A 53889-nucleotide genomic window follows, 5' to 3' on the forward strand; every position below is an offset into this window, starting at 1 on the left:
GCGCTGGACAGTTGATAAAGTTAAATTTTGTTAAACCATTAAATTTTTAATTCTATGTCAAAAGTAGGTAATAACCCAATTATGGCCACAGTAAATGGCAAACTAGGTGATATTGTAGTATACAGACGTGTACGCGGTAAACTAATCATGTGTAAACCACCTAAAAAGCGCGACGTTCTCACACCTTCTCAGGAAGAAAGAAAAGAACGCTTTTTAGAAGCTGTAGCTTATGCGAAAGCCCAGCTGGCCAATGAGACCAGTAAAGCAGAGTATACCTCCGGCATTACACCACGCCTCACCAGTGCGTATTTGGTAGCCTTAACCGATTACCTGAGAGCGCCGGAGATTAAGGACCTTGACGTCTCTCAATATAACGGAGCAATAGGCGATGTGCTGGAAATGAAGGTCAGCGACGACTTCAAGGTGGTATCTGTACAGGTAGAGATCAGAGATGCTGCAAAAGCACTCATTGAGCGAGGCGATGCCGTACTGCGTGAAGCATCCAACTCCAAATGGTCATATACAACAACAAAGCCTAACGTTGCCCTCGTCGGTACAACCATTACCATACGGGCTAAAGACAAAGCGGATAACACCACTGTACTGGAAAAAGTCCTCTAGTTGATGGTTAACGCTTAAAGCGTATAGTTAGTCATTCTTTGTTCAGGGCTTAAGGTGTTATGCTTTAAGCCCTGAACTTTTATTTTTACGCAAAAGTATCAGCATTCCGATCCAAGACGTAAACACATACGGTCGCACTGATAGAGTCTGCTCGCGTACGCCCGTTGTTGTACGTTTCTGAACAACCATCCACTCTCCTATCCTTTAAAATAGCGTAAAAACACCGATTATTCTTCTGGCATAATTATAAATACTACAATTAGGAAATTATTCTGTTGCAGCCGATGAAAAAGTATCAACTCGGAGAATTTGAGGAAGTAGTAATGCTTACGGTAGGCATTCTTTATAATGAAGCCTATGGTGTATCTATAAAAAAAGAAATAGAAGAAAGGCTATCGCGAAAAGTAAGTGTGGGTGCGCTTCAAACTGCACTGAAGAGACTTGAAGACAAAGGATATCTTAAATCGCATGAAGGTGAAGCCACACAGGAGAGAGCAGGCCGACCGAAGCGTTATTTCGTAATAACAGCACTCGGCAAACGGGCACTTGAACACATACGATCTACAAGAGAGAAGTTATGGGGTGCAATACCGAAAATAGCACTGAATCCAGGCAAATTCGATACAGCGTTCTAGATACTGACTGCGGTGCTAAATTCAGCGTCGCCATAATCTAGATCTATAACTAAAATTCGAGCGGCCTGCATTCAGTTTCGAGATCGAAAACAAACTAAGAATGAAAAAGACACATCCTCCCTCGCCCCCGAGGCTCTTTCTCCGGTTCTTCCGATGGTTCTGCCACCCGCAATTGAAGAGTTATATTGAAGGTGATCTGATAGAACTTTACGATGAACGACTCAAGAAATGTGGCAAAAGAAAAGCAGATATAAAATTTATTAAAGATGTTATCCTCCTTTTCCGACCCGGTATCATTAAACCTATTACTCCCTATCGCCCCTTAAACAATTACGCTATGTTCAAAAGTTATTTTAAAATCGGATGGAGAAATATCCTTAAAAATAAGGGTTACTCGGTTATCAATATTGGTGGTCTAGCTGCCGGAATGACTGTTGCTCTTCTCATCGCTTTGTGGGTAAATGATGAACTCTCTTATAACAAAAACTTTGAGAACTATGATCGTATTGCTCAAGTCATGCAGCACCAGACAGTGAATGGAGAAAAAGGCACGCAAAATTCTATTCCCTTACCCTTAGGTAATGAGTTGCAAAAATCTTACAGCAACGACTTTAGTTATGTCGTTTTGAGTTCATGGACTGGCGACCACGTACTATCCACTCCTGATATTTCAATTTCAAAGAGCGGGAACTTTATGGATATAGATGCACCAAAATTGTTTTCATTAAAAATGATAGACGGCACTTATAATTGCCTGAGTGATCCTAAATCTATCTTACTTTCACAGTCCGCCGCCTCTGCGCTTTTCGGAGAGAAAGATCCCATGGGGCAAATAGTAAAAATAGATAATTCAACTGAAGTAAAAGTAACAGGAATCTTTGAAGATTTTCCACGTAACAGCGACTTGCATGAGATAACATTTATAGCTCCGTGGCAACTCAATTTACTCATGAATCCATGGGTTGAAAGATCGAGGGAAGAATGGGATAATAACGCGTTTCAACTCTATGTTCAAATTGCTGAGCATGCAGACATGAATAGTTTGAGTGCTAAGATCAAAAACACAAAATATGATCATTTAAGTGAAGGAGAGAAAGTTTTTAAAGCAGAAATCTTCCTTCACCCCATGAAAGACTGGCACTTGAGGTCTAATTGGTATAATGGAAATCAAACTGGGGGGCTAATTGAATACGTTTGGCTATTTGGATTGGTAGCGTTTTTTGTACTACTCCTCGCGTGTATCAACTTTATGAATTTAAGTACGGCCCGGTCAGAGCAGCGGGCAAAGGAAGTTGGAATAAGAAAGTCAATAGGTTCTCTTAAAGCACAGCTCGTAAGTCAATTCCTCAGTGAATCGTTGCTCATTGTTACCATAAGTTTTATACTAACTATTTTTTTTGCATCAGTATTATTGCCATGGTTTAATGAACTTGCAGTTAAGAGGATTGTGTTACCTCTTAATAACGCGTCGTTCTGGATTGTTTGTCTTTCATTCATTGCTATCACAGGTATAGTTTCAGGAAGCTATCCGGCCTTTTATCTATCTTCTTTCCAACCAATAAAAGTTTTAAAAGGAGCTTTTAAGACTGGCCGATCAGCCTCCCTGCCGCGAAGAGTTTTGGTAGTTGTTCAATTCACAGTTTCAGTTACGCTAATTATTGGTACTGTAGTAGTGTATCGTCAAATTGAGCACACGAAAAACCGACCTCTGGGATTTGATACTCATAACGTAGTTATGATGGAAATCATTACTCCCGAATTCGTAGGTAAGTATAACGCGCTTAGAAACGAACTAAAAAAAATAGATGCTATTGAAGAAATGGCAGAATCGTCAAGTCCCCTTAACCAAATATACTCGAATAGCGACAGGTTTAACTGGGAAGGAAAAGACCCTGAACTTCAGGGTGAATTTGGAACCATCTTCATTTCCGACGATTATGGAAAAACTGTTAGTTGGAAAATTCGGGAAGGTCGAGATTTTTCACAACAGTTTGCTGACTCGTCTTCTGTTATCCTTAATCAGGCAGCACTCAAGTTTATGAATGTAGAAGATCCAATAGGCAAAACAATTCAATGGGGGATAAATAATCCAGAAAGCTACACCATAATAGGTGTAGTCGAAGATATGCTTTTAGAATCCCCTTATTATGCAACACGTCCTTCCTTGTATTTTCACAATACCGATCGTGAGAACTGGATACTATTCAAACTCAATCAAAATCAAAGTATCAGTAAGTCGCTTGAAGATCTGGAACACATTTTCAAAAAGCATTTCCCGGCAGTGCCATTTAATTATGAATTTGCTGATCAGCAACATGAACAAAAATTTGCTGCTGAGAAACGGATAGGAATCCTCTCAGGAATTTTTGCTGCCTTTGCCATTTTTATAAGCAGTATTGGCTTACTTGGGTTGACTTCTTTCGTGGCGGAGCAACGAACTAAAGAAATTGGTATTAGAAAAGTTATGGGAGCATCTGTAATTAGCATTTGGAAAATGCTTTCCAAAGACTTTATCATCCTTGTAACCGTTTCATGTTTAATAGCAATGCCCATTGCTAATTACCTTACAAGCAAGTGGCTTATTAACTATGGATATCGAACTGATATATCATGGTGGATCTTTGTAGCTTCAGGCGTCGGAGCTTTAGCCATCACAATAGCAACAGTAAGCATACAGGCAATCAAAGCTGCAATTGCCAATCCTATAAATAGTCTAAGGTCTGAATAAAAGATTGTTATGAAGACTGCATTTCCTCCGAAACTCTTCCTCCGCTTCTTCCGATGGTTCTGTCATCCTGAGCTGAGAGACTACATCGAAGGCGACTTGATGGAATTATACAATGAAAGGCACAACGACCTGGGCAAGCGAAAGGCAGATCTAAAATTCATCATCGATGTTCTCCTGCTTTTCAGGCCGGGGATTATTAAGCCATCAAAACAAAATCATTCACTTAATAACTACGCTATGTTTAAAAGCTATTTTAAAGTAGGATGGAGAAACCTCTTAAAGCAAAAAGGTTATTCTCTTATTAACGTTGGTGGTCTCGCTCTCGGAATGGCGGTTGCAATTCTTATCGGTTTGTGGATACACGATGAGTTTTCTTACAACAAGATTTTCAAGAATTATGATCGCATAGCACTGGTCATGCAGAACCAGGTCTTCAATGGCGAGATAGAAACATGGTCTTCGCAGGCTATGCAACTAGGGCCCGCCATACGCAACGATTACAGCAATCATTTCGAACATGTTGTAATGGTTCGCGGCACGTTCGATCATAAGCTTACCTTTAACAACAACTCCGTAAGAAAGATGGGCGCCTTTATGGATACTGAAGCACCTGAAATGTTATCGCTGCAGATGTTAAAGGGAACGCGGTCAGGATTAAAAGATCCTTATTCTATATTGCTATCTGAGTCGTCAGCAAAAGCAATATTTGGTGATGTCGACGCACTTGATAAAATAATTAAATACAACGACAAGACTGAGGTAAAGGTAACAGGTATTTATAAAGACATCCCCTACAACTGCGATTATGCAGACCTTGAAGTTATTCTTCCCTTTCAGCTCACCGTAATACTTGACAACCTTGAAAGCCGCGTAGGCTGGGGCAATAGTTGGTTCAGGTGCATGGTACAACTCAAAGAAGGTGCTGATATAAACACCGCCTCCAACGCCATTAAGGATGTAAAATACAAAGGAGTAATGGCGCATGGAAACGTCAACGATGATATACGTTTTAAACCCGAGCTCTTTCTACACCCCATGAGCAAATGGAGATTGTATTCTGATTTTAAAAATGGTGTATCTGTTGGCGGAGCTATAAAATACGTATGGATGTTTGGTGTAGTAGGCACCTTTGTGCTGATACTCGCTTGCATTAACTTTATGAATCTCAGCACAGCACGTTCAGAAAAAAGAGCCAAGGAAGTAGGTATACGAAAAACTGTCGGATCGATACGCTCACAATTGATCAGCCAGTTTTTCACCGAGTCTCTACTGATTGCATTTCTTGCTTTTGTATTTTCGCTCTTACTTGTTCAGCTTTCTTTGCCATGGTTCAACGAAGTTTCTAATAAGCACCTTACACTTCTTTTATCGTCACCCTTGTTTTGGATGGTCTGCATCAGCTTCACCATAACTACAGGTCTAATCGCGGGAAGTTATCCGGCACTCTACTTGTCTTCGTTTAAACCAATACGCGTTTTAAAAGGCGCACTTTACTCAGGGCGTTCTGCATCAATACCCCGAAAAGTATTGGTGGTTGTACAGTTTACAGTATCGGTTACACTCATTATCGGCACCATCATCGTATATAAGCAAATACAATTTGCACAAAACAGACCGATTGGGTACAATGTTAACGGCATCATCTCTGCACCCATCAGAACCGAAGAAATTAAAAAACATTTTACCGTATTCAGAGAAGAATTATTGAAGACAGGAGCAGTTAAAGAAGTTAATGCAACTGATTCATGGATTACAGAAACCTATGTTACCAATAGCGGATTTACCTGGGAAGGTAAAGACCCTAATATGTCGGAAGAATTCGTCACGCTACGTGTAACTCCTGAATTTGGCAAAACAGTAGATTGGCAGATCGTCGAAGGCAGAGACTTTTCCAGAGACATTGCCAGTGATACACTAGCATTTATTATTAACGAGAGTGCTGCCAGGTACATGGGTATTGAACATCCGGTAGGAGAAACAATGACATGGCTACCTGATAACGGAACCTATAAAATAGTTGGTGTAGTTAAAGACCTTGTGTCTCAAAACCCCTATGCGCCTGTTAAGCAGATGATCTATATCCTTAACTACAAGCGCATAAATTATATCAACATGAAACTCAACCCCAATTTTAGTGCACATGAGGCGATTGCAAAAGTAGAATCAGTTGTGAAAAAATATGATCCTTCCAATCCTTTTGAATATAAATTCATGGATGAGGAATTCGCGAACAAATTCAAGGGAGAGAAACGTATTGCTGCAATTGCATTTGTTGTGTCAACGCTGGCTATTATTATAAGTTGCCTGGGCTTATTAGGGCTTTCTTCTTTTGTTGCTGAACAACGAACCAAAGAGCTCGGTATTCGCAAAATACTTGGTGCCTCGGTTGCGCAGTTATGGCAATTACTCTCAAAAGACTTTATTGTTCTGGTCTTGACATCATGCATTATTGCCATTCCCCTATCGTTCTATTTTATGAACAACTGGCTGATGCAATATCAATACCGTATTACCATCTCCTGGAGTATTTACGCCCTATCTGGTATGATGGCGATACTTATTACACTCGCAACCGTAAGCTTCCAAACCATAAGAGCTGCCATTGCCAATCCTGTTAAGAGTCTACGTTCTGAATAGCCAGGAATAAAAATGTTACAGGTTTAAGGTTATTGATTATCGGCAAAACCTTAAACCTGTAACGTAAATATTTTGAACGATATGGACTTACTCAGCTCCGTCAGCTAAGGCATAACTTACCGTATAACCACCAATAACCTTTCCATGCTTCATACCCATTTCTATATCTGCGCGGAAGTGAATGCCTGCGTATAAGCGCGACACTGATGCTTCAGCTGCTTCTTTCTCGAAGTATTCGCTATGCTCGGGAAACAGGTGTGAAAGTACTGTTGCGGCGGAACCGGAAAAAGTGGAATGCCCCGAAGTGAAAGCAGGGAAGTTTGGAACACCTGTGCAAGTTTTAATTGATGGATCAACTTGTGAAGGACGCGGGTTAAAATAATAAAACTTAACTTCCCAACATCCTACTGCTGCATCATGCAAAGCCGTGTTTAACAGCGCAAAAGCACGTGCCGTACGCACCTCACTATAGTTAGCATCATGTATGTATTCCGCGGCAATATCATTCCAATGGCCGGGAGGTGTATAGGTTCCTACACCATCAGCCCATTTATGAACGATGGCTAGCCTGTCGCGTGTAACATTATCTGCATACCACTTAACTTCACTTACCTCTTTCTTCATTTCCTCAGAAGATGTTGATGGCGGAGGTGTAGGTCTTTCTTTTACAATATCCTGCTCTGTCATATTCCATGCTCTTACCTTTCCGAATAATGGTAACATTGGAGGACGAATAGGGAGGTCTCTGCTAATCCATGGCGTCTCACCTTTTGATATACAATCATCAGCAAATTTTTTCCAGTCAGCCTTTGTACCTACGGCATTTCTCATGCCATCAGCACCTGCGCGCAGCATTACCTGTGCTGCCACTGCCTTTCCTAAAGCAACGCCAGCACTAATATCACTTGCTGTAGCCTTACCTGACCACAACGCTGCGTTACGTTGTTCTGCTGCCTTAAGTGTTATCTCTTCGATTGCTGCAGGGAACAGTGCCTTTAACATTTCAACAGATACAGCAGAGAGCACTGCATCTTCTGAAGGGTATGCAGGAATATCTGTTTCGGGCATGAGGCTTTTTACAGAACCGCTTACTTTGTAAGGAGCAGGTCTGTTATATAAAAACTTATAATGCCACGCTGACTTTAAAGCTTCGTATTGTGCTACGCTTACATAACTATAAGCACGCGCTGCATAGGGCGGATTGGCAAACGGAAAATTCGGATCAGCAAATGGATTTTCAGCATCGGGAGCAGGATAGCTTCCATCAGCAAGTGGTGCAGGAGGAAGGTTGTAGCGTGCTACAAGTTCACGCAAAAACTGATTCCATCGCAATACGCCGCCACCACTCCAGTATTTAATTATATCACGCTTTTCTTTCGTTAGCTTCTTCTGCAAATCTTCAACAGCAGCCAGTTCTGCTTTATAGGCATCTGTCTGTGTATCCACAGGTGCAGGCACGACAATCTGGTCAGGAGACGTAAGAACGATCATGTCCCAGGTACCTGCATCAGCATCAATGTTTGAAGGCTTAATCGGTGTAAAATCTTCTCCGTTTGAAATATCTTTATCGCAGCTAACAATGAGCATTGCCGAAGAGAAAACGAATAAGAATATATACGATAAGTAATTTAATGTCTTCATGACAAAGGAAGGTTAAGGTTTTTTAGAAAAATGAATGGTGTAAAGAGCGCCGCCCATAAAGGTGTTTGACTGCCCTACATTTCTGCCTGCGACAGTAGTTGTATAACTTCCTCTCAAAGCAAGACCCTTCGGCTTCGGCAAATAATACATCACAAGGGCTCCTACCTTTGAGAAATTCATTCTGTTAGAAACGAATGGCATATCTTGCCTGCGTATGTCACTTCCGCCCAGTGTATTTTGCTGCATGTAATTAATTTCGGCCTGTAAACCATTTCTCAGGTATCCTATGCTGACAGCATAATCAAACACGTTTGGCATCTTTACCTCGTCAGTAAGGTAGAGATTATCATTTGTGTAGTACGCTGGCCTATCAAGTGTTGTATTGCTTCTCCATGTATAAGCACCGGTTGCGTTGGCAAAAAACATATTAGCGAACTTATAAAATGCAGTTGCCCTATAGGAGATATTAGTTGTTCCAGTTCCTACGGATAACGGAAAGTAGTCTGGGGTATAGTCACTGAGCGGAGTGCTCACCGCCAATGTTGCAAATGTTCTGAATGAACTCTTCTCCATGTTATGCCTGAAGAAATTGTATTTTACGGCAAGAGTAAGATCCTGTATCCCTTCCATGTGATGCAGGGTTCCCTGAGAAGCTTCTGTTTTTACATAAGGCAGCATGGCAATAAGATTTACTTTTGTACTTAAACCATAGGCACCTACCCACATGAGACTTTGAGTGGTGAGTTTGCCAATGTTATCATTTTTGCGCTTTAACTCGCCTTCCCAGTATTCGCTCCAATGGTCTCGTGTGTACATAACTCCGGTACACAAATCGTTTTTCGCCATCATGAGTCCGTCGGTAACCGTTTGCCCCATACTGGTAAGAGGCAACAATCCCATTAACAGATTACGTAAAAGTTTAATCATAAATTTAGTTGGGTTGGGTATAAATAGTGGAATAACTACAATTGAAAGTGTATAAGTATGAATACATAAGCCTTACTTACACATGCCTTGACATCAGTCTCACTGTTGATGCTACGAGAGATTTTTCTTAATAAAAAGAAGTAATTAACCCCGCTCGGGAGGATGGACAATAGAACAAAAGTAAGAAGGTATTAAAGAACCCGTTGTCAAAAAATTAGATACGGTTCTCATCCATGCATCGGCAGCTGGCCGAATGGTAAACGTAGTAGTACAATAATCCTTTAAGAAATTAATAGATAGCTTACCGCCGTGTTTATGTTGGGATGGATTATTATCAGTAAGTGTTTTAGCGTAATCTTTTAAAGCGTGATTAATACGCTTTGTATTCTTGTCTTTTATGCAGACAACATAAAGCGTATCGTGCGACAATTTTTGTTTTATCAGCTTGTAAAACTCCCCACGGTGCTCAAAACTACCATCCACCCGTTGATAGCTTTGTTGCTCGCCGGCATAAGGAATTGCAATCGGAATTTTTATTAGCGTAGTAAGGTGTTTGTCATAAGAACCATTGTCGAAAGACTGCAAAAGATTTTGCTGATGCCTGTATTGAAGACCGATTATCAATCCGTAAAACCCCAGCCCGTTAAAAAGCAGGAGTAGAATCAATAATATAGAGACGATCCGTTTCAAGGCTATTAGGTACACATAGATATAAAATTTATTTTAACAATCAAAGAGCGGTATCGTTTCCGACAAGGAGGAATGAAGCAGGTGCGGCAGAACCGTACGTTTCTAGCTAACGAATTCGAGATTAGTTGATCACAGGTCAAAGCCTGCAGCAACAGAAAGAGCAACCTGTTTTAGACTAATTCTTTTGGATAGAAGGAAAATACAAATGGAATGTTGCTCCGACGCCCTGCACGCCTTCAGCGGATACTATACCATTATGATTTTCCATTACTTTTTTAACAATGGCTAAACCTATACCAGTCCCAGCGAATACATGCTTTGGATGGAGTCTTTGAAAAGCTTCGAATATTTTACCGGTATCTTCCTGGTTAAAACCAATACCGTTATCGCTGATAGTTATATGGAAGTATTCATTATCTCCATTTAATACTTCGGGAAGATCAGGTCCTTTAATTATAGTAGCGTGAATTTGAATAAGGGGCGTACTGTCAGGCTTCGCGAACTTAATGGCATTAGAAATAAGGTTTAGAAATACCTGATGCAACTGATATCCCACACCTTGCACAACTGGCAGTTGGTTTGATTCAACAACCGCATGCTTTTCGCTTATAGGTATTTCAAGGTCTGTCTTAACCGCTTGTAGGGTATTGTTAAGATCTACTTTCTCAAATTTTGCGATATCATTGGAAACACGAGAGTATGAAAGCAAGTCATCAATGAGGTTCTGCATTCTGCTAACACTGTTCATGATTTTACCGATGTACTCCTTACTTTTTTCCGGAGCAAATCCTATCTCCTCTATCCTTCCTGCAAAAGTTTGAATCTTTCGCAAGGGCTCCTTCATATCATGACTGGCAACATGGGTGAATGAAGAAAGCTCCTCATTCAATCTTTCAAGCGTCTTATTTTTAAGATCAAGTTGAGCCGCGCGTGATTTAAGAGCATCCTCAACCTGTTTTCTTTCGGTGAGATCGCGCGTCACTTTCGAGAAGCCAATAAGATCTCCATTAGCCCCGTGCAGCGCCGTGATCACAACGCTTCCCCAGAAGAGGGTTCCGTCTTTTCTTACCCGCCAGCCTTCATGATTTACCTTCCCTTCTTCCCGTGCCCTGGCTAAAAGACTATCAGGTAATTTATTGTCGCGATCTTCTTTTGTGTAGAATAACTTAAAGCTCTTTCCGATAATCTCCTTTGCATTATAGCCTTTTATAAATTCGGCTCCCGTATTCCAGTTCTGAATTTCACCATTGAGGTTAAGAAGGATAATGGCGTAGTCCTGAACCTCCTCAATCATTTTATGATAACGCTCTTCACTTTGCTTAAGCTGTTCATTAGCCTGACGTAATTCTTCCATTACGTTGCTCACTTTATCTTCTGCGATCTTCTTATCTGTGAGATCACGTGTAACCTTGGAGAATCCAATGATATTGTTATTTTCATCATGCAATGCTGTTATTACAATATTACCCCAAAAACGCTTTCCATCTTTGCGTATACGCCAGCCTTCATGGACTACGCTACCATTTTTTACTGCTTCTTCCAACAACTGTTCCGGTAAGTTGGCATCCTTCTCTTCTTTGGGATAAAATAACCGAAAGCTTTTTCCAACAATTTCTTCAGCCGTATAACCTTTTAATTTCTCAGCTCCTTTATTCCAATCAAGAATCTTTCCATCTTTATCTAACAGGATGATAGCATAGTCAAGAACTTCAGCAATCATTTTATGGTAACGCTCCTCACTTTTTTTTAATTCCTCGTTTTTGAGTTTGAGCTCCTCCACGAAATTACTATAGTGATCTTCAGCGATCTTCTTCTCTGTTACATCGCGCGTCATTTTCAGAAAGGCAATAACATCTCCTTCCTGATTGTGAAATGCGGTAAGCGTCATATTACCCCAGAACCTGGTTCCGTCTTTTCTTACCCGCCAGCCTTCGTAACTAGTCCGTCCCTTTTGCCTGGCCTCATTTAAAAGTTTCGCTGAAAGATTCTGTTCCCTGTCTTCCTGAGAGTAGAAAATTCTGTAATTCTTTCCGATTATTTCTTTCGCAGAGTAGCCTTTTATTTTTTCCGCTCCTTTATTCCACGTAATTATTTTACCTTCTAAATCCAGCAAGATAATGGCATAGTCCTCAACCTCGTTTAATAACTCTTGATTCCCCCCAGGTGTATTGCTACTCTGGATGAGCGCATCCTCTCTCTCTTCTTTCTCCTTCACCACCGACTCTGGTAGCTTTTGGACTTCAGTACTTGCAACGGATTTCACCTTATTACCTGTCCTCTTTTTACGTTTCGGTCTAACCATTTATGCCTAAGAATCTTTAAAGATAACAGCACAATTGGTTATAAAAAATGTTTATTGTTTAATCGGAAAGCTTTTACAAAAAAAGTGACACTCGGCACTTGGAAAAAAATTGTGCCAGCCGCTTTTCAGTGGTTTGATAATCCAGATGAATTTGCCTGGCAATCCCACTTTGCTTTTAATAGACAATGACTTTAACAATGTAAATTAAATGTGATCTATGAATCAGACTTGAAGATAGGGCACTCTCTCAAATTACATTCTTTAACTAAAAAATCTACGCCCACCCTCTCAAGAGCTTGCTTTGGCATAAAGGGAACTTCCGCAGTTGCAGGGTCCTGTACAAGAATCAAAGCTCCTCTTTTGCGAGCACTAATCAACCCCTCAACGCCATCTGCATTAGCACCAGATAATAACATACAGGCAAGGGAAGAGTTGTAGACTTCCGCAGCACTTTCAAACGTGACGTCGATACTAGGCCTGCTATGGTTTATCTTTTCAGAATCATCGAGGGTAATACTTCTGTCTTTTTCAATCAATACATGATAGTCAGCAGGAGCAAGGTAGATTGTGCCTGGCTGCAATTCATCTTTATCTTCCGCTTCTTTAACGTAACAGTCTGTCCTTCTTGAAAGGACCTCTATGAGCGATGTATCCTCTGAATTCTTACGATGGAAAACAATAATTATGGCTAAACCCAGACTGCGGTTGATGTGGGGAAGTATTTTTAAAACTACCGATAGGCTTCCGGCTGAGCCTCCTATTACCAATAACTCGTACATGCTGTTTTTCCTCCAATAGTTTACTTAATCTTCCTCCAAATTTTTTCCTTGTTTTCAATTTGTTTGAAGTTCTTATGTATATCAGTAAACCTCAGTGTTTCTTTTGACCCTAGTGCCAGAAAACCAAGTTGTTCAAGACTATCGTAAAACAGATGAAGAACTTTATCCTGCAATTGTTTATCAAAATAGATCATTACGTTTCTACACATGATAAGCTGAAACTCATTAAAAGAACCATCAGAAACAAGGTTGTGAGTAGCCAGTACAATCCTTTTTCCAAACTGTTCATCAAACTTTGCCGCATTATACTGTGCAGTATAATAAGAAGAGAAATCACGATTTCCTCCGGATAAAATGTAGTTCTCTGAATACTGCCTCATTTGGCTTAAAGGAAAAACACCCTCCCTCACTTTTTGCAAAACAGCAGGGTTAATATCAGTGGCGTATAGGAGCGATTTATGAAGAAGATTGGCTTCATGAAGAAGAATGGCCATCGAATAAACTTCCTCTCCGGTTGAACATCCGGCATGCCATATTCTTATTAAAGGCCAAGTGGCAAGTACAGGAATTACCTGCTGTCGAAGTGTTTTGTAGAATGTAACGTCTCTAAACATCTCCGTTACATTAACCGTGATCTCTTCTACAAAACGACTGAAGTAATCTTTATCATTTATAATCCTATACCTGAACTCCGCAAAACTAGGAAAACGATCATTACTAATAAGTCTGTTTATTCTTCTTTTAAGAGAAGCCTTTGAATAATTAGTAAAATCATATCCATATAAATCCATCACATCATTCAGTACAAATTCAACTTCCTCATCCGACAACTGAATGTTCCTGGTCGCATCCATCTACTTTAAATATTGCTTCAGTAATATCAATAGTTCATCTACATTAATAGGTTTCGAAATATAAGCATCGGCCCCGGCCTCCAGGCATTTTTCTTTGTCGCCTACCATAGCCTGCGCAGTTACCGAAATAATTGGTACATACTTGTATCGACCTTGCCTTATTAAACCTATTGCTTCATAACCGTCCATCTCCGGCATCATCATATCAAGCAAAACAATGCCAACGTTATTCTGTTCTGTTAATTGATTAATTCCCTCCAGAGCGCCACTTGCAGTCAAAACCTCCATCCCTTTAGATTTCAGTACTGCCTTAAGCGCAAAAATATTCCGGCTATCGTCGTCAATTATCAATACCTTTTTTGAAAACCCATCCCCCATAGTGTATCGCTATATTTTTTCGTACAGCCATACCCGCAACAACGAGAAGAGCTGATCTATGTCAACCGGCTTAGTAATGTAATCAGAGGCTCCTGCATTTATGCACTTTGCGCGATCTCCCATCATTGCCTTTGCGGTTACGGCAATTACCGGCAGGTTACGATACCTTAAATCTTTTCTTATTGCTGCAGTTGTCTCGTATCCGTCCATTTCAGGCATCATCATATCCATTAAAACAATGTCAACCTGTGGATTCTCCTTTAGTTTCTGAAGTGCGTCTCTTCCATCTACAGCTGCTATAACATTCATCTGATATTTCTCAAGTGCCTTTGTTAAAGAGAAGACATTTCGCATATCGTCGTCCGCAACCAGTACAGTCTTATTCTTCAACACCTCATCCAAAGCCCCTAACTTATGGAATTTGGATCCCTTATTTTCTTCACCATCTTTTTCCATAAGATGAAGGAACAGGGATACTTCGTCCAGTATACGCTTATAAGAATGCGCAGTTTTTACCACGATAGAATCTGCATATTGCTTAATCTTCAATTCCTCTTTCTGCGACAAGCTCTTTCCAGTAAAAATAATGATAGGAAGATTCTCAAGACCTGATGTTTTCTTGATTTCTTCTAAGGTATCATACGACTTCTGATCCGGAATTCCCATGTCTAGAATAACACAATCTACGTTCCTATTCTTTAATGAATCAACAGCGCCATCAACAGCATTAGCGATGTCGAGGTTAACATCGAACGTCTCAAGAAAATATGCGAGTGCCTTTGCATGCTTCGCATTTTCCTCAACAATAAGCACCTTCTTTGGATGGTGGCTAAGCACGTATTCTATCTTCTTAAATACTTCATGCATCTGTTCAAATGCGACGGGCTTATTAATGAAGTTTACTGCGCCCTTCATCAAGCTCTCACTCTTGGCGTTAAGAGAAGACATGATATGAACAGGAATATGCCTTGTCTGCGCATTGCCTTTCAATTCCTCCATTACTTCCCATCCGCTCTTTACAGGCAATTGAATATCAAGAAGTATCCCTAATGGTTTTAATTGCTTCGCTAATTCAACGCCTTCATCTCCACGAACAGCAACAACCCCCTTGTATTCTCGTTTCCGGGTATAGTCAAGAAGAGCCTTTGCAAAGTTAACATCGTCTTCGATAATCAGAATAACCTTATCACCCCGCTTTATAATTTTACGATCATCAGGAACATTAGAAGGGATCTCTGTACTGATATAACGAGGATCAACCTTTTTTACAGGTTGAGGCTCAGGTATAACCTCTGCAATTACCTCTTTCTCCTGTTGATTAAGTTTTGATTTAACAACCGTTTTTTTAGAAATCGGAATTCGGACTGTAAATTCACTTCCCTGGCCTACTTCACTCACTAACGAAATATCGCCACCAAGCAACTTTGACAACTCGCGGCTGATAGAGAGGCCAAGTCCTGTTCCACCATATTTTCTCCTTGTTGAACCATCAGCTTGTTGGAAGGCTTCAAATATCTGTACATGCTTTTCCTTCGGTATGCCGATACCTGTATCTTTAACAACAAACTTTACTATCTCAGACTCGTCTTCCTCAAGTAAAACATCAAGACTCACATAACCATTGGAAGTAAACTTAATGGCATTAGAAAGCAGATTCCTGAGTATTTGTTCAAGTCTCAATTTATCTATCTCTATATGGGAAGGCACTTCCTGCTGAACCAACAATTTAAATTCTATCTTCTTTTCATTTGCAACGGGAGAGAACAACGCATTCATATCATTTGTGATTTCTCTTACAGAAACCATTTGATATTCCAACTGCATTTTTCCTGCCTCTATTTTTGATAAATCTAGTATCTCATCAATTAATGATAACAAGCCGTTGCCCGAATTTTGAATCACGTTTGCATACTCAACTTGTTCACTTGTCAGATTCTTCTCAGGGTTTTCAGACATTAACCGCGACAACAGCAGAATAGAATTTAGGGGTGTTCGTAGCTCGTGCGACATATTCGCCAGAAACTCTGACTTATACCGAGTGCTCTGTGCAAGTTGATCCGCCTTGTGTTGAATTTCAATATTACGCTCACTAATTAACTGATTGCGCTCTTCAAGCAAACGACTTCTCTCCTCTAGTTCCTGATTAGCCTGTTTCAATTCTTCCTGTTGCACTTTCAATTCTTCTTCGGATGCCTGTAATTTCTCTGCCTGCACTTCCAATTCGCTATTAAGATTTTCGAGTTCCGAGTGTTGCGTTTTAAGCTCTTCTGCCTGTGCTTGTGTTTCTTCTAGCAGCTCCTGCAGCCTTCTCCTATTTTGTGCTGTACTTATTGCAATTCCAATATTTGGTGTACTTGCTTTTAAAAATTCAATATCCCGTTCGGTAAAAGATTTAATTGATCCGAGTTCAATGGCTCCTTTAACTGTATATCCATCCAAAATAGGCAATGCTATTATGTCTTTTGGCCTTAGCTCTCCACTGGCAAAACTTATACTGATGTTTTCGGAAGGGATATCTTTTAGGTGAATTGGGGCCTTAGTAGAAATAGTCTGACCTGTAATCCCTTCATTTATCCTTAGTTTCTTTCTTGATTTATCTGGCACAAAAGCATAGCCACCTACGTGGTGCAATTCATTTTCCTGAAGTATGTAGAAGGCCCCGACATTGCTTTCCGTATACTGAGAAAGGAAGGCCGTTATTTCTGAAGACAATGCATCAACATCCTTCTCCCCTATCATCACATCATTCAGTTGTGTTAGTCCCGTTTGTAACCATTCTTTATCTGACAATAAGTTGAAAGAGTAGTTGAGGGATTCTGCCATTTTATTAAGAGCGCCAGCAACGCTTCCTAATGCATCACTTTCTTTATCATCAACTCTGGTTTCATAATTGCCCTGCGCTATTTTATCGGCTATGCCCCGTATAATTTCTATTCTCTTTGATATATCAGCATCCTTATCCAAAAGCTCCTGCTGAAGTTGCATCCGCTGTTCAAAATCACTTCGCACCCTTATGTAGAATAATACGGTTATAAGCAATGCTACCATTGCGGCAACAATAATAATAACCGGTGTAAAGGCTGCGAACTTATTCATGGTAGAGGTTCTTTCTGTTAAAAGAGCCCGCTCGCCTTCCTCCATTTCTGCAATCAATTTTCGTACTGCAAGCATAATTGCACGCCCCCGCTGCAACACTTCAACATCTACGTCTTTGCCCTTTTTCTTTTCTGCTATACCATGCTCGAGATAAGAGATCCTTTGTTCGAGCAGGTCTTCGAGTTGAGCAATCTTCGCCTGCTGTGCCTGATTATCAGCAGTAAGACTTCTGATATTTCGAAGCAGCAATTCGATATTGTTATTCGCCTCGTAGTAAGGATCTAGAAAACGTTCATCCGATGTCAGCAGAAAACCTCGTTGACTGGATTGTGCGTCAATAAGGGCGGCATTAACTGCATCCAAACCTATTATTACCTCGTGTGTATGGTTAACTAAACCAGAGCTGCGCAATAAATTATTAATACTGATAAAAGAAGCCGCAGAGGTTATTATGAGGATCAAAAGTGATGCTCCAAAACCAAACAGAAGATTTCTCTTGAAATTAGATTTCATGAACTTTTTATATTTTCTCAGAAGAATCAAATACCTTTTTAATCGGTAAAACTATTGTAAAGACAGTACCTTCATTTTCTTTGCTTGACACAGTAATTAACCCATCGTGTCTTTCAATAACTTTCTTTACTATTGCTAACCCTATACCTGTGCCTTCGTACACTGACTTTGGATTTAACCTTTGAAAAATTTCGAATATTCTTTCGCTAAACTCGCTGTTGAAGCCAATACCATTATCTTTCACCTTTATCCGGCAAAATTTTCCTTTTGTAGAAGGAGGTGAATCGAGTAATCTACTTTCAATAATTTCACCGGTGATACTTATCTCACAAGGCTCATCTATTTTTGAAAATTTTAAAGCATTGCTTAACAGGTTTTGAAAAACTTGTCTGATCTGTGAAGGTATTGCTTCAATAACAGGAAGCCTGGCAATTTCAATACTGCAGCTTTTATCTTTGATAGAGAGTTCGAGATCAGACAAAACGTCTTCAACAAGCTTCTCAAGGTCTGTTGGTTCAAATCTATCTTCTACATAAATTTTAGAATATTCAAGCAGATCTGTAATTAAACTACGCAGCCTCCCGGCAGAACCTGTTATTTTTTGAAGGTAGGATTTAACTTTATCCCTTTCATTGATATGCCTGTCTAAAGCGAGATTGCTAAAGGTTTGAATTTTTCTAAGGGGTTCTTGTAAATCGTGAGATGCTATAAATGCAAATTGCTGCAACTCCTTGTTACTTTCTTCTAGTCTCTGGTTCGATCTTTTCAACTCTTCCGTACGTTCTTCAACCTTTTGCTCCAACACCTCTTCCGCTTTCTTTCTCAATTCTATCTCCTGCCTCAGATTTTTCTCCATGGCCGTAAGCTCACGGCGCTGCTCTGAAAGGCGGTAGAAAGTTTTTACTTTCAAAAGAAGGATGTCAGGATCAAAAGGTTTTGTTACGTAATCAATACCACCAGATTCATAGCCTTTGGTAATAAACTTTTTATGTGTATTAACTGCCGATAAGAAAATGATGGGAATGTCTTTAGAACGACTGTAACCTGAAATTGCTTCCGCTACTTCAAAACCATCCATTTCAGGCATTTGAACGTCCAGGATTATCAGAGAATAAGAATTCTGAAGTATTTTCTTTAAAGCTTCTTCACCTGAGGAGGCCGTGTCAACTTCAAATTGGTGAAGCGTAAGCAGAGTTTTAAGCGAAAAAATGTTCTCCTGATTGTCGTCAACAATTAGTACCATTACTTGCTATCATCCTTTTTGTTATGCATCTGAGCTAAAGAAGGCCGTAAAATGTTAAAAAAAACTTATATTTTATTTTGGCATTATTTTTTACAAACAAAAAAAATTCAATTAATACATGAATGGTTGAAAAACTCTTTGCAAAAGGCGTGGTCCATTGCTATTTTCATCAACCTTGCTAAAGACATCCAAGCCAAATAATTATCCAAGGCATAAAAATATTTAATCTCCTTAAAACATTTATGGATTCTTTTCCTACCTGGACAGTGGCGGGCTTATGGGGACTGCTCTCAGGAACAGCATTGGTTATTGGCGCCTCGATAGGGTATTTCAGCAAAGTTCCTCAGCGAACTATTGCACTAATTATGGCCTTTGGTGCCGGCGTACTTATCTCCGCATTATCGTTCGAGTTAGTGAACGAGGCATATAAACAAGGAAGCTTTATTTCAACGGCTACAGGGTTTATCTCTGGCGGTATAATTTATACAATTGCTAACTTCATCTTATCAAGAAGCGGGGCAAAACATAGAAAGCGTTCACAAAACCAACAACCTTCAGAAAACGAAGATGAAGGTAGTGGATTAGCAATTGCTGTCGGGGCATTATTAGATGGCATTCCTGAGGCTATAGCCATTGGTTTAAGTATGATCGAGGGAGGCGCAGTAAGTTTTGCCACTGTTATTGCAATTTTTATTTCAAATCTTCCTGAAGGATTGTCAAGTGCATCAGGCATGAAAAAAGCGGGAAGGTCTAAAACTTTCGTTTTTGGAACCTGGGTTGCTATTGCTTTACTTACGGCTGCGTCTGCCATTTGCGGCTACACGATTTTTAGTCACTTCTCGCAAGAAGTAATTTCAGCTACCCTTGCTATTGCGGCAGGAGCAATCTTGTGTATGCTTGTCGATACAATGATTCCAGAAGCGTTTGAAAATGGACATGACTGGGTAGGTATTGTAACTGTCACCGGTTTTCTTATCGCATCTATGCTTTCAAAAATATCGTAACCATCCCACATTAACGCAAATTAATGTCTAGCGTATCTATAGCTAACTCGACCTAGGACGGAGGCAAACAATACCTAAAATGAGACCAGTAATGAAATTAAGTGAAGACAAAGCACATGAATTTTTTAAATCTTCACCGAAATTCATTAAATCTTATACAGACTCTCAGCCTTAAATTTACTTATAGAAGTACTGTGTTACTAAAGGTTCGACTCCTTCTGACGTTACTTTCTTTTCTTGCGGGTATTGGTTTGACTTTAATACATATTGCACCTTATACTCCGTAACACCAGAAGTTGTCGCAATCGTATAACCGGTCGGTAACGCATGCTGCAATTTAACATTAGGAAGAATTTCATAATCATCAACAGGATTTGAAGATCCAGAAATATATCCTAAATATGTTTTAACAGACACCAACTCTAACTCAAGTCTCTCTGCGTTAAAGTTGTATTCATAAACCTGGAAAAGATTGCCATCATTAGAGTAAGTATAGCTATTTTCTGTTTTCCTTAAATACCCTATACCGCCTTCATCTCTTATCATATACACACTTGCAATCAACTGCCCTTTTTCATTATAATCGTAAATAGAAAAGGCATATTGCTGACCATTGCTATAATTTTTCGAAGCTATGATCTTGTCATCCATCCAAACATAAGATATTGTTTCATCAACAAGACCTGTTACTGATCTGGAAAGTGATATCACTTTGTTGTTTTCGTTATAGCTAAATACATCCTTCCCTGCTGTAACCGCCCCTGTTTCTCTTTGCCATTCAATCCTGCTTTGGCGACCATCCTCTGTAAATTCATACTTTGTATTCAAACTCCAGTTTTGCCAATTGGTAAGTGTTGAAGATAGAATTGGCGCTTTCGTTGATGCCTCATCTTCGTCTTTACATGCTACTAATAAGAGGATTATTGATATAAAAGAAAATAGTCTTTCAGACTTCATGAGTAGTGCGGTGAATGAGAAAGGTTTTACGGAAAGCATTTAAAAAAGTTGTCTTTACGGTAATACCTCCTTAATTATACTCCCTTTTGATGCTTGTCTTGTTTTATTCGCTCGTTGTTTCTGTGTTAACCATAAACATTGCTGTGGGTACAAATCTTTTAAAAAGCTCATCTTTCAATGACTCCGAAATATTTAAACTGCTAATGGCGCTGGACATACAAGACAACCATGCTACAGCATCATCTTCAGTAATAGGATGTGGCATATGCCTTGCCCGCATTTGAGGATGCCCATAACGTTGGGAATATAGAGGTGGTCCACCTAGGAACTGCGTGAGGAATAAACGCTGCTTTTCTTTTATTAATTCTTTATCTGTCTTGAATAAATGTGATATTCTTTGGTCTGAGAAAACCAGATCATAGAAACGCTCAATAAGTAATTTCAGATTTTCTTCCCCCAGCTTCTCGTACGTTGTTACTTCTTCCATGTCGCAAATTTATAAATTATAACAACGCAATATCCCCCTCTTGTTCATGCTAACGGAGTTTTTTGTGAAAGCAGAGACCTTAATATATTTTCTGCAGATTGCACTTTGTTATAATTACTAAAGGCTTTCAATAATGCTACTCTTCCTTCTTCAATGATTTCGTTTGCTCTATAGAATTCAAAAATACCACATGCATCTCTGGAGATTTCAGCAACAATATCAGGTTTGTGGATGGATATCATTAATTCTGTAAGTCTATCTTGGGTCATGTCATATGACTTCGTGATTAAGTCAAAATAGCCAAACTTTTCAATCTGCTCTTCAGCACTTGTATCAATCTTCAATATTTGTGTACGAAATGCATCCAGCATTTTTTCATAAGCTGCCTTTTCTTTATTCACTACTTGGCTTGACTTAACCTCATATTGTCCTGAATTTACATTTACAGCTACTACAAGATCAATGTCGTTTATATGAACAAGATTAAGTGGCAAAGGATTAACTATTCCGCCATCAACAAGTTGAGCTTTGCCTTCTATTACAGGGGTAAAAATAGTAGGTATGGCAATTGAGGCACGCAGGGCTTTAAATAAACTTCCTGAGGAGTAGTGTATTTCTTTTCTGCTATTTAGATCTGCGGCTACTGCGGTAAATGGTATTTTGAAATTTTCTATTCGCTGATCGCCGATAAGTTGCTCAATGGCCTTAAAAACCTTTTCACCTTTTATAAAGCCCTGGGTTGAGAAAGTAAAATCGAGAAGTTTAAATACATCCAATTTAGTAAGCGAAATCAGCCAATGCTTGTATTCCTGTAAATACCCGGCACAATAGATTCCGCCAACCACTGCCCCCATCGAGCAACCAATAACTTCTTTTATCTTATAACCCTCTTTTTCAAGCTGTTCAATAACACCAATATGGGCCATGCCACGAGCCCCGCCACTTCCGAGCACTAAAGAAATATTTTTCATTCAGGTATAGGTTAATTACCAATATAGTGATTAACCTATAATAATTAAGAAGCGAACGTTTATTTTAAAGAAGCTTTTATTGAACTCTTATCATTTGTAGGGATATGATCAGGTACCGCAATCATTGTTTGCACCACCTCACCCGCTTGTTTTACTGGTTTATATCTTAATCCGATAAACGAAGCTATCGTACTGGCCAACTGTTTCTGATAATACTTAGATGCAAATTTCATCTCCCCAAAAGATGGTGTATCCGGACCAAGAGCTGCGAACCAAATATGTCGTGAACCTCTTGCTAATAAACGGTGGTTCTTCCATATATTTTTCCCTTTTCCTCTACCATGGTCTGTGGTTATTAATAAAGTAGTTTTATCCCTATAATACGGATCAGACTGAAGATAATCCCATAATGTTCTTATCATCTCATCTGCCCGATGCGCAGCTTTAAGATATTCATCATATCTGCCTTCATGCGCATATGCATCCGTTTCATCAAAACCAATAAATACTATTCTTGGTCTCTCTCGCTTTAAGTACTCAAGGGCATAGTAAAAAGTATGTTTGTCTTCGCGTTTCTTTCCTTTCTTCAATTCATTTATCTCCTTCTCAACAGTGCTGATACTTCCTTTCGCAATATCATCTCCTGCGTTAATATGAAATTGTGCCTGAGCCTCTCGGAGAATATAGGGGAATGTACCCCAGGTAGCAAAAGCCGCAATCCTCTTATTATACTCATCTTTGTGTTGACTAATAAACTCAAACACCGTGGGATTAGGATTTACTATTTCTTTATTGGATGAAACACGTTTGTCTGCAAAACCAACAAACATCTCACTGTAACCTGGGTAAGAAAGTAAATGATGATTCGAGCAATTAACTTTGTTCCCAAACTTTCTGTTTCCATACAACTGTCCTTGTTTGGCAATAACATTCCAAAAAAAGGGCATAAGATCTTCTCTGCGTTCTGCTTCTTCGCCTCTTCCAAAAGAAGATATAACGGAAGTATCAGAAACATACTTTTCGGCATATAATATTTTATCATCAGCACCATAAAACAACTCCTGCCAACGATATCCATCCAACGTTATGATAATAACGTTCCTGGTGTTTAATTCCTGAGCCAATGAGCTAATACATACAAGCAGTAAAAGAAATATGGTGCACCAAAGCTTCATGTTTAAAATGATTAAGTACGCTTACCCAGTCTATTGGTAAAAATTATTCCTTCATTTAGTGGGGTAGATTAAAATGAGATTAAGATCAACAGTAGCGTGAAGATCTCTTACCAATATTAACTCACTTTTATGCCGACGTTATCTTTGTTGCTATATGGTACAAGTAGTGCTGGCTTTAAGTTTTTCTTCTGACATCAATTAAAAAGATTATATTGAATACAAATCATACAAGCAAGGCAGCAGTATTCGTGAATTTAATTTTTTTGAATTACCTTTAAATCCGTAGAAGTTTAACAACCCACTGGCTTTAATCATGAGTAAGAACAGATTGATCTTTTATATAGTTTTCGGGATTTTTCACATCAGTGCTTTCATCTTTACTGTTGTTCTTGATAATAACACAGGTATCTTATTTCAGATGGTAAGCTGGATTCCGGCATTTAAATGGGTTACGCTGGCTGGGTTAGTTCTTCTCATTGTTGATATAATCTGGGTATATGCTTCCCAAAAAGAAACTACAAAAGAAAAAGCAATTCTAAATCACGAGCTTAATACGTTAAAAGCAAAGCTTTTCGACATGCAGGAAGCTACAAGGCAAAACACCGGAATTCAGCAACCTCCTCAATCCAAAACAAATATCTAATTATTTTCCTGTAATATGCTGGCAAAAACCTATGGCAGTGCCGTACACGGGGTTGACGCCAGAACCATCATGGTTGAAGTTAGCGTCGAGCAAGGCACTAAGTTCTTTATGAGTGGTCTGCCGGACAGCGCAATTAAAGAAAGTCAACACCGGGTAGAAGCTGCACTAAAAACTTGCGGATTCTTTATGCCACGCAATAAAACCGTGGTTAACCTGGCACCTGCTGATATAAGAAAAGAAGGTTCTGCTTATGACCTGCCCATTGCCCTATGCGTGCTGAAAGCTTCAGGGCAAATAGCTTCCGAAACGCTCGATCACTATTTAATTATGGGTGAGTTGTCTCTGGATGGCGCCCTTAGGCCCATCAAAGGTGTATTACCAATCGCCATTCAAGCTGCAAGTGAAGGTTTTAAAGGTTTCATACTTCCTGAAGACAATGCCCGTGAAGCTGCAGTTGTCGGAAACCTTGATGTATTCCCCGTGAAGTCTTTGAAGCATGCGGTTGACTTCCTTACTGGCAAAGTTGCTATAGAATCCTTACGTATTGATTCAAAAGAAGTTTTTGCAGCGCAACTCAATACCTACGATACAGACTTTAAAGATGTTCAGGGCCAGGAGAATATAAAAAGGGCGCTGGAGATTGCTGCCGCTGGAGGTCACAATGTGATTATGATTGGCCCGCCTGGAGCAGGTAAAACAATGCTTGCAAAAAGACTTCCTACTATTCTTCCTCCTCTAAGTCTACAAGAGGCGTTGGAAACAACAAAGATTCACTCTGTAGCAGGTAAATTATCTCGCGAAACAGGCTTGCTAACCATGCGTCCCTTCCGATCGCCACACCATACTGTTTCAGATGTTGCTTTAGTAGGCGGCGGTGGAAATCCGCAACCGGGGGAAATATCGCTCGCCCATAATGGCGTGTTGTTTCTAGATGAGCTGCCTGAATTTAAACGAACAGTTCTTGAAGTTATGCGCCAGCCTATGGAAGAACGGAAAGTAACGATATCAAGAGCAAAGGTTTCTATTGATTATCCAGCCAATTTTATGTTGGTGGCAAGCATGAATCCTTGCCCCTGTGGTTTTTACAATCATCCCGAAAAAGAATGTGTTTGTGCTCCTGGTATCGTACAACGCTATTTAAGCAAAGTAAGCGGTCCGTTGCTCGATCGTATTGATCTTCATGTTGAAGTGGTACCCGTTAGCTTTGATGAGATGACCGCCAACCGAAAGGTTGAAACAAGCGAAGTTATACGCGAACGGGTTGTACGTGCACGGGAAATACAGTCCTCACGGTTTAGCGGTCAAACCTACGTCTATTGCAATGCTATGATGCCTTCAAACATGGTTAAAAAGATCTGCAATATTAATGATGCAGGTAAAAGTTTGTTGAAAACTGCCATGGAACGTCTAGGGCTCTCAGCTAGGGCTTACGACAGGATCTTAAAGGTGTCCAGGACAATTGCTGACCTTACAGGGTCAGAGGAAATTAAAACGGAACACCTGGCAGAAGCGATTCAGTATCGGAGTTTGGACCGCGAAGGTTGGGCTGGCTAATCCTGGTTATGTGGCGTACCATCTTGCTCTACGGTGTCTCATTTGCAATACTTATTTTCCTGTTAAAACTTATTGAATACAGGTTCCTGGTACGCGACCTGTCCTTGGAGTTCTATTTGGGTCTGGTGGCTTTACTTTTTACTGCTGTTGGTGTTTGGACCGGAAAAAAAATTACAAGTAAGAAATTTGTTACTCCTCCTGCAACTACAGCGCCACGCAAACATAATGAAGGGCAAGTTGCAAAAATAGGTATTAGTAAGCGCGAATATGAAGTCCTTCTTCTTATGGCTAAAGGACTCTCTAACCAGGAAATAGCAGATCAGCTCCATGTGTCTTTAAATACAATTAAAACCCACACCTCCAATTTGTTTTTAAAGCTCGAAGTAAAAAGAAGAACCCAAGCCATCCAAAAAGCAAAAGATTTAGAATTATTTGGTTAAGTTGGTTCTTGGCCGCCCATACTTAAGGGTGATTTAATGGTTTTTGTATCAAAATCGTGCTTTCGGGTGAAGGTTTCCGGCTTCTCTTCGTATTGATTTGCTAAAAAAAAACAATATGAAAAAAGTAGTTCTTATCAACGGAGTTATCGCTGGAAGTATAGTATCAATCATGCTGCTGATTAGTACCCCACTCTTAAAAAATGGCGTAATCGATTTTGACAGCGGGATGCTGATTGGTTATGCATCCATGGTTTTGGCCATGTCCATGATATTTGTAGGAATCAAGACCTATCGCGATCACTACAAAAGCGGCGTAATCACATTTCTTCAGGGATTTAAAATTGGCATTCTTATCGCACTTGTTGCAGCTGTTATTTATGCCACCACTTGGGAATTCTATTATAATCTTGCAGCAAGTGATTTCACTGAGTTCTACACTCAACATTACCTGGACAAAATGAAGAGCGAAGGAGCAAGTGAAGCCGAGCTTTCCCAAGCCCTGAAGGAAATGGAGAACTTTAACGCGACGTACAAAAACCCGGTACTTCGTTTTGCAATAACACTTACAGAAATTCTACCTGTAGGTTTAATAATTACCCTTATATCAGCAGCAGTCTTACGAAAACGTCAAATATTACCAGCTTAACATCATGAAAAAAAGAGTAACAGGAATAGGCGGAATTTTCTTCAAGTCGGAAGATCCTAAAAAACTTACCGAGTGGTACAATACCCATCTTGGAATTGAGGGAGTTTTTAAATGGAAGGACATAGATAATACCGAGTCAGAACATCCGGCACAAACAATATGGAGCCCTTTTAAAAAAGATACCACGTACTTCACGCCGAGTGAAAAACCATTTATGTTCAACTACCGTGTCGAAAACTTAACCGAGTTGCTGGCAGTTTTAAAGGAAGAAGGTGTACAAGTAGTAGGTGAAATTGAAACTTATCCCTACGGGAAATTTGGATGGATTCTGGATCCCGAAGGGAACAAGATCGAGTTATGGGAGCCTATTGATGGGTAGTTAACAAGAAGCTTACAATAGACGTATAGTTATCCAACTTGTTCGGTTACGGTCATTAGGATTACAGTATTGAACAAGGCCGTTCGCTTAAGCACGAAAGAAACAATCAAATAAGCTGAAAAAGCGGGCTACTATGTAGGCATGTAAATTGTTAAATTGTTGTCGAGCATTAGATGCTCGTTTGGGTCCGGCCAATGACTAGAGTTTCTAGGTTTAGGTTAAAACTTGGCTGGGCCCATTTTTTAATGACTGATAATCATAAACAAAGTTGAAACTTAATGGTAAAAGTAGTGCCTTCGTTTACTTTACTCTCCGCCTTAATAAAGCCGCCCATTGCTTCAATCTGAGTTTTAATCAAAAACAGACCAACACCCCTTGCTTCTTTATGTTCATGAAATGTTTTATGCAGACCAAACAATTTGTCGCCAAAGCGCTCCATATCAATACCCTGCTCGTTGTCTGAAACTCTTAATGCAATGAAGTTTTCAATAGTCTTTGACTCGAAATGAATGCGTGTCTTTCTCTCTGCTGATCGGTACTTAAGCGCATTGCTCAGCAGGTTTTGAAAAATACTTTCCAAATATGTTTAGGGTATTTTACAAGGGCAGCACTATTAAAATCAAACGTTACTGAAGCTTCTGCCAGAATAAGTTCTCCTTCAAGGGTTTGAACTACCTTATCAAGTATATCTTTAAACCTGATTTCAACCTTCTCGATATTGGTATTTGTAGGAACCTTCATCGTATCCATCAGATCATTCATTGTCTCCCCTAGATTTTTCGAAACATTCTTCAGCTTTTCAAAAATAATCTTGTACTCAGAGAGGTCGCTATTCTCATCCAGTAACTTAATAACACCATAGTAGCTTACTAGATATTATAATTTTTTATTCTCGTATTATTTATTAAACCCCCTTTGCCTTCTAGCCTCAAAAATTACCACCGCCGCCGCAGTAGAGACATTCATGGAGTCAATTTTCCCTTGCATCGGAATGATAATGTTTGAAGATGCATTTTTAACCCATATATCAGATAATCCGGTTGATTCTGTCCCCATAATAATAGCACTAGGCGAACTATAGTCTACCAAATGGTAAGGTTTAGATGCCTTCAGGTATGTGCAATAGATCTGGATGTTATTTCTCTTTAACCATACTATTGTTTCTTCAGATGATGCAGAAGCTATCTGTGTACTGAAAACGCATCCAACGCTGGAACGAATAACATTAGGATTATAAAAGTCTGTCTGAGGGTCGCTGATAATTACTGCGTCTACTCCTGCTGCATCTGCCGTACGTAATACAGCACCAAGGTTACCTGGCTTTTCAACCGACTCAAGAACTAAAAGAAGCGGATTAGCCGTAAGCTTTACCTGATCAAGCGTATGCTTTTTTTGTTGTGCAATAGCTATAACTCCCCCTGTACCTTCGCGAATAGCAATTTTCTCAAATACTTCTTTAGAGACCGCGATAATTGCTTTGTTCGAAATGCCAAAAGCCTTGATCTCCTGTACTGAAATTATCTCCTCACAGAAAAATAAATTCTCAATCTGGTAGCCAGCATCCAGCGCCATCCCTACTTCTTTCTTTCCCTCTACTACAAATACTCCCTGCTTTCTTCTTTCGCGTGGCTTTTCAAGTCCGAGCAAACCTTTAATCTTAGGATTTTGGGTACTGGTAATAACTAATTGCATGGCCAATTTTAAACGATTAAGTACAAGCATCAAAGCATTATTATTAACAAAGCCAGATGTTGATTTATAGCAAAGTCTAAAGCCTGACAACAAATTGCCCTATACCCAAAAATCAGCCTGACTAAGCTACTGTTTTATGGCATTGATATACCGGACTTTGCCAAATAGTTCAACATGACGCACCTATTCCATTCGTTGACAGTAACCGCAAGGCTAGTTCGCGTTCCATCAATAAGAAAGCCCAGGCGTTTTCCACAAATACGCCTTTTCCGTTAGCTGTTTGATCATAAAATGGGCTACATCCGCACATGATATCTTCAAGGTGATTGATTTATCATCCGGCCCGAAGCCATGCTGGTAGACTCCCGTCAACGCGCCGTCTGTAAAGGCTGCCGGTCTAACAATTGTCCAATCCAACTGGCTTTCAAAAACATACTTTTCCTGTAGTTCATGGTCAAGAAAAGCCTCTTTTAATAGTAAGCCGAACATGATGTACTTCCAAAAGAAATTAAGGTTTCCGTTGCTGTCTCCGGCTCCCAACGTTGTTTGGCAAATAAGTCGTCTTACTCTCGTTCTTTGCATTGCTATAATAATGTTACGGGTACCTTCTGATCGCACTCTTCCCTTCCGGCCCGCGCCTAAAGAACATAGTACTGCATCATGGTCTGCCATAGCACTTTCAACAGAAGCAACATCAAGTACATCGCCTTTTACAATTCTCAGGTTCGGGTTGGGATTAATCTTAATCTTACCAGGATTTCTAACAAAAGCCGTAACATAATGACCTTCTTTAATTGCCTGCTCAAGAAGATGGGTACCTATTCGTCCTGTCGATCCAAAAATAATTAATTTCATAACTGTGAATTTTTCAGCAAGATTAACCTGTCCTCTTTCTGAAAATTGAACAAAACCGACACTCTTAGAATTGGTCAGATTAAACCCTTTTAATTAATGGCAATCATGCCTGAGTTATGATAGTAGTTCCAAAATTCTTTTGGCGCATAACCAGAAAACTCCCTGAAGGAACGAATAAAATGCGATTGATCGGCGTATCCGTTATCAAAAGCAATATCAGATAATTTTAGAAAGCTACTCTGCTTCAGTTGTGTTAGAGAAGCCTGAAACCTGCATATACGTGAATACAACTTGGGTGACACGCCTACATGCTGTTCAAATCTTCTTTCCAAACTTCTCTCTGATAGATTCACTGCCTTTTGAACTTTCGGCAATGAAATGTTTCCCTTTGATTGAATAAGTTCGTTAAGCACATATTGTGTAACAGGATCGGGTGCTAAATCATTACATGCACTGATAGAAGATAAATAGGATGACAATATATTCACCTGTTCCTTTTGCGATTGCGCTTCACAGAGCCTCTCAATTAAATTAAAATCTTTATGTTTTGGAAGAGCATCTACCTCAACACACGAATCCGTTAATTCTGATGAGTTGAACTTAAACAGAGGTTTTAAAACATTAGGAAAAAACCGAACGCCGATAATTTTAAACTTACCCGCAAGGTAAAGCTTTGTAAGTTTAATGGTTTGTCCATATAAAAACGCACGTGGTAGTTGATTGCCATTTTCATCGTGCATACTTCCATCTTTTCCCAGTTGAACAATTAAACCTGGACAACCATCAACCAAGGGGCCGAAAGAATGAATTGAAGTATCATTTAAATGACTTTCAAGTCGCCACAAATACTGAACAAAGCCATTAAATTGAGGAAAAGATATTTGCTCATACTTAATACCTGCGCCTGTCTCTGATGTCATTTGATTCTTACATTAAAGCTTATACCCTATTTAAACGAGTTCCTCTAAGCTAGGTTATTTTCAGCTTGATTACCCGGGAAATTAAAAATACAGCTCATTATAAAATAGCTCACGTAAATAAATTTACTATACCTTTACGCGCTAAGAAAGCGACACCAATTTTTTAAGTATTTAATTCGCGAATGAAATTATTGCATCCATCATCATGGCAGGATTATGAACTGATCGATTCAGGTGATTTTGAAAAGCTGGAACGTTTTGGAAAATATATTCTAATCCGGCCAGAACCTCAAGCCATCTGGAAGAAAGTGCTGGATGATCAGGAATGGAAGAAGCTGGCACACGCCAAGTTTGTTCGGGAGCAAAAAGATAAATTCCGCTTTACTGACGATGTTAAAGGTGGATGGTCAAAAAATCCTACCATGCCAGAGACATGGCAGGTACAATATCAATACAATAATTTAAACCTTACGTTGCGACTCGCCTTAACAGGATTTGGTCACGTGGGCATCTTTCCTGAACAAGGCAACAACTGGAATTTTATCTATGATACCATCACAGGGTGGAATATTCCATCTCCTAAAGTTCTGAACCTATTTGCTTACACAGGTGCTGCTTCTGTAGTAGCACGTTCAGCCGGCGCTGAAGTAATCCATTGCGATGCATCACGCCCTGGATTGAATTGGGCCAATCAGAATATGCAGAACAACAACCTCAGTAACATCCGATGGGTATATGAAGATGCTTTCAAATTTGTAAAACGTGAAGTAAAACGCGGCAATAAGTACAACGGCATTTTAATGGACCCTCCCCCCTACGGCCGCGGGCCCGAAGGAGAAAAATGGACGCTTCAGGAGCAGCTGGATGAACTCATTAACATGAGCAGCCAACTGCTTGAAAAGAAGAATTGCTTCTTCATCTTAAGTACCTATGCTGTAGGCCTATCAGCTGTTGTGGGGCTGAATGTGGCGAAGACCTACTTCAATAATGCAGACTTCGAATTCGGCGAATTTTTTCTGAAATCAAAACAAAACCGCGATCTGCCCATGGGAACATTTCTCAGGTTCAAGGCATAAAGAAATCTGAAATTGCCTAATTTGGAATATGCGTCATCATAACTTCCATCCGCCGCCAAGAACCATTATGGAAGTATATAGAATGCTTCCGGAAGGCACCCTTGCTGAGCTTATTGATGGCATTTTATACATGTCACCTGCTCCAACCACAAAACATCAGAAAACGCTTAGAAATTTATCCTTTGCTATTCATGAATATGTAAGAGACAACAAATTAGGAGAAACACTTTTTTCAGCGTGCGATGTTTTTTGGATGAACATTCTAATGCCGTTCAACCCGACATTATCTTTGTTTTCAGTGAAAATATTTCAATTATAAAAGATGATGCAATTCATGGCATCCCGGATCTTTTAATAGAAATATTATCTCCAGGAAATTCCCTGCACGATACGGTAAAGAAGAAGGAACTGTATCAAAAGTTCGGAGTTAAAGAATATTGGGTTATCGATCCTGAAACTACCGAATCTACTGGCTATACTCTTAAAAACGGAATTTATATCGAATGCGGACGCTATAAAGCGATGATTAAGTCATTGTTACTTAACCAAGAATTTAATTTTTGACTTCTTTTTCCTTAGCCAATTTTTGAACTTCTCCTCCTAATTCGATAAATAAATCGTACCTTTGCGCCTCAAATTATTAAAACACTCCCCATTCGAGGATTTATGGACGTTAACAAAATCAGGAACATTGCCATTATTGCCCACGTTGACCATGGCAAAACTACACTAGTAGACAAATTGCTTATGGCCGGTAAGCTTTTTAAGGATCACGAAAATCCTGGCGAACTTATCATGGACAGCAATGACCTGGAACGCGAACGCGGTATTACCATTCTTGCTAAGAATGTTTCCGTTCGCTATAAAGATTATAAGATCAATGTAATTGATACACCCGGTCACAGCGACTTTGGTGGTGAAGTAGAGCGCGTATTAAACATGGCCGATGGCTGCTTGCTATTGGTTGATGCGTTTGAAGGCCCGATGCCTCAAACACGCTTCGTACTTCAAAAAGCGCTGCAACTGGGATTGAAACCCATTGTTGTAATTAACAAGGTTGACAAAAAGAACTGTACACCTGACGAGGTACACGAGCAAGTGTTCGACCTTATGTTCCAGCTTGATGCAAATGAAGAGCAGTTAGACTTCCCTGCCTTTTACGGCTCAGCAAAGCAAGGTTGGATGAGCACCGATTGGAGAAAGCCTTCTGAAGATATCACTCCATTGTTGGATGGTATCATTCAGTACATTCCTGCTCCTAAGGTGGAAGAAGGTTCAACTCAGATGCTTATCACTTCCCTTGAATACTCTTCTTATATTGGCCGTGTAGCGATAGGACGCGTACATCGTGGTGGTATTAGAGCAGGTCAGCCTATTGCTCTTGTTAAAAGAGAAGGTAAAGGAATCGTGAAGACAAAAATCAAAGACCTTTATGTATTTGAAGGTTTTGAAAAACAAAAGGTAGACGAAGTAAAGCCAGGAGAAATTGCTGCGCTGGTAGGACTAGAAGGTTTTGAAATTGGCGACACTGTTGCTGATCCTGAAAAACCAGAAGCAATGAAATCCATTGCTATCGATGAGCCTACCATGAGTATGTTGTTTACCATCAATAACTCACCTTTCTATGGTAAAGAAGGAAAGTTCGTTACTTCACGCCATATCAAAGACAGACTTGATAAAGAATTGGAGAAAAACCTTGCCCTTCGTGTGGGTGATACAGGTTCAGCTGATAGCTTCATGGTATTTGGCCGTGGAGTACTTCACTTATCTGTACTTATCGAAACCATGCGCAGAGAAGGCTACGAATTACAGATTGGCCAGCCACAGGTAATCTTTAAAGAAATTGATGGGGTTAAATGCGAACCTCTTGAAGAACTAACAATAGATCTTCCTGAGACTGATGCAGGCAAAGCCATTGAAACTGTTTCGCAACGTAAAGGTGAAATGTTAAACATGGAACCTAAAGGCGATCGTATGATTCTTAAGTTCAACATCCCATCACGCGGTATCATTGGCTTAAGAAACTACCTGTTGAACGTTACTGCAGGTGAAGCTATCGTTACACACAGATTCAAAGAATACGCACCATACCGAGGTGAAATTCCAGGACGTATCAATGGTTCATTGATTGTGATGGAGCAAGGTGAAGCTATTGCTTACAGCTTACACAACCTTCAGGATAGAGGTAAGTTCTTTATCGATCCAGGAGAGCCTGTATACGAAGGTCAGGTAATTGGTGAACATAGCCGTAGTGGTGATTTGGTTATCAACGTTACAAAAACCAAGAAGCTTACCAACATGCGTGCTTCAGGTGCTGACGAAAAAATGAGAATTGCTCCTCCTATAAAGTTCTCGCTTGAAGAAGCACTTGAATACATCCAATCGGATGAATACGTGGAAGTAACACCAAAGTCAATCCGACTAAGGAAGATATACTTAACCGAAAACGAGAGAAAACGTTTCGGAAAGAATTAAATGTAAAGAGGCTGAGTGATCAGCCTCTTTTTTTGTCTTAAAAGTCTGCCGAGATACTAAAAGTTAACTCATGTAAGTTTAGAACCTATAATAAATTTTACTGTTGCTATCCGCTGAGTAATTTTATTCTTAAACTTTTAATCTTATGTTATATCTAAAAACCCTTCAAAAAGCACAAAATTATTGTGCTATATTCCTTGTAATATCTTCTCTATTTTTAATACAAGCTTGCGGCGATGATGACGATGGGTTGAAAGACGCTAATCAACCTGAAGTTTCGTTTACTAATATGTCCGAAAACATGTCAGTATGGAACACAGTAAATATTTCTCTAGATACCAAAGACAGTAAAAGTATATCATCAATTGAAGTCTTCATTGACGGAAATTTACTTACTACTTTAACATCTGCTCCTTTTGAAGCAAGCTGGGATTCAAACACCGTACCCGACGGAACTCACAATATTAAGGCAGTTGTTAGTGACCAAGCTGGTAATAAAACTGAAAAAGAAATAAAAATTAATGTTCAAAATAAGCTAGTAACGATACAGATTGCAGCTGATCAATTATACCAGGAAGAACAATATCAGGAGAGAGGTTTTGTTTTTCTTTCAGACGAGAATGGAAATGTGGTTGCTTTTACTGAGTACAAAAATGGAAATAATGTGACACTAAAGTCGTCAACTTTTAATGGAACTAAATTCTACCTTACTGAGGTACTTGCTGAAGTTGAAGATAACTATGAATATCTAAGAATGTGGACGTTTGGAGAAATTGAAAGAGGCAAAAATTGGGTACTATTTAATGCAGAGGAAGAAAAAGAAATAGATTCATATGTAGGTGATGCGAACCTGAATTTTAACGGGATGCTAGAAAACTATAGTTATAATATATATTCCTCGGATGACCAAACACAGGTTGATGAATTAAATTCAACAGCCACCTTAAGACTTAGCAAAAATCCTAGTAAGCTGTACGTAATGAAATATCTGCTTTCTGGTGAAATGTCTGGTCCTGTAGGATATAAATTATTTTCGAATATTATTGTAGGAGAAAATGCGCCTATTAACCTGTCACAAGTTACGCAACCCTTAACGAAAATTACCGCCAATTTACCCGAAGGTACATTGTACTCAAGCGTAGAGTTAACCGCATATCCTACAGTTAATGATTATAGTGATAAGTATCGTATAGGATATTACTCAAGCGGAAGTGAAAAGCTTAGCTATGACATTTATTATCCTGGCGCCGCGTTCCCTGCTTACTTCTCTGACTTCTATTACGAAACTGAAGATATTTTTTATGAAAGAGGAGTAACTAATAAAATTTTCGAGATCAAAAATATTGGCGAAAGCGCTAATTTCAGCTTCACTGATTCTAAATTAAATTACTCTGCTTCAGGCGAATTTGATTTTTTAACTGCTCAATTAGAAAGTGACTCAGAAAGTTCTGAATGGATATTAATCCTTCCCAAAGGCAATCAAACAATTCCACAGCTTAAAATTCCCCAAGAGTTAAATAATTTAGATATCCCTACTTTTGGAACTCCACACGACTACACTTTTCACGAGTTTGACAACCTTACTAATTATGACGATTTAAAAAATTTCATTAGAAATTCAACCAGAAGTGCAGATGAACTTTATGCGGAAGGTCATAACTATATTGATGTTACCCACAAAAGTCAATCTAAAAACGGAAGAAAATCCAAGAATTCAGAACGCAAGCACCCACTTCGTACGACAAAAAATTGATAAGCATTTCATTAAATAAAAAAGAGACTGGTTATAATAACCAGTCTCTTTTTTGTTCCAGCATTCTTTTAATTACTTCCTGCTACTTTTTTAGCCTTGGCAAAATCTCCTGCTTTAATGATGTTGATCTTGTCAGGTGTAAGATACTTTTTCATCGCTGCATTAATTTGCTCAGGTGTTAGAGCCATTACCTTATCTTCAAGTTTCTTGTCAAAGCTCAAATCTCTCTTAATGAAAAGGTAGTTGTTCAGCGTTCCTGCTAAACCACCATCCTGTGAACGTGCCACTGTCCGCGACTGTGTCCAACCTGATTTCGCTGCAGCAATCTCCTCAGCAGTAAATCCTGTAGTAATTACTTTCTGGATTTCATCTTTAAAAGCAGCTTCCAGTTTCTCTGCATTCTCCGGAGCATATATCGCGTAAGCGAAAAAGTTTCCGACAGGATCAAGCGAACCTGCATTAAACTGTGAGCCTACTCCGTAGCTCAATCCTTCTTTCTGCCTTATGCGTGTTGCAAGACGTGAGTTTAAAAACCCTCCGCCTAACATATAGTTACCAAGAACCAATGCCGGATAATCAGGATTGTCATCTCTCATTTCGAAATTGAAAGCTGCTGCAAAAAAAGCATTTGCCTTGTCTGGTGTTTCAAAATTTTTATTGATCTGCTCAACAGGAGTTGCCTTAGAAACAAGACGCGTAAACTGGGCAGTGCTTTTCCAATTACCCAAAAGATCAGTAACCATTTTTGTAATTGCATCTGCATCGAAATCTCCTACAATAGACATGGTAGCGTTAGAGGTACCATAGAAGGTCTTATAGAAGTTCTTCACTTCGTCCAATGTCAATGCCTTAATGTTGGCTATGTCTTCATCAAACGTAGCAATATAACGTGGATCAGTCTTGGGATAAGGATTGATATGACGTTGAATGTTTGTTATGGCTATTGCCTGAGGTTCGCTTCGGTTTGACTCAATTTCAGCCAACTGTTCGTTCTTTAGTTTCTCGAATTCATCAGCAGGGAAAATGGGCTCTCTTAACACTTCTGTTACGAGTTTTAACACTTCAGCAAGATTGGGCTTCGTTGTTGTGATATTTACATACGCTTGCGTTGCTCCGCCGCCGATAAAAACATTTGCTTTTAGCCTGTCAAACTCATCTTTAATTTGCTGACGTGTGTGCTTTGCAGTTCCTCTATCCAAAAGGCTTGCAGCAAATTCTGCCGCTGTTCCTTTTCCGCTTAAAGTCTTTTCATCACCAAATCGTAATGTTATCCGGGCTTCAACTGACTCACCTCTTGTCTTCTTTGAAAGAAGGGCTAATTTCATCCCGTTAGGTAAATCACTTCTTTTTACGCGCGATTCTATATTAGCTGGTGAAGGATCAAAAGCTTCTCCCGCAGCCAAAGCCTCATTACCCTTATAGTCTTTTACCATTGCTTCTACATCAGGCACAGGAGGAATGTCCGAGCGTTCAGGTTTTTCTGTAGGTATAAACACACCTGAAGTTCTGTTATCTGGCTTGAGGTATTGCGCTGCAACACGTTTTACATCATCTACTGTTACAGCCTTTACTCTGTCGCGATGTAAGAACATAAGACGCCAGTCACCAGCACCAATTGATTCACTTAAAGAAAGACCAATACGTTCGGACGAGTTATACATTAACTCCATTTGCTTGATCAGTTCATTTTTAGCACGTTCAACTTCTTCTTTCGTTGGCGGATTGGCTGTGAGGTCATCCAGCGTTTTTAACATGGTTGCTTTCGCGTCATCCAGTGATTTTTCTTTTAACACCTGCGCAAAAGTGAATAACAGGCCCGGTTCTTTTAGTTGGAAATTAAAAGAGCCTGCATTGCTTGCTTTTTTTGAGTCTACCAATGCTTTGTAAAGACGACCTGAAGGTTCTGATCCTAATACTTGTGTAAGCACATCAATAGCTGCGAAATCAGGGTGAGAACCAGCAGGTATGTGATAGGCTGAAATAGCAACTTGTACATCACCCACTCTTCTCAACACTACAGAACGTTCACCGTCCTGGGTGGGATCCATTGTATAAGTAGGCTGAATTTCACGAGTAGGTTTTGGAACTACACCGAACTTTTCATTGATCATTTTCAGCGTTTTCTCCTCGTCTATTTTACCTACTACCGTTAACACAGCATTGTCTGGTTGATAGTACTTTTTGTAAAAAGCCTGCAATCTCTCAATAGGTACATTTTCAAGATCTGCTCTGGACCCAATAGTTGACTTACCGTAATTGTGCCAGAGGTAAGCTGTCGACATAACACGTTGAAGCAATATGCCAAATGGGTTATTCTCACCCGATTCAAATTCGTTTCTAACAACGGTCATCTCACTGTCGAGGTCCTTTTTGGCAATGAATGAATTTACCATCCTGTCTGCTTCAAGATCAAGTGCCCATGTCAGATTTTCTTCGGTAGCATTGAACGTTTCAAAGTAGTTTGTTCTGTCCGTCCAGGTAGTCCCGTTGGGTCTGGCACCGTGCTCTGTTAACTCCTGGGGAATGTTAGGATGTTTAGGCGTACCTTTAAACACAAGGTGTTCAAGCAAGTGAGCCATACCTGTTTCACCATAGTTCTCATGTTTCGAGCCAACCATGTAGGTAATATTTACCGTAATGGTTTGCTTAGACTGATCAGGAAATAACAGAACGCGCAATCCATTCTGTAGACGATACTCTGTAATTCCTTCAACAGAGGTTACTTTAACAGGAGGCGCAAGGGCAGCTTTGTTTTCAACAGGTATAGCTTCCGGGGTTTTACCGGAATCTTTACCCTTTTTCTTTTGGGCTATTGCCGGGCTCATGACCATCAGCAAAGCCACCAGATAAATGATGCTTCTTTTCATTTGATAAGGGTTGTATTCTTAGGTTCAAGTGAATCTGTCTAATTTACGGAGAAGCAATTACACAGCAACACTATTTTTTTGAAGGATTCTTCACCAAGATACCCTTTTGGAATGAAACAGAAGCTTATCCTACATATTCCGCCTGTACTGACCGCCTACTTCAAATAGCGCCTTTGTGATCTGCCCCAACGAACACACCTTTGTGGCTTCCATCAGCTCACCAAAGATGTTCTTGTTTTGAATGGCTGCTTGCTGAACACGATCAAGCATTACTGCTGATTTTTCTCCCTGGAAGGCTTGCAGGTTGCGCAACATCTTAATCTGATACTCCTTTTCTTCTGTAGTAGCACGAATTACTTCTCTTGGAATAATTGTAGGCGATCCTTTTGAACTCAGGAATGTATTTACACCAATAATCGGGTATTCACCGGTATGCTTTAAGGTTTCGTAGTAAAGGCTCTCTTCCTGGATCTTGCCGCGCTGATACATGGTTTCCATTGCACCAAGTACGCCTCCGCGTTCTGTTATCCGATCAAATTCTGAAAGCACAGCTTCTTCTACAAGATCGGTCAGCTCTTCAATGATAAAAGATCCCTGTAAAGGATTTTCGTTTTTTGCCAACCCAAGCTCTTTGTTAATGATCAACTGGATAGCCATGGCTCTTCGCACGGACTCTTCCGTTGGCGTTGTTATCGCCTCGTCATACGCGTTGGTGTGAAGCGAATTACAGTTGTCGTAGATAGCGTACAGCGCTTGTAATGTTGTGCGGATGTCGTTGAAATCTATCTCCTGAGCGTGCAACGATCTGCCTGATGTCTGAATGTGATACTTCAACATCTGGCTTCTTGCATCCGCTCCGTATTTATTCTTCAACGCCTTGGCCCATAATCTTCTTGCAACGCGACCTATAACTGCATATTCAGGATCGACACCATTGCTAAAGAAGAAGGAAAGGTTAGGTGCGAAATCATTGATGTTCATTCCCCTGCTTAAGTAATATTCCACGTAAGTGAAACCATTCGCCAGCGTAAAGGCAAGCTGTGTAATAGGATTAGCGCCTGCCTCTGCAATATGATAACCCGAGATAGATACCGAATAAAAGTTTCTTACACCCTGATCAATAAAATACTGCTGAACATCACCCATCAGCCTCAACGCAAACTCTGTAGAGAAGATGCAGGTATTCTGCGCCTGGTCTTCTTTTAGGATATCGGCCTGAACCGTACCACGTACTTGTGATAAGGTAGAAGCTTTTATCTTTTCATATACATCCAGCGGGAGAACCTGATCGCCTGTAACACCGAGCAACATCAAGCCCAGTCCATCATTACCTTTTGGTAATGCGCCTTGATACGCCGGCCTTTCAGCATCTTTATAAATGGCTTCTATTTTCTGCTTTACATCTTCTTCAAGTCCGTTTTGCTTTATGTAGATTTCACATTGCTGATCAATGGCAGCATTCATGAAATAGCCTAACAGCATCGGTGCAGGACCGTTGATAGTCATTGATACGGAAGTCTTGGGATCGGCCAGGTTAAATCCGCTATACAATTTCTTGGCATCATCAAGACAGCAAATGCTTACACCCGAGTTGCCGATCTTACCGTAGATATCAGGGCGATAATCAGGGTCGTTACCATAAAGCGTAACAGAGTCAAATGCCGTTGATAATCTTTTCGCAGGCATTGACAAGCTTACGTAGTGAAAACGTCTGTTTGTTCTTTCTGGTCCGCCTTCACCGGCAAACATCCTTGTCGGATCTTCACCTTCTCTTTTAAAAGGATATATACCTGCCGTATAAGGAAACTCTCCCGGCACGTTTTCCTGTAAACTCCATGACAGCAAGTCGCCCCAGGCTTCATATCGCGGTAGCGCCACCTTAGGAACTTCAGTATGCGAAAGCGACTCTGAATGTGTTTTAATTGCAATCTCTTTATCGCGAACCTTAAACCTGAAGTGACTATCCTTGTACTGCTTTACTTTACTACTCCATTCTTCAAGCAACTTCCAGTTTTTTGGATCAAGGTTGAGTTTCAGTTTTTCAAATTGCTCTTCCAGCGCCTTAATCAATCTGTCTTTGTCTTCTATTGATGATTCCTTAAGCGTGTCAATCGACTTTCTTATCGCATATAATTTCTGTGCTACTTCACGCTGTTCTCTTACCCAGGTATCGTACTTCCTATTGTTCTCTGAGATTTCACTAAGATAGCGGGTACGATGAGGCGGAATGACAAACACCTTCTCAGACATCTCTCTTGTAATCTCAAAAGTTGATTGCAATTCTGCGCCTGTCTTTTCCGCTATCTTATCAATAAGGTGTTTATACAATTGATTAGTGCCCGGATCATTAAACTGCGATGCAATAGTGCCATACACTGGCATGTCTTCAACCTTGCTGTTCCAAAGCTGATGGTTGCGTTGGTATTGTTTCTTTACATCGCGCAAAGCATCAAGAGCACCTCGCTTATCAAACTTGTTCAATGCTATTACATCAGCAAAGTCGAGCATGTCTATTTTCTCCAACTGTGTTGCTGCACCATACTCCGGGGTCATTACGTAGAGTGATACATCACTGTGATCAAGTATTTCGGTATCACTTTGTCCAATACCGGAAGTCTCCAGGATAATGAGATCATACCCGGCAGCTTTCAATACAAGAATAGCTTCTTTCACATACGCTGAAAGGGCCAGATTGCTCTGGCGTGTTGCGAGTGATCGCATATATACTCTTGAATTATTAATCGCATTCATACGAATACGATCGCCGAGCAATGCACCACCTGTTTTTCTTTTGGATGGATCTACGGAAATGATCCCGATGTTTTTGTCTTTGAAATCGATGAGAAATCTTCTGACCAACTCATCGACCATTGATGATTTACCAGCGCCACCTGTACCTGTAATACCCAGCACCGGAACATGTGACGTCTCAGCTTTTTTCTTTACCTGATCGAAGATGGTTTTATGCTTATCGAAATAGTTTTCGGCAGCTGAAATAAGCTGAGCTATAGCCAGGTGATTTTTCGCATTCAGATCATCAACCTTTACATCAATGGATTCGCCGGTAGGATAATCGCTACGCTCAACCAGGTCGTTGATCATGCCCTGAAGACCAAGCGCACGGCCATCATCGGGAGAGTAGATTTTGGTAATGCCATAATCCATCAGCTCTTTAATCTCATCGGGTAAGATTACCCCTCCTCCGCCTCCGAATATCTTAATATGTCCTGCTCCCTTTTCCTGCAAAAGGTCATACATGTATTTGAAGTATTCGTTGTGGCCACCCTGGTAGCTTGTCATTGCTATGGCCTGCGCATCTTCCTGAATGGCGGTATTTACAACTTCCTCAACACTTCTGTCGTGCCCTAAATGAATCACTTCACAACCTGTTACCTGAATAATCCTACGCATAATGTTGATGGCCGCATCGTGCCCATCAAACAAACTGGCTGCTGTTACAATACGAACTTTATTTTTAGGTTTATAGGGTTCAGGCGCTTTGTGCCCCGCAAGTGAAGTTTGCTTCTCAACCTTTTTTTCTGGACTCGCTGTTTCAGTACTCATAGCAATGTTTATCGGGGCAAAAATAATGCACTCGATTGATAAACACTAACACCCATTAGGAAGAGATTGTTTAAATGGATTGCCGATAGCGTGTGATTGGAGTGGGTTCAGTGCAGAATCAGTACTGATTCTGTGCAAATTCACTGATAACGCATCGATTCTTCATAGAAAAGGCCTTTTCATGAAGGTTGGCAGAAGGATTGCAGAAGCATGGCAGAAGCAATATTGATGCTACCCTAAAGGCACATCGATATCAAACCGGGGCGTAAGCCAGGAAGGCTATCTTTAGATTAAAATGCCAGTTTCGTTAAAAGGAATGCGTTGCCAGGTGCCTCCTCGCAAGATTGATACGTTGGTAAACCCGATTTCTTTCAAAAGCGCCGCAGTTTCCTCAAAATGGCTCACCAGGTCTTTTTCATGATGGGCATCGCTGTTGATGGTAACGGGGATATCTTTTTCACGGATGATCTCCAATATCCAGGGACTTGGGTATGTTGTAGGCGACTTCTTTTGATACAATCCCCTCGTATTCACTTCAACGATCAGCTGGGCCTGGTCGATTAATCGTAAGGTTTGAAGGATCTGATCCTGATACCAGCTATCAGCTTCCAGGTAATATTTTTCTGAAGGGTTTTGAATTTTGATCTTATCCAAGTGCCCTACAATGGTTGGGGCCGCCGAAAAAATCATTTCACGAGTAAGTTCGAAATACCGGATAACGGCATCTTTCATGTTGCCATTAAAAATCTTATCTACACCTTCCAGAAACAATTCATGGCTTCCGTCAATCTCCCATCTTCTTCCGTCAGGAAACTGATCGACGAAATGAATAGAGCCAATGGTGTAATCAAGGTCATCTTTATATTCGAAGGGAGAAACTACTCCGGGAATAAAATCGATCTCAAGGCTTTTATAGATCTCGATATCGTGTACATGTTTCTTTAGATCATTGATGTTATCAAAATATGCAAGTAAGTCTTCTTTTTGTACACACCATTTGCAATCGAAAGGAACAGGAGCATGCGATGAGAAGCCAAGACTAACTACGCCATTTCTCCTGGCTGAGTCAATATACTCATTAAACTCGCTTTTGCCGTCGCAATACTTAGAATGGGTATGATAGTTAGTCCACATAGCTGGTTGTTTGGTTGTTATATCCGATTAAAACCTATAAATCTATACCACCATCACCCGTTTAGATTCGGCAATGGTGTTAAGACTGGTATAATCGAAAAAATAAAGTAGCCAACGAATTAGCGGAATTCATCTTTCAAAAGGTACATGTAAGACTAGTAAAAAGAGCAATAACAGGAAACAACGCCTGCCATCGGGCAGTTCTGCTTCTATAGCTTACATCCGCTGGATTTCGTTCAGTTTTCTGTATAAGCCGTTCTGGAGAATAAGCGAATCGTGCTTACCACGTTCAATGACCTGGCCATCCTGAATAACGATGATCTCATCCGCATGTTGAATTGTACTCAGCCGATGGGCAATTACAATAGACGTTCGGTTCTTCATCAGACTAAAGAGGGCATCTTGTACCAGGCGTTCGGATTCAGAATCGAGTGCTGAAGTTGCTTCATCAAGAATTAAAATTGGAGGGTTCTTCAACACAGCGCGCGCAATGCTGATACGTTGACGCTGACCACCGGAAAGTTTAGAACCGCGCTCACCAATCACTGTCTGATATCCATCTTCTGTTTGCATGATGAAGTCGTGCGCATGTGCAATTTTTGCCGCCCTGATCACATCTTCTTCTTTCATATCTTTCATGCCAAAAGCGATGTTATTGAAAATTGTATCGTTGAACAGAATTGACTCCTGCGTAACTACACCTATTTGTCCTCGCAGTGATTCAAGCTCGCAATCTCTTAAGGAAATACCATCGATGCGTACGTCACCTGATGTAGGATCGTAAAATCTAGGAATAAGATCCGCCAGGGTTGATTTACCACCACCAGAAGGACCCACTAGCGCTATTGTCTTACCTTTCTGAATTTTGAGATGGATGTTACGAAGTACTGGTTCTTTATCATAGGCAAAACTAACATCTACAAATTCTATGGCCTCGGAAAACTTCGTTAGTATAACGGCATTTGCTTTACTTTGAATGGCAGGTTTAGTATCGATAATTTTGAAAATTCTTTCTGCTGAAGAAATGCCTTTCTGTAAAGATGTAAGTCCGTTAGAGAAGTTTTTTGCAGGCTGAATCATCATGGTGAAAAACACCAGGAAGACGATGAATGAAGCCGGACTAAGATCACCAGTTCCTGAAAGAACGGAATGACCACCAAAATAAAGGATGGTGGCAACCACAATAATTCCCAAAAATTCTGATAACGGTGCCGCTAGTTCATTTTTCCTTGAAATAGACAAGTTTACTTTTCTGTGGTAAGAAGTTTCCGCATCAATCTTATCCGTTAGAAACTGCCTTGCATTAAAGGCATTAATTACGCGCATACTGCCAAACGTCTCATCCAGTATATTCACTATGCGCCCCATTGACTCCTGGCTCTGCTTCGCTTTTTTCTTTAAGCGCTTGATGATGGTGGAGATTACATAACCTGTAACAGGCAGTACGATCAATGTAAACAATGTCAGTTTTACAGAAATGGAAAACAAAATACCAATGTGAATAATCAGCGTAATCGGCTCTTTAACGGCTTTCAAGCTGTTTAGTACTGTACCTTCTACTTCTCCGACATCATTAGTAAAACGCGAAATCAAATCGCCTTTGCGTTGGTCATTAAAGTATGCAATTTCCAACCGGGATACATTTCTAAAAATATCCATCCGGATGTTCTTTACAACATCTACTTTAATTCTTGAAGCAACCATTCGCTCCATGTATCGGAAAATATTAGAGATCAATACAAGAACAATAATGGAAATACATACAAACAGCAGCGCCCTTACCTGCCCGTTTTCTTCAATGATCTTTAAGAAATGATAGTTAAAAAGATCCCTCACATAATTCACGCTTAAACTAAAAGCAGGATAAGCAGGAACAGACTCAGCCGTATTTTGAAGGAAGATAACTTCCAGCAAGGGTTTTAATAGGCCTAAATAACTTGCTCCAAATGCAGCACCTAAAAATGAAAAGAGAATAAATTTGACTATCCGTGAATTAATGTTTGGCGCATACTGAAGAATGCGAAGGTATATTTTCATCTAATCTAAAACTCGTATAAACGTTGTGGAATATTCCAGCGCAAAGCTAATGAAGTTATTGAAGTATTGTTATTATAAAATGCCACAGCACTTTCACTTTTACGGAGAACTACGGTGCCATCAATAAACAAATTATGTTTTATTTGCCATGAGGCAGTAAAAGTTCCGTATAATATGTCATTTGAAACGCCTTGACCTATTTTATTATTATACTCTTGTTTCCTTGTAGTATTCTTTTTTAGGATGTCGCCACCCCAGTTTACGTTGGTAGTATCGCGGCCTGTTTGCATGACAATAAGCTTACCTTTTAAGTTAAGCTTTGGCAAAGGTTGATATCGCACAATACCAACAAACTCTTTGAAGTTCGCTCCTAATGGATGGGCAATTGCCTGTTGATAATTGGAGTAACTTCCGTAATTGGTATGATGAGAATATGTATATGGACGAACAATATTTATTTCACCGTGAAGGTCAAGGTTAGGAACAGCAAACGCATCGACATACTTGCCGCCTAATTGAATGCCGAACTTGTTAGCCCACCATCCATTTCCTGCACGGATATTATCAATTAGAAACTCATCGAGCATAAATTGGCCGTAAAGCTGTAATTGTTTTGCAGCATTCCATTTAAAATCCATCCCGATCAACACATTGTCTGTACTACCATTTTGTTGTTCAATGGCTCTGTAAAATATAATTGGGTTAAGATAATCAAGTCGTAAATGGTCACCCGCTATTGTATCACTGGCAGAAAAAATTACCGATTCAAAAACTCCAACATTCAATTTCTTTCCAATGTTTATGCTGATATGATGAAAAGCATTGTATTTGGTGGGAAAACTTTTGTCTCTTGCGCTAATTCCGCCCAGCGTCCCCTCAATTGCTGCTGTCATCTGATTAATCATGAAGAGGTAATTGAGCTTCCATACTTTTACATTACCTTTTAGAAATAAAGAAGGCGGGGCAAAATCGCTGAATGCAAGGGAGCGATATCCATTACCGATAAAAAACCGATCATGGCCAAATTGCAGGTTAATATGTTTGGTAGCCTCAAAAGTTATATATCCGCGGGCGCTTAAAAAGTCTACACCTGTTCCATTGGAGTACTCCTTCCAAAACCCTTCGTGTGGCACGACGGGATTGATCCTCATCTGATTCCAAACGTAAGAAGGAAGTACCGCCTGGTTGTCGGTGAGGTAGGTATAGAAACCGACTTTCTGATCGACCATTCCCCGTACCTCGATACCACGGGTGTTTATATAAAGTCTTTCCTCCCGTTCTGAATCTTTTCCAAGCCCCGCATAAATAACTGGGTTAATATGAAGGTCAAAGTCGTTATCATGAAATGAGAAAAAATCTGATTTCTTCTTATAAAAATGTTTGAGAAAAGGCTTTTTACTGTCGCTTGTTTCGGCGTTAGACCATTCCCAATTATCATTCGTCAGGTAAGCGTAGTTAAACTGATCGCTTGTAGAAACAAAAGCACCTGCATTTTTGGCAGAATCAATAAAAGCGACTATGGCAGATCGTTTGTAAGGCTTAATAGCAGTAAACACCTCCGGTATAATTTGACCGGTCTTAATTTCGTACCGGTCAGTCCAGTGGTAATAATCTTCATTTAAAGGAGCGTAGCTGCTTTGGGCTACTGCAAAAAAAGGCAGCAGCATTAAAAGTAGGGTAAATCTCATTTTTGTAGATCCTGATATGGGGTTAAAAGCGGCATAGAAGTCTATTGCTACGTAAAGGTAATTGCCTGCGGGCTTCTACTTAGTGAAGTTTTATGGCATCTATTACATTAGTGGTAAATCTAAGGCCAAACAGGAATGAAATGCATCAGCAATATACATGGCTTTTTAGTCATTATAAGTCCTGTAAGCTCTAAATTGTGTTGGTTTTCATTATTTTTAAGTAGGAAAACGGTTATTTAAAGTTTTAACCAAATATTTCTGGAAGTCATTGATTTTTCGATTATCCCCCCTATCTTTGCAGTCCTTTAAGGAAAAAGTAAAGATTAAGCAATGAAAAAAGGCATTCATCCTGAATATAAAGAAGTGGTTTTCTGGGATCAATCAAGTGATACCAAGTTTATAACCCGTTCTACTCAAGCTCCTAAGGAAACTATTAAATGGGAAGATGGTAAAGAATATCCTGTGATCAAGATCGAGGTTAGTTCTGCATCTCATCCTTTCTATACCGGTAAAAAACTGTTTGTTGATACAGCAGGCCGTGTAGAGAAATTTAAGAACAAATATCAAAAGAAAGCTTAATTACTCTTCAAATAAGCACTGTGAAAAGGTCTTCGTTCTGAAGACCTTTTTTATTTTACTGCCTCTACAACAACTCGGTAAATGATAGCAGGCGGAGTTTACCTTCATTTTAGTAAATCAACTTAGAAAACATATTTTATCTTGCTGCCTGAAATATGCCAAGCCTCACGTTAGACAACAATCTTTTAAAAAGGCATTTTTTACAGGCTATTTTATACCAATACTCCATTATTTTTGAACATGAATCTTGTCCTGTTCGATGACCCCGTCATTCGCTTAGAATTATTGCCATTTACCTTTACCCGGCCCGTTTGTGAAATAAGGGTAGGTATTTTAACCATTGCCGAAAAATGGGAAAAGTGGCTTACCGCGAAAGCGTCTTACCAGACAGAAAAATATCTACAGAAGAAGTTTGCCCCGAAATTTACTGATGATAATGTATTGATTAACGGGGCCGTATGTCCCGATCAAAAGTTGGTAGATACGATCAAGTCTCTGCCTGCCGGTTATTATCTTGTACAAGGAAGCTTTTTGATTGCTGCACATCATCCAGAGAAAGAAATGGAAAGCACGAATACTATTGAGTATACAGATCCAATTAAAGTAATCGACAGACCCTGGAAGATATTTACAGAAAACGGACGTGAGATTCGTGCCGATTTTAAGCTTGTAACCGAAGGAAGAAAGTCAGCACCACTGCCTGACAAGCATACTGTTGTTTATGGAGAAGAAAACCTTTTCGTAGAAGACGGTGTAACCATTAAAGCAGCCGTTATCAATGCAGAAAATGGTCCTGTTTATCTTGGTAAGAACAGCATTATTCAGGAAGGGGCGCTCATAAGAGGTGCGTTTGCATTATGTGAAGGAGGCCACCTGAATATGGGCGTTAAGATACGAGGCGATGTAACGGTTGGTCCCTACTCAAAAGTTGGAGGAGAAATAAGTACAACGGTTGTTTTTGGTAACAGTAACAAAGCACACGATGGCTTTTTAGGATGCTCTGTTTTAGGAGAGTGGTGCAACCTGGGAGCTGATACCAATACATCTAACCTGAAGAACAACTACGATACCGTGAAACTTTGGCGGCATGTTACCGCATCGTACGAAAGTACCGGTCTGCAATTTTGTGGGTTAATGATGGGCGACCACAGCAAATGCAGCATCAATACCATGTTTAATACAGGCACTGTCGTGGATGTTTCCGCTAATATATTTGGTGGGGGTTTTCCTAAAAACTATATCCCCTCCTTTACCTGGGGAGGATCAGGAGGAGTAACCACTTATGATCTCGATAAAGCCCTAGAAACAGCACGGAGGGTCATGGAAAGAAGAAATCTTGTTTTTGATGACATTGAAAAAGAAATCCTCACCCATGTTTTTCAACTAACAGCCCCAACACGATTATAGAATCATGAAATTCTCAGATATACCAGGACTTCAGGATTGCAAAAAAGTATTGACAGATGCTGTAACCAATCACCACGCAGCACACGCACAGCTTTTTGTAGGCGCCGAAGGTGCGTTGAATTTACCATTGGCGCTGGCTTATGCCACTTACCTTCATTGCGAAAACAGGACTGATGAAGATGCCTGCGGCACCTGTGCTGCCTGCTCTAAAAATGCAAAGTTTGTTCATCCCGACACGCACTTTGTCTTTCCGTTAAGCAATGTAAAAGGTGATAAAGATGAAGAACGTTTTAAGGCCGACATTCTCAAACTGTGGCGTTCCTTCTTGCTGGAACAACCTTTCGGAAACCTTGACGACTGGACTAACCATTATGGCGGAGAAGATAAGCAGGCCTTAATCTCAAGAGAAGAAAGCCGTGAGATTATCAAGACACTTTCCCTAAAGCCTTTTGAGAGCAAGAATAAAATCATGATCATCTGGCAACCAGAACTTATGCATCCTTCTGCTGCCAATGGTATCCTTAAGATACTTGAAGAACCACCTCCGCATACATTCTTCATTCTGGTAACAAACGCTGCCGATAAACTATTACCTACTATAATTTCGCGCACACAAATCGTTACAATACCTCTGTTGAGTGATGATGAATTAAAAAATTACCTCACAGAAACTAAGTCACTTCAGCCATCAAGAGTTGACAAGATTGCTCAGTTGGCAGATGGCAACATTAACCTTGCGCTTAAGCTAATAGACAATGAGGAGGACAATAACGCACAACGCTTTACAGAATGGATGCGTGCTTGTTATAAACGAAACTATGCTGGTCTGGTAACCATGGCAGAAGACTACCATGGCCTTGATAAACTTAGCCAGAAAAACCTTATCACTTACAGCATTAACATGATGCGCGAAACCTTGCTGTATTCAACCGGTGTTGATTCAATGAACAGAACGCGGGGAGATGAGCTTAAGTTTGTTCAGGATTTCAGCAAAGTTATGAACCTCGACAAGGTGGAACAATCATTTAAATTGATGAACGAGGCCACCTATCATTTGGAAAGGAATGGCAGTGCAAAAATGATTTTCCTGGACCTGTCATTAAAAATTTCTAAAACATTAAATCCATAGTTAATGAATAAAATCATCCGGATTGGTACACGCGGAAGCAAACTTGCTCTATGGCAGGCACACCATGTTGCAGAACTTATCAAGCCTTCTGGTTATCAAACTGAAATTGTACCTATAGAAACAAGAGGGGATAAAATCCTGAATGTATCTATTGCAAAGATTGGAAGCAAAGGAGTGTTTACAGAGGAGATTGAAGAAAAACTGCTGGATGGTTCTATTGACATTGCTGTTCATAGCGCCAAAGATCTTTCATCTACACTGGCTGATGAGCTGGAGCTTATTGCCTTTACGGAAAGAGAAGTTGTAAATGATGTTGTGTTAAGTTTTGATAAATCATTCTCATTGAAGAACACCAAAGCGGTAATAGGAACTTCGTCTACACGGAGGGTTGCATTTGTAAAACATTTCTATCCTGAAGCGAATACGGTTTCTGTTCGAGGCAATCTCCAAACACGCATTTCAAAATTACAGGCCAAAGAAGCAGACGCACTGATTCTTGCTTACGCGGGTATTCACCGCATGGGCTACGACGATCTTATCGTGCAAAAAATAGAGACAAGCTACTTTGTTCCGCCTGTGGGCCAGGGAACAATAGCAATAGAGTGTCATAAGAAACTATCTTTCGATAAAAAGGAAGTTATTGAACGCTGGGTGAATCACCCTGACACCGAGGACTGTATTCGCGCTGAACGCGCATTTCTAAAAACCTTGGAAGGTGGTTGCAGCATTCCTTCGTTTGGCTACGCCTGGAAAGAAGGCAATATGGTTACCCTTAAAGCCGGTATCATTTCTCTTGACGGCAAGCAGATCGTTAAGGTAAAAAAATCGGCTACTGTTGAAGACGCCAAAGAACTAGGCAAAAATGTAGCTGATGAAGTATTATCAGACGGAGGTGCTGAAATATTGTCTGCCATCCGCAATACCATTAAGACCTAATTTGATAGGGAACAAAGTCTACAAAGATTACTACCTCATAAACATAAATCGATTTAAATTGCTGGTATCATTTTATAGTAATACACATTTAAACAAGATGTATTCTATTTAATGGCTATGTTCAATTTCTAACTATTTCTAGCTAATACGCCTTGTTATTTTATGAAAAAAATGCTTCCCCTGTTATTCGTTCTAACAACGCTAATCAACCAGGCACACGCCCAGAAAAAAGATCAGGTTGTAACGATTAAAACAAAATACGGGGATATGATTGCCATCCTGTATAATGAAACCCCAAAACACAAACAGAACTTTATCAAGCTTGCAAAAGAACATTTCTATGACAGCCTTCTATTCCATAGGGTAATTGAAGGTTTTATGATTCAAGGAGGAGATCCTGAATCAAGAAAGGCAAAGCCAGAGCAGAGACTTGGAAATGGAGGCCCGGGTTATACCGTTGATGCCGAAATAAATCCTAAATTCTTTCATGAACGTGGTGCACTATCTGCAGCACGGTTAGGAGATCAGGCAAATCCTACCAAAGCCAGCAGCGGAAGTCAGTTCTATATCGTACAGGGCCGTAAGTATACGGAGAGTGAGCTAAAGACAGATCCGCAGAAGTATGGAAGCGCACTTCAACAATTCTTTCAAAAATCAGAGAATAGGAGTTATTATGATACTATGGCCAACCTCTATAGAGCAGGAGATCAAAAAGCCTATGAAGAATTTATATTAAGTCTGAAGCCTTTAATAGAAAAACAATTAGGTGTAAGCGTAGATAAAGACATTTCCGCAGAGGCTTTAAACACTTATACAACAGTTGGAGGAGCACCCCATCTTGATAACGGCTATACAGTTTTTGGAAAGGTTATCAAAGGCCTAGAAGTGGTCGATAAGATTGCAGCGCTTCCGAAGGGGCAGGCGGATAGGCCAGTTGAAGATGTTTGGATGATGGTTAGTATAGAAGAAATGTCTAAGAAGAAAATTGAAAAGAAATACGGTTATAAATATCCGGAACAGAAAAAATAGCAACACAATGAAAATACTTGTTACAGGATCAAACGGGTTACTCGGCCAAAAACTCACGCAACTGATTCAACAGCAGGAAGGCTTTGAACTGATTGCTACTGCAAGAGGCAAGAGTGCTATCCCGATTACAAAAGGTTCTTTTTATTCTCTGGATATTTGTGATCCTGCATCTGTAGGTTCTGTATTCGCAGAAGTTAAACCAGACGTTGTGATTCATGGTGCTGCAATGACTATGGTTGACCAGTGTGAAACGGATCGGGATGCCTGCTGGAAATCGAATGTTACAGCGGTAGAGTATATTGTTAAAGCCTGTGAGAAAATAAATGCACGCCTTGTTCACGTGTCCACCGATTTTATTTTCGATGGCAGCCATGGACCGCTTGATGAAAATGAAAAGCCTGCACCTGTAAATTTCTATGGTGAAAGTAAGCTTACTGGCGAGAAGGTTGTAATGGAGAGTTCTCTTGACTGGTGCATTTGCCGTACTGTTCTTGTGTATGGAATCACTTCCGATATGAGTCGTTCCAACATTGTATTATGGGTTAAAGATTCATTGGAGAAAGGTAAAACCATCCAGGTGGTGAATGATCAGTTTCGCACACCAACGCTGGCTGAAGACCTTGCTATGGGATGCTTCCTGGCTGCCAAACACAAAGCAAAAGGTATCTATAATATCTCTGGAAAAGACTTTATGAGTCCGTATGATATTGCTATTAAGACTGCTGAATTTTTCAATCTCGATAAATCATTAATTAAGCCTGCTGATAGCACTACGTTTAAGCAACCGGCAAGAAGACCACTGGTGACAGGATTTATTATTGATAAAGCACGTAAGGAGTTAGGCTATGAACCGCATTCATTTATGGAAGGCGTAGCACTTCTCGCTCAACAGGTTGCATCTGTTAGTGTGAAGTAAGGTGACGGAAGTATGATGGCACGGGCGTAATAATGGGCTTTTTCCTTACGGTTCAGGTAAGCACCAATTACAAGTAGCACAAAAAGTAAAGATTAACTCATCTTGAGACGATGATTCTTCCAGAGAGCGATGAACGCTATTCGAAATCCCCTTCCCCAGCGATCTCCAATAGAAAGACATCCTTTCAACTGCATTTCATAGTACCCATTGTAAGGTCGGGGATGTCCTCGCGACCTTGTTTGTTTTTCATAGTTCCTTCCGTAGGCGGGGGGATGACGAAGATGGTGGAAGTGTCTACGCCTTTTCTTTTGTTAAAATGCTTTTGGGACAGCCATATAAAATGGCTCACGAATAGATCCTGCCAGCACCGTGCGAGCACCATGCCAGCACCGTGTCTGCGAGAAAATACCCCCATTTCTCGCAGACATGCTGTACGCACGGTGCTGGCATGGTGCGCGCATCGGGCACTCCCAAGCCTATTATCAGCTTCTCCCCCAACCACCCGGTGCCATTCAAAGCCCATGAAAATAAT

General features: G+C 40.1%; 45 protein-coding genes. 21 read left to right on the forward strand and 24 right to left on the reverse strand.

The features are described from left to right. Positions 1-54 precede the first annotated feature (54 nt). The 4 genes from KK060_RS15760 (at position 55) to KK060_RS15775 (ending at position 6621) form a co-directional block, all read left to right on the forward strand. On the forward strand, positions 55-621 hold the full coding sequence (locus KK060_RS15760; protein WP_254154722.1) for a hypothetical protein: 567 nt from the start codon (positions 55-57) through the stop codon (positions 619-621). Between the two features lie 284 nt (positions 622-905). Next, positions 906-1256, forward strand: a complete 351-nt coding sequence (locus KK060_RS15765) for a PadR family transcriptional regulator (protein WP_254154723.1) — start codon at positions 906-908, stop codon at positions 1254-1256. A gap of 100 nt (positions 1257-1356) precedes the next feature. Then, positions 1357-3984 (forward strand): ABC transporter permease, encoded by a 2628-nt coding sequence (locus KK060_RS15770; protein WP_254154725.1) that lies wholly within the window; start codon positions 1357-1359, stop codon positions 3982-3984. Between the two features lie 9 nt (positions 3985-3993). Beyond that, positions 3994-6621 carry an ABC transporter permease gene (locus KK060_RS15775; RefSeq protein ID WP_254154727.1) on the forward strand — a complete coding sequence of 876 codons (2628 nt, stop codon included), beginning with the start codon at positions 3994-3996 and terminating at the stop codon, positions 6619-6621. A gap of 87 nt (positions 6622-6708) precedes the next feature. Here the strand turns inward: KK060_RS15775 and KK060_RS15780 are convergent, their stop codons facing one another. From KK060_RS15780 to KK060_RS15820, 9 genes are all read right to left on the reverse strand, one after another. Then, positions 6709-8262 (reverse strand): vanadium-dependent haloperoxidase, encoded by a 1554-nt coding sequence (locus KK060_RS15780; protein WP_254154729.1) that lies wholly within the window; start codon positions 8260-8262, stop codon positions 6709-6711. A gap of 12 nt (positions 8263-8274) precedes the next feature. Then, on the reverse strand, positions 8275-9189 hold the full coding sequence (locus tag KK060_RS15785; RefSeq protein ID WP_254154730.1) for a transporter: 915 nt from the start codon (positions 9187-9189) through the stop codon (positions 8275-8277). 144 nt (positions 9190-9333) lie between these two features. Then, a complete protein-coding gene (locus KK060_RS15790; protein WP_254154731.1) occupies positions 9334-9879 on the reverse strand; it encodes a hypothetical protein in 546 nt (181 codons plus the stop codon). A gap of 175 nt (positions 9880-10054) precedes the next feature. Next, entirely contained in the window at positions 10055-12181 is a 2127-nt protein-coding gene (locus KK060_RS15795) for a PAS domain-containing sensor histidine kinase (protein WP_254154732.1), read from the reverse strand. Between the two features lie 215 nt (positions 12182-12396). Further along, positions 12397-12960 (reverse strand): chemotaxis protein CheB, encoded by a 564-nt coding sequence (locus tag KK060_RS15800; protein WP_254154733.1) that lies wholly within the window; start codon positions 12958-12960, stop codon positions 12397-12399. 20 nt (positions 12961-12980) lie between these two features. Beyond that, positions 12981-13814, reverse strand: coding sequence for a CheR family methyltransferase (locus KK060_RS15805; protein WP_254154734.1), 834 nt, complete (start codon positions 13812-13814; stop codon positions 12981-12983). Next, on the reverse strand, positions 13815-14192 hold the full coding sequence (locus tag KK060_RS15810) for a response regulator (protein ID WP_254154735.1): 378 nt from the start codon (positions 14190-14192) through the stop codon (positions 13815-13817). Between the two features lie 9 nt (positions 14193-14201). Further along, entirely contained in the window at positions 14202-17801 is a 3600-nt protein-coding gene (locus tag KK060_RS15815) for a response regulator (RefSeq protein ID WP_254154736.1), read from the reverse strand. Positions 17802-17808: 7 nt separating this feature from the next. Further along, a complete protein-coding gene (locus KK060_RS15820; protein WP_254154737.1) occupies positions 17809-19044 on the reverse strand; it encodes a hybrid sensor histidine kinase/response regulator in 1236 nt (411 codons plus the stop codon). Positions 19045-19286: 242 nt separating this feature from the next. Here KK060_RS15820 and KK060_RS15825 point away from each other — a divergent pair, with 242 nt between their 5' ends. Then, on the forward strand, positions 19287-20048 hold the full coding sequence (locus tag KK060_RS15825; RefSeq protein ID WP_254154739.1) for a ZIP family metal transporter: 762 nt from the start codon (positions 19287-19289) through the stop codon (positions 20046-20048). Between the two features lie 177 nt (positions 20049-20225). Here KK060_RS15825 and KK060_RS15830 read toward each other — a convergent pair whose 3' ends face one another. The 4 genes from KK060_RS15830 to KK060_RS15845 form a co-directional block, all read right to left on the reverse strand. Beyond that, positions 20226-21005, reverse strand: coding sequence for a hypothetical protein (locus KK060_RS15830; RefSeq protein ID WP_254154740.1), 780 nt, complete (start codon positions 21003-21005; stop codon positions 20226-20228). Between the two features lie 103 nt (positions 21006-21108). Next, positions 21109-21492 carry a globin domain-containing protein gene (locus KK060_RS15835; protein WP_254154741.1) on the reverse strand — a complete coding sequence of 128 codons (384 nt, stop codon included), beginning with the start codon at positions 21490-21492 and terminating at the stop codon, positions 21109-21111. A 44-nt stretch (positions 21493-21536) separates the two neighbouring features. Further along, positions 21537-22463: a patatin-like phospholipase family protein gene (locus tag KK060_RS15840; RefSeq protein ID WP_254154742.1), complete on the reverse strand. Its 927-nt coding sequence runs from the start codon at positions 22461-22463 to the stop codon at positions 21537-21539. A gap of 59 nt (positions 22464-22522) precedes the next feature. Then, on the reverse strand, positions 22523-23638 hold the full coding sequence (locus KK060_RS15845; protein WP_254154743.1) for an alkaline phosphatase family protein: 1116 nt from the start codon (positions 23636-23638) through the stop codon (positions 22523-22525). Positions 23639-23951: 313 nt separating this feature from the next. Here KK060_RS15845 and KK060_RS15850 point away from each other — a divergent pair, with 313 nt between their 5' ends. The 5 genes from KK060_RS15850 (at position 23952) to KK060_RS15870 (ending at position 27300) form a co-directional block, all read left to right on the forward strand. Beyond that, the gene (locus KK060_RS15850; protein ID WP_254154744.1) at positions 23952-24281 is read left to right on the forward strand and encodes a hypothetical protein; all 330 of its coding nucleotides are present in this window, start codon (positions 23952-23954) and stop codon (positions 24279-24281) included. Between the two features lie 15 nt (positions 24282-24296). After that, positions 24297-25835, forward strand: a complete 1539-nt coding sequence (locus KK060_RS15855) for a YifB family Mg chelatase-like AAA ATPase (RefSeq protein ID WP_254154745.1) — start codon at positions 24297-24299, stop codon at positions 25833-25835. An 8-nt stretch (positions 25836-25843) separates the two neighbouring features. Beyond that, positions 25844-26275 (forward strand): response regulator transcription factor, encoded by a 432-nt coding sequence (locus tag KK060_RS15860; protein ID WP_254154746.1) that lies wholly within the window; start codon positions 25844-25846, stop codon positions 26273-26275. A gap of 115 nt (positions 26276-26390) precedes the next feature. Next, positions 26391-26921 carry a DUF4199 domain-containing protein gene (locus KK060_RS15865; RefSeq protein ID WP_254154747.1) on the forward strand — a complete coding sequence of 177 codons (531 nt, stop codon included), beginning with the start codon at positions 26391-26393 and terminating at the stop codon, positions 26919-26921. 4 nt (positions 26922-26925) lie between these two features. Then, complete coding sequence (locus tag KK060_RS15870) at positions 26926-27300, forward strand: VOC family protein (RefSeq protein ID WP_254154749.1); 375 nt, start codon at positions 26926-26928, stop codon at positions 27298-27300. 256 nt (positions 27301-27556) lie between these two features. Here the strand turns inward: KK060_RS15870 and KK060_RS15875 are convergent, their stop codons facing one another. The 5 genes from KK060_RS15875 to KK060_RS15895 all read right to left on the reverse strand — a co-directional run bounded on the left by KK060_RS15875 (position 27557) and on the right by KK060_RS15895 (position 30767). Next, complete coding sequence (locus tag KK060_RS15875) at positions 27557-27880, reverse strand: ATP-binding protein (RefSeq protein ID WP_254154750.1); 324 nt, start codon at positions 27878-27880, stop codon at positions 27557-27559. After that, complete coding sequence (locus tag KK060_RS15880) at positions 27853-28062, reverse strand: hypothetical protein (RefSeq protein WP_254154751.1); 210 nt, start codon at positions 28060-28062, stop codon at positions 27853-27855. Before KK060_RS15880 ends, KK060_RS15875 begins: the two co-directional genes overlap by 28 nt. Positions 28063-28197: 135 nt before the next feature. Further along, positions 28198-28992, reverse strand: coding sequence for a TrmH family RNA methyltransferase (locus KK060_RS15885; protein WP_254154752.1), 795 nt, complete (start codon positions 28990-28992; stop codon positions 28198-28200). Positions 28993-29220: 228 nt separating this feature from the next. After that, positions 29221-29847, reverse strand: a complete 627-nt coding sequence (locus KK060_RS15890) for an NAD(P)-dependent oxidoreductase (RefSeq protein WP_254154753.1) — start codon at positions 29845-29847, stop codon at positions 29221-29223. A gap of 89 nt (positions 29848-29936) precedes the next feature. Beyond that, complete coding sequence (locus KK060_RS15895) at positions 29937-30767, reverse strand: helix-turn-helix transcriptional regulator (RefSeq protein ID WP_254154754.1); 831 nt, start codon at positions 30765-30767, stop codon at positions 29937-29939. A gap of 182 nt (positions 30768-30949) precedes the next feature. Between KK060_RS15895 and KK060_RS15900 the strand changes: the two genes are divergently transcribed. The 5 genes from KK060_RS15900 to KK060_RS15915 all read left to right on the forward strand — a co-directional run bounded on the left by KK060_RS15900 (position 30950) and on the right by KK060_RS15915 (position 36071). Further along, positions 30950-31843 carry a class I SAM-dependent methyltransferase gene (locus KK060_RS15900; RefSeq protein ID WP_254154755.1) on the forward strand — a complete coding sequence of 298 codons (894 nt, stop codon included), beginning with the start codon at positions 30950-30952 and terminating at the stop codon, positions 31841-31843. A 28-nt stretch (positions 31844-31871) separates the two neighbouring features. Beyond that, positions 31872-32162, forward strand: coding sequence for a PDDEXK family nuclease (locus KK060_RS15905; protein ID WP_254154756.1), 291 nt, complete (start codon positions 31872-31874; stop codon positions 32160-32162). Further along, positions 32081-32407, forward strand: coding sequence for a Uma2 family endonuclease (locus KK060_RS25215; protein ID WP_367397497.1), 327 nt, complete (start codon positions 32081-32083; stop codon positions 32405-32407). The genes KK060_RS15905 and KK060_RS25215 overlap by 82 nt, the downstream gene beginning before the upstream one ends. Before the next feature lie 102 nt (positions 32408-32509). Continuing rightward, a complete protein-coding gene (gene typA / locus KK060_RS15910; protein WP_254154757.1) occupies positions 32510-34318 on the forward strand; it encodes a translational GTPase TypA in 1809 nt (602 codons plus the stop codon). Between the two features lie 145 nt (positions 34319-34463). Further along, complete coding sequence (locus tag KK060_RS15915) at positions 34464-36071, forward strand: Ig-like domain-containing protein (RefSeq protein ID WP_254154758.1); 1608 nt, start codon at positions 34464-34466, stop codon at positions 36069-36071. A 68-nt stretch (positions 36072-36139) separates the two neighbouring features. On the opposite strand, the gene KK060_RS15920 is transcribed toward KK060_RS15915, so the two are convergent. The 5 genes from KK060_RS15920 to KK060_RS15940 all read right to left on the reverse strand — a co-directional run bounded on the left by KK060_RS15920 (position 36140) and on the right by KK060_RS15940 (position 47340). Next, positions 36140-38938 carry a M16 family metallopeptidase gene (locus KK060_RS15920; RefSeq protein ID WP_254154759.1) on the reverse strand — a complete coding sequence of 933 codons (2799 nt, stop codon included), beginning with the start codon at positions 38936-38938 and terminating at the stop codon, positions 36140-36142. Between the two features lie 129 nt (positions 38939-39067). After that, positions 39068-42502 (reverse strand): methylmalonyl-CoA mutase family protein, encoded by a 3435-nt coding sequence (locus KK060_RS15925; RefSeq protein WP_254154761.1) that lies wholly within the window; start codon positions 42500-42502, stop codon positions 39068-39070. Between the two features lie 285 nt (positions 42503-42787). Further along, complete coding sequence (locus tag KK060_RS15930; RefSeq protein WP_254154762.1) at positions 42788-43636, reverse strand: histidinol-phosphatase; 849 nt, start codon at positions 43634-43636, stop codon at positions 42788-42790. Positions 43637-43852: 216 nt separating this feature from the next. Next, the gene (locus KK060_RS15935; protein WP_254154764.1) at positions 43853-45673 is read right to left on the reverse strand and encodes an ABC transporter ATP-binding protein; all 1821 of its coding nucleotides are present in this window, start codon (positions 45671-45673) and stop codon (positions 43853-43855) included. A 5-nt stretch (positions 45674-45678) separates the two neighbouring features. Beyond that, positions 45679-47340 carry a hypothetical protein gene (locus tag KK060_RS15940; RefSeq protein WP_254154765.1) on the reverse strand — a complete coding sequence of 554 codons (1662 nt, stop codon included), beginning with the start codon at positions 47338-47340 and terminating at the stop codon, positions 45679-45681. 351 nt (positions 47341-47691) lie between these two features. Between KK060_RS15940 and KK060_RS15945 the strand changes: the two genes are divergently transcribed. From KK060_RS15945 to KK060_RS15970, 6 genes are all read left to right on the forward strand, one after another. Beyond that, positions 47692-47940: a type B 50S ribosomal protein L31 gene (locus tag KK060_RS15945; protein WP_254154766.1), complete on the forward strand. Its 249-nt coding sequence runs from the start codon at positions 47692-47694 to the stop codon at positions 47938-47940. Positions 47941-48180: 240 nt separating this feature from the next. Further along, positions 48181-49347, forward strand: coding sequence for a GlmU family protein (locus KK060_RS15950; protein ID WP_254154767.1), 1167 nt, complete (start codon positions 48181-48183; stop codon positions 49345-49347). 4 nt (positions 49348-49351) lie between these two features. Then, positions 49352-50476 carry a DNA polymerase III subunit gene (locus KK060_RS15955; protein ID WP_254154768.1) on the forward strand — a complete coding sequence of 375 codons (1125 nt, stop codon included), beginning with the start codon at positions 49352-49354 and terminating at the stop codon, positions 50474-50476. Between the two features lie 3 nt (positions 50477-50479). After that, positions 50480-51412, forward strand: coding sequence for a hydroxymethylbilane synthase (gene hemC, locus KK060_RS15960; protein WP_254154769.1), 933 nt, complete (start codon positions 50480-50482; stop codon positions 51410-51412). A 162-nt stretch (positions 51413-51574) separates the two neighbouring features. Next, on the forward strand, positions 51575-52441 hold the full coding sequence (locus tag KK060_RS15965; protein WP_254154770.1) for a peptidylprolyl isomerase: 867 nt from the start codon (positions 51575-51577) through the stop codon (positions 52439-52441). 7 nt (positions 52442-52448) lie between these two features. Next, positions 52449-53357, forward strand: coding sequence for an SDR family oxidoreductase (locus KK060_RS15970; protein WP_254154771.1), 909 nt, complete (start codon positions 52449-52451; stop codon positions 53355-53357). A 184-nt stretch (positions 53358-53541) separates the two neighbouring features. On the opposite strand, the gene KK060_RS15975 is transcribed toward KK060_RS15970, so the two are convergent. Further along, the coding region (locus KK060_RS15975) for a hypothetical protein (protein ID WP_254154772.1) at positions 53542-53889 on the reverse strand (348 nt) is incomplete at its 5' end.

Source organism: Chryseosolibacter indicum, from assembly GCF_018598585.1.
GTDB lineage: Bacteria > Bacteroidota > Bacteroidia > Cytophagales > Cyclobacteriaceae > Chryseosolibacter > Chryseosolibacter indicus.

What these genes read in the sequence shown, in the direction of transcription:
- KK060_RS15760 (WP_254154722.1), top strand. Translation starts at nt 55, where the DNA reads ATGTCAAAAGTAGGTAATAACCCAATTATGGCCACAGTAAATGGCAAA.
- KK060_RS15765 (WP_254154723.1), top strand. Translation starts at nt 906, where the DNA reads ATGAAAAAGTATCAACTCGGAGAATTTGAGGAAGTAGTAATGCTTACG.
- KK060_RS15770 (WP_254154725.1), top strand. Translation starts at nt 1,357, where the DNA reads ATGAAAAAGACACATCCTCCCTCGCCCCCGAGGCTCTTTCTCCGGTTC.
- KK060_RS15775 (WP_254154727.1), top strand. Translation starts at nt 3,994, where the DNA reads ATGAAGACTGCATTTCCTCCGAAACTCTTCCTCCGCTTCTTCCGATGG.
- KK060_RS15780 (WP_254154729.1), bottom strand. Translation starts at nt 8,262, where the DNA reads ATGAAGACATTAAATTACTTATCGTATATATTCTTATTCGTTTTCTCT.
- KK060_RS15785 (WP_254154730.1), bottom strand. Translation starts at nt 9,189, where the DNA reads ATGATTAAACTTTTACGTAATCTGTTAATGGGATTGTTGCCTCTTACC.
- KK060_RS15795 (WP_254154732.1), bottom strand. Translation starts at nt 12,181, where the DNA reads ATGGTTAGACCGAAACGTAAAAAGAGGACAGGTAATAAGGTGAAATCC.
- KK060_RS15800 (WP_254154733.1), bottom strand. Translation starts at nt 12,960, where the DNA reads ATGTACGAGTTATTGGTAATAGGAGGCTCAGCCGGAAGCCTATCGGTA.
- KK060_RS15805 (WP_254154734.1), bottom strand. Translation starts at nt 13,814, where the DNA reads ATGGATGCGACCAGGAACATTCAGTTGTCGGATGAGGAAGTTGAATTT.
- KK060_RS15810 (WP_254154735.1), bottom strand. Translation starts at nt 14,192, where the DNA reads ATGGGGGATGGGTTTTCAAAAAAGGTATTGATAATTGACGACGATAGC.
- KK060_RS15815 (WP_254154736.1), bottom strand. Translation starts at nt 17,801, where the DNA reads ATGAAATCTAATTTCAAGAGAAATCTTCTGTTTGGTTTTGGAGCATCA.
- KK060_RS15820 (WP_254154737.1), bottom strand. Translation starts at nt 19,044, where the DNA reads ATGGTACTAATTGTTGACGACAATCAGGAGAACATTTTTTCGCTTAAA.
- KK060_RS15825 (WP_254154739.1), top strand. Translation starts at nt 19,287, where the DNA reads ATGGATTCTTTTCCTACCTGGACAGTGGCGGGCTTATGGGGACTGCTC.
- KK060_RS15830 (WP_254154740.1), bottom strand. Translation starts at nt 21,005, where the DNA reads ATGAAGTCTGAAAGACTATTTTCTTTTATATCAATAATCCTCTTATTA.
- KK060_RS15835 (WP_254154741.1), bottom strand. Translation starts at nt 21,492, where the DNA reads ATGGAAGAAGTAACAACGTACGAGAAGCTGGGGGAAGAAAATCTGAAA.
- KK060_RS15840 (WP_254154742.1), bottom strand. Translation starts at nt 22,463, where the DNA reads ATGAAAAATATTTCTTTAGTGCTCGGAAGTGGCGGGGCTCGTGGCATG.
- KK060_RS15845 (WP_254154743.1), bottom strand. Translation starts at nt 23,638, where the DNA reads ATGAAGCTTTGGTGCACCATATTTCTTTTACTGCTTGTATGTATTAGC.
- KK060_RS15850 (WP_254154744.1), top strand. Translation starts at nt 23,952, where the DNA reads ATGAGTAAGAACAGATTGATCTTTTATATAGTTTTCGGGATTTTTCAC.
- KK060_RS15855 (WP_254154745.1), top strand. Translation starts at nt 24,297, where the DNA reads ATGCTGGCAAAAACCTATGGCAGTGCCGTACACGGGGTTGACGCCAGA.
- KK060_RS15860 (WP_254154746.1), top strand. Translation starts at nt 25,844, where the DNA reads ATGTGGCGTACCATCTTGCTCTACGGTGTCTCATTTGCAATACTTATT.
- KK060_RS15865 (WP_254154747.1), top strand. Translation starts at nt 26,391, where the DNA reads ATGAAAAAAGTAGTTCTTATCAACGGAGTTATCGCTGGAAGTATAGTA.
- KK060_RS15870 (WP_254154749.1), top strand. Translation starts at nt 26,926, where the DNA reads ATGAAAAAAAGAGTAACAGGAATAGGCGGAATTTTCTTCAAGTCGGAA.
- KK060_RS15880 (WP_254154751.1), bottom strand. Translation starts at nt 28,062, where the DNA reads ATGAATGATCTGATGGATACGATGAAGGTTCCTACAAATACCAATATC.
- KK060_RS15885 (WP_254154752.1), bottom strand. Translation starts at nt 28,992, where the DNA reads ATGCAATTAGTTATTACCAGTACCCAAAATCCTAAGATTAAAGGTTTG.
- KK060_RS15890 (WP_254154753.1), bottom strand. Translation starts at nt 29,847, where the DNA reads ATGAAATTAATTATTTTTGGATCGACAGGACGAATAGGTACCCATCTT.
- KK060_RS15895 (WP_254154754.1), bottom strand. Translation starts at nt 30,767, where the DNA reads ATGACATCAGAGACAGGCGCAGGTATTAAGTATGAGCAAATATCTTTT.
- KK060_RS15900 (WP_254154755.1), top strand. Translation starts at nt 30,950, where the DNA reads ATGAAATTATTGCATCCATCATCATGGCAGGATTATGAACTGATCGAT.
- KK060_RS15905 (WP_254154756.1), top strand. Translation starts at nt 31,872, where the DNA reads ATGCGTCATCATAACTTCCATCCGCCGCCAAGAACCATTATGGAAGTA.
- typA (WP_254154757.1), top strand. Translation starts at nt 32,510, where the DNA reads ATGGACGTTAACAAAATCAGGAACATTGCCATTATTGCCCACGTTGAC.
- KK060_RS15915 (WP_254154758.1), top strand. Translation starts at nt 34,464, where the DNA reads ATGTTATATCTAAAAACCCTTCAAAAAGCACAAAATTATTGTGCTATA.
- KK060_RS15920 (WP_254154759.1), bottom strand. Translation starts at nt 38,938, where the DNA reads ATGAAAAGAAGCATCATTTATCTGGTGGCTTTGCTGATGGTCATGAGC.
- KK060_RS15925 (WP_254154761.1), bottom strand. Translation starts at nt 42,502, where the DNA reads ATGAGTACTGAAACAGCGAGTCCAGAAAAAAAGGTTGAGAAGCAAACT.
- KK060_RS15930 (WP_254154762.1), bottom strand. Translation starts at nt 43,636, where the DNA reads ATGTGGACTAACTATCATACCCATTCTAAGTATTGCGACGGCAAAAGC.
- KK060_RS15935 (WP_254154764.1), bottom strand. Translation starts at nt 45,673, where the DNA reads ATGAAAATATACCTTCGCATTCTTCAGTATGCGCCAAACATTAATTCA.
- KK060_RS15940 (WP_254154765.1), bottom strand. Translation starts at nt 47,340, where the DNA reads ATGCTGCTGCCTTTTTTTGCAGTAGCCCAAAGCAGCTACGCTCCTTTA.
- KK060_RS15945 (WP_254154766.1), top strand. Translation starts at nt 47,692, where the DNA reads ATGAAAAAAGGCATTCATCCTGAATATAAAGAAGTGGTTTTCTGGGAT.
- KK060_RS15950 (WP_254154767.1), top strand. Translation starts at nt 48,181, where the DNA reads ATGAATCTTGTCCTGTTCGATGACCCCGTCATTCGCTTAGAATTATTG.
- KK060_RS15955 (WP_254154768.1), top strand. Translation starts at nt 49,352, where the DNA reads ATGAAATTCTCAGATATACCAGGACTTCAGGATTGCAAAAAAGTATTG.
- hemC (WP_254154769.1), top strand. Translation starts at nt 50,480, where the DNA reads ATGAATAAAATCATCCGGATTGGTACACGCGGAAGCAAACTTGCTCTA.
- KK060_RS15965 (WP_254154770.1), top strand. Translation starts at nt 51,575, where the DNA reads ATGAAAAAAATGCTTCCCCTGTTATTCGTTCTAACAACGCTAATCAAC.
- KK060_RS15970 (WP_254154771.1), top strand. Translation starts at nt 52,449, where the DNA reads ATGAAAATACTTGTTACAGGATCAAACGGGTTACTCGGCCAAAAACTC.